At 36.7% G+C, this 57,671-nt stretch carries 53 protein-coding genes and 1 other annotated feature (1 of these 54 running past the window's edge); of the genes, 42 read left to right on the forward strand and 11 right to left on the reverse strand.

Annotation, left to right across the window (positions count from 1 at the left end):
* The 11 genes from ftsX to C406_RS0115440 form a co-directional block, all read left to right on the forward strand.
* The coding region (ftsX, locus tag C406_RS0115390) for a permease-like cell division protein FtsX (protein WP_017381547.1) at positions 1-642 on the forward strand (642 nt) is incomplete at its 5' end.
* 23 nt (positions 643-665) lie between these two features.
* Positions 666-2,090, forward strand: coding sequence for a murein hydrolase activator EnvC family protein (locus C406_RS0115395; protein WP_017381548.1), 1,425 nt, complete (start codon positions 666-668; stop codon positions 2,088-2,090).
* A gap of 395 nt (positions 2,091-2,485) precedes the next feature.
* On the forward strand, positions 2,486-3,142 hold the full coding sequence (locus tag C406_RS0115400; RefSeq protein ID WP_017381549.1) for a hypothetical protein: 657 nt from the start codon (positions 2,486-2,488) through the stop codon (positions 3,140-3,142).
* Positions 3,139-3,717 carry a peroxiredoxin family protein gene (locus C406_RS0115405; RefSeq protein ID WP_017381550.1) on the forward strand — a complete coding sequence of 193 codons (579 nt, stop codon included), beginning with the start codon at positions 3,139-3,141 and terminating at the stop codon, positions 3,715-3,717. Before C406_RS0115400 ends, C406_RS0115405 begins: the two co-directional genes overlap by 4 nt.
* An 84-nt stretch (positions 3,718-3,801) precedes the next feature.
* Positions 3,802-5,229 (forward strand): S41 family peptidase, encoded by a 1,428-nt coding sequence (locus tag C406_RS0115410; protein ID WP_017381551.1) that lies wholly within the window; start codon positions 3,802-3,804, stop codon positions 5,227-5,229.
* Between the two features lie 37 nt (positions 5,230-5,266).
* A complete protein-coding gene (locus C406_RS0115415; protein WP_237740579.1) occupies positions 5,267-6,481 on the forward strand; it encodes a PDZ domain-containing protein in 1,215 nt (404 codons plus the stop codon).
* 10 nt (positions 6,482-6,491) lie between these two features.
* Positions 6,492-6,728: a CsbA family protein gene (locus C406_RS0115420; RefSeq protein ID WP_017381553.1), complete on the forward strand. Its 237-nt coding sequence runs from the start codon at positions 6,492-6,494 to the stop codon at positions 6,726-6,728.
* Positions 6,729-6,880: 152 nt separating this feature from the next.
* The gene (locus C406_RS0115425; RefSeq protein ID WP_017381554.1) at positions 6,881-8,257 is read left to right on the forward strand and encodes an MBL fold metallo-hydrolase; all 1,377 of its coding nucleotides are present in this window, start codon (positions 6,881-6,883) and stop codon (positions 8,255-8,257) included.
* 18 nt (positions 8,258-8,275) lie between these two features.
* On the forward strand, positions 8,276-8,512 hold the full coding sequence (locus tag C406_RS0115430; RefSeq protein WP_017381555.1) for a glutaredoxin family protein: 237 nt from the start codon (positions 8,276-8,278) through the stop codon (positions 8,510-8,512).
* Between the two features lie 48 nt (positions 8,513-8,560).
* Positions 8,561-8,821, forward strand: a complete 261-nt coding sequence (locus tag C406_RS0115435; RefSeq protein WP_017381556.1) for a metal-sensitive transcriptional regulator — start codon at positions 8,561-8,563, stop codon at positions 8,819-8,821.
* 12 nt (positions 8,822-8,833) lie between these two features.
* The gene (locus tag C406_RS0115440; RefSeq protein ID WP_017381557.1) at positions 8,834-9,184 is read left to right on the forward strand and encodes a rhodanese-like domain-containing protein; all 351 of its coding nucleotides are present in this window, start codon (positions 8,834-8,836) and stop codon (positions 9,182-9,184) included.
* A gap of 307 nt (positions 9,185-9,491) precedes the next feature.
* On the opposite strand, the gene C406_RS0115445 is transcribed toward C406_RS0115440, so the two are convergent.
* A complete protein-coding gene (locus C406_RS0115445; RefSeq protein ID WP_017381558.1) occupies positions 9,492-9,800 on the reverse strand; it encodes an AzlD domain-containing protein in 309 nt (102 codons plus the stop codon).
* Positions 9,800-10,486 carry an AzlC family ABC transporter permease gene (locus tag C406_RS0115450; protein ID WP_081503776.1) on the reverse strand — a complete coding sequence of 229 codons (687 nt, stop codon included), beginning with the start codon at positions 10,484-10,486 and terminating at the stop codon, positions 9,800-9,802. Before C406_RS0115450 ends, C406_RS0115445 begins: the two co-directional genes overlap by 1 nt.
* 73 nt (positions 10,487-10,559) lie before the next feature.
* Here C406_RS0115450 and C406_RS0115455 point away from each other — a divergent pair, with 73 nt between their 5' ends.
* The 9 genes from C406_RS0115455 to C406_RS0115495 all read left to right on the forward strand — a co-directional run bounded on the left by C406_RS0115455 (position 10,560) and on the right by C406_RS0115495 (position 24,118).
* A complete protein-coding gene (locus tag C406_RS0115455) occupies positions 10,560-11,117 on the forward strand; it encodes a helix-turn-helix domain-containing protein (RefSeq protein ID WP_017381560.1) in 558 nt (185 codons plus the stop codon).
* Positions 11,118-11,173: 56 nt separating this feature from the next.
* Complete coding sequence (locus C406_RS0115460; protein WP_017381561.1) at positions 11,174-11,812, forward strand: TVP38/TMEM64 family protein; 639 nt, start codon at positions 11,174-11,176, stop codon at positions 11,810-11,812.
* Positions 11,809-12,381 (forward strand): signal peptidase I, encoded by a 573-nt coding sequence (gene lepB, locus C406_RS0115465; protein WP_017381562.1) that lies wholly within the window; start codon positions 11,809-11,811, stop codon positions 12,379-12,381. Before C406_RS0115460 ends, lepB begins: the two co-directional genes overlap by 4 nt.
* Before the next feature lie 147 nt (positions 12,382-12,528).
* Positions 12,529-16,023: a helicase-exonuclease AddAB subunit AddB gene (gene addB / locus C406_RS0115470; RefSeq protein WP_017381563.1), complete on the forward strand. Its 3,495-nt coding sequence runs from the start codon at positions 12,529-12,531 to the stop codon at positions 16,021-16,023.
* On the forward strand, positions 16,007-19,726 hold the full coding sequence (gene addA, locus C406_RS0115475; RefSeq protein ID WP_017381564.1) for a helicase-exonuclease AddAB subunit AddA: 3,720 nt from the start codon (positions 16,007-16,009) through the stop codon (positions 19,724-19,726). The genes addB and addA overlap by 17 nt, the downstream gene beginning before the upstream one ends.
* A 2-nt stretch (positions 19,727-19,728) precedes the next feature.
* A complete protein-coding gene (locus tag C406_RS0115480) occupies positions 19,729-20,919 on the forward strand; it encodes a DUF418 domain-containing protein (protein ID WP_017381565.1) in 1,191 nt (396 codons plus the stop codon).
* A 42-nt stretch (positions 20,920-20,961) separates the two neighbouring features.
* Positions 20,962-21,864: a fumarylacetoacetate hydrolase family protein gene (locus tag C406_RS0115485; protein ID WP_017381566.1), complete on the forward strand. Its 903-nt coding sequence runs from the start codon at positions 20,962-20,964 to the stop codon at positions 21,862-21,864.
* Between the two features lie 113 nt (positions 21,865-21,977).
* Positions 21,978-22,358, forward strand: a complete 381-nt coding sequence (locus C406_RS0115490) for a YisL family protein (RefSeq protein WP_017381567.1) — start codon at positions 21,978-21,980, stop codon at positions 22,356-22,358.
* Positions 22,359-22,666: 308 nt separating this feature from the next.
* On the forward strand, positions 22,667-24,118 hold the full coding sequence (locus tag C406_RS0115495) for an alpha-amylase family glycosyl hydrolase (protein WP_017381568.1): 1,452 nt from the start codon (positions 22,667-22,669) through the stop codon (positions 24,116-24,118).
* A 193-nt stretch (positions 24,119-24,311) separates the two neighbouring features.
* Here the strand turns inward: C406_RS0115495 and C406_RS0115500 are convergent, their stop codons facing one another.
* Genes C406_RS0115500 through C406_RS0115510 form a run of 3 tightly spaced genes read right to left on the reverse strand, consistent with a single transcriptional unit; the run spans position 24,312 to position 27,346 of the window.
* Positions 24,312-25,640 carry a CoA-disulfide reductase gene (locus C406_RS0115500; protein WP_017381569.1) on the reverse strand — a complete coding sequence of 443 codons (1,329 nt, stop codon included), beginning with the start codon at positions 25,638-25,640 and terminating at the stop codon, positions 24,312-24,314.
* 2 nt (positions 25,641-25,642) lie between these two features.
* On the reverse strand, positions 25,643-26,512 hold the full coding sequence (locus C406_RS0115505) for a DegV family protein (RefSeq protein WP_017381570.1): 870 nt from the start codon (positions 26,510-26,512) through the stop codon (positions 25,643-25,645).
* A gap of 21 nt (positions 26,513-26,533) precedes the next feature.
* Complete coding sequence (locus C406_RS0115510) at positions 26,534-27,346, reverse strand: Cof-type HAD-IIB family hydrolase (protein ID WP_017381571.1); 813 nt, start codon at positions 27,344-27,346, stop codon at positions 26,534-26,536.
* 139 nt (positions 27,347-27,485) lie between these two features.
* Here C406_RS0115510 and C406_RS0115515 point away from each other — a divergent pair, with 139 nt between their 5' ends.
* The 3 genes from C406_RS0115515 (at position 27,486) to C406_RS19680 (ending at position 31,036) form a co-directional block, all read left to right on the forward strand.
* Positions 27,486-28,259, forward strand: a complete 774-nt coding sequence (locus tag C406_RS0115515; protein WP_017381572.1) for a prolyl oligopeptidase family serine peptidase — start codon at positions 27,486-27,488, stop codon at positions 28,257-28,259.
* 48 nt (positions 28,260-28,307) lie between these two features.
* Positions 28,308-28,616 carry a metal-sulfur cluster assembly factor gene (locus C406_RS0115520; protein ID WP_017381573.1) on the forward strand — a complete coding sequence of 103 codons (309 nt, stop codon included), beginning with the start codon at positions 28,308-28,310 and terminating at the stop codon, positions 28,614-28,616.
* A gap of 302 nt (positions 28,617-28,918) precedes the next feature.
* Entirely contained in the window at positions 28,919-31,036 is a 2,118-nt protein-coding gene (locus tag C406_RS19680) for an ATP-dependent Clp protease ATP-binding subunit (RefSeq protein WP_017381574.1), read from the forward strand.
* Between the two features lie 84 nt (positions 31,037-31,120).
* Here the strand turns inward: C406_RS19680 and C406_RS0115530 are convergent, their stop codons facing one another.
* Entirely contained in the window at positions 31,121-31,309 is a 189-nt protein-coding gene (locus C406_RS0115530; RefSeq protein WP_017381575.1) for a DUF2929 family protein, read from the reverse strand.
* Between the two features lie 189 nt (positions 31,310-31,498).
* Between C406_RS0115530 and C406_RS0115535 the strand changes: the two genes are divergently transcribed.
* From C406_RS0115535 to C406_RS0115565, 7 genes are all read left to right on the forward strand, one after another.
* Positions 31,499-32,434 (forward strand): beta-ketoacyl-ACP synthase III, encoded by a 936-nt coding sequence (locus C406_RS0115535; protein WP_017381576.1) that lies wholly within the window; start codon positions 31,499-31,501, stop codon positions 32,432-32,434.
* A gap of 243 nt (positions 32,435-32,677) precedes the next feature.
* Positions 32,678-33,913 (forward strand): beta-ketoacyl-ACP synthase II, encoded by a 1,236-nt coding sequence (gene fabF / locus C406_RS0115540; RefSeq protein WP_017381577.1) that lies wholly within the window; start codon positions 32,678-32,680, stop codon positions 33,911-33,913.
* Between the two features lie 451 nt (positions 33,914-34,364).
* The gene (locus C406_RS0115545; RefSeq protein WP_017381578.1) at positions 34,365-35,372 is read left to right on the forward strand and encodes an ABC transporter ATP-binding protein; all 1,008 of its coding nucleotides are present in this window, start codon (positions 34,365-34,367) and stop codon (positions 35,370-35,372) included.
* Between the two features lies 1 nt (position 35,373).
* Positions 35,374-36,321: an ABC transporter ATP-binding protein gene (locus tag C406_RS0115550; RefSeq protein ID WP_017381579.1), complete on the forward strand. Its 948-nt coding sequence runs from the start codon at positions 35,374-35,376 to the stop codon at positions 36,319-36,321.
* Between the two features lies 1 nt (position 36,322).
* Complete coding sequence (gene opp4B, locus C406_RS0115555) at positions 36,323-37,285, forward strand: oligopeptide ABC transporter permease (protein WP_017381580.1); 963 nt, start codon at positions 36,323-36,325, stop codon at positions 37,283-37,285.
* Positions 37,286-37,316: 31 nt separating this feature from the next.
* Positions 37,317-38,228, forward strand: a complete 912-nt coding sequence (locus C406_RS0115560) for an ABC transporter permease (protein WP_017381581.1) — start codon at positions 37,317-37,319, stop codon at positions 38,226-38,228.
* A gap of 73 nt (positions 38,229-38,301) precedes the next feature.
* Positions 38,302-40,125, forward strand: a complete 1,824-nt coding sequence (locus C406_RS0115565) for an oligopeptide ABC transporter substrate-binding protein (protein ID WP_017381582.1) — start codon at positions 38,302-38,304, stop codon at positions 40,123-40,125.
* A gap of 528 nt (positions 40,126-40,653) precedes the next feature.
* Here the strand turns inward: C406_RS0115565 and trpS are convergent.
* Complete coding sequence (trpS, locus tag C406_RS0115570; RefSeq protein ID WP_017381583.1) at positions 40,654-41,640, reverse strand: tryptophan--tRNA ligase; 987 nt, start codon at positions 41,638-41,640, stop codon at positions 40,654-40,656.
* Positions 41,641-41,785: 145 nt separating this feature from the next.
* Positions 41,786-42,016 (reverse strand) — a binding site (T-box leader).
* Positions 42,017-42,073: 57 nt separating this feature from the next.
* A complete protein-coding gene (locus C406_RS0115575; protein WP_036654855.1) occupies positions 42,074-42,418 on the reverse strand; it encodes a DUF3899 domain-containing protein in 345 nt (114 codons plus the stop codon).
* Between the two features lie 242 nt (positions 42,419-42,660).
* On the opposite strand from C406_RS0115575, the gene C406_RS0115580 reads away from it, so the two are divergent.
* From C406_RS0115580 to pepF, 10 genes are all read left to right on the forward strand, one after another.
* Positions 42,661-44,346 carry a peptide ABC transporter substrate-binding protein gene (locus C406_RS0115580; RefSeq protein WP_017381585.1) on the forward strand — a complete coding sequence of 562 codons (1,686 nt, stop codon included), beginning with the start codon at positions 42,661-42,663 and terminating at the stop codon, positions 44,344-44,346.
* 151 nt (positions 44,347-44,497) lie between these two features.
* Positions 44,498-45,430, forward strand: coding sequence for an oligopeptide ABC transporter permease (gene opp3b / locus C406_RS0115585; RefSeq protein WP_017381586.1), 933 nt, complete (start codon positions 44,498-44,500; stop codon positions 45,428-45,430).
* Entirely contained in the window at positions 45,430-46,449 is a 1,020-nt protein-coding gene (gene opp3C, locus C406_RS0115590; RefSeq protein ID WP_017381587.1) for an oligopeptide ABC transporter permease, read from the forward strand. Before opp3b ends, opp3C begins: the two co-directional genes overlap by 1 nt.
* A gap of 14 nt (positions 46,450-46,463) precedes the next feature.
* Positions 46,464-47,519 (forward strand): ABC transporter ATP-binding protein, encoded by a 1,056-nt coding sequence (locus C406_RS0115595; RefSeq protein WP_017381588.1) that lies wholly within the window; start codon positions 46,464-46,466, stop codon positions 47,517-47,519.
* The gene (locus C406_RS0115600; RefSeq protein ID WP_017381589.1) at positions 47,519-48,460 is read left to right on the forward strand and encodes an ABC transporter ATP-binding protein; all 942 of its coding nucleotides are present in this window, start codon (positions 47,519-47,521) and stop codon (positions 48,458-48,460) included. Before C406_RS0115595 ends, C406_RS0115600 begins: the two co-directional genes overlap by 1 nt.
* A 166-nt stretch (positions 48,461-48,626) precedes the next feature.
* Positions 48,627-49,835: a putative glycoside hydrolase gene (locus tag C406_RS0115605; protein ID WP_017381590.1), complete on the forward strand. Its 1,209-nt coding sequence runs from the start codon at positions 48,627-48,629 to the stop codon at positions 49,833-49,835.
* A 419-nt stretch (positions 49,836-50,254) separates the two neighbouring features.
* Positions 50,255-50,650 carry a transcriptional regulator SpxA gene (spxA, locus tag C406_RS0115610; protein WP_166669594.1) on the forward strand — a complete coding sequence of 132 codons (396 nt, stop codon included), beginning with the start codon at positions 50,255-50,257 and terminating at the stop codon, positions 50,648-50,650.
* 260 nt (positions 50,651-50,910) lie between these two features.
* Positions 50,911-51,579 carry an adaptor protein MecA gene (mecA, locus tag C406_RS0115615; RefSeq protein WP_017381592.1) on the forward strand — a complete coding sequence of 223 codons (669 nt, stop codon included), beginning with the start codon at positions 50,911-50,913 and terminating at the stop codon, positions 51,577-51,579.
* Between the two features lie 73 nt (positions 51,580-51,652).
* Positions 51,653-52,819 carry a competence protein CoiA gene (locus tag C406_RS0115620; protein ID WP_017381593.1) on the forward strand — a complete coding sequence of 389 codons (1,167 nt, stop codon included), beginning with the start codon at positions 51,653-51,655 and terminating at the stop codon, positions 52,817-52,819.
* Between the two features lie 55 nt (positions 52,820-52,874).
* The gene (pepF, locus tag C406_RS0115625; RefSeq protein WP_017381594.1) at positions 52,875-54,692 is read left to right on the forward strand and encodes an oligoendopeptidase F; all 1,818 of its coding nucleotides are present in this window, start codon (positions 52,875-52,877) and stop codon (positions 54,690-54,692) included.
* Positions 54,693-55,043: 351 nt separating this feature from the next.
* Here the strand turns inward: pepF and C406_RS0115630 are convergent, their stop codons facing one another.
* The 3 genes from C406_RS0115630 to C406_RS0115640 all read right to left on the reverse strand — a co-directional run bounded on the left by C406_RS0115630 (position 55,044) and on the right by C406_RS0115640 (position 56,976).
* Positions 55,044-55,850 (reverse strand): ClpXP adapter SpxH family protein, encoded by an 807-nt coding sequence (locus C406_RS0115630; RefSeq protein ID WP_017381595.1) that lies wholly within the window; start codon positions 55,848-55,850, stop codon positions 55,044-55,046.
* Positions 55,847-56,245 carry a globin domain-containing protein gene (locus C406_RS0115635; RefSeq protein ID WP_017381596.1) on the reverse strand — a complete coding sequence of 133 codons (399 nt, stop codon included), beginning with the start codon at positions 56,243-56,245 and terminating at the stop codon, positions 55,847-55,849. The genes C406_RS0115630 and C406_RS0115635 overlap by 4 nt, the downstream gene beginning before the upstream one ends.
* 158 nt (positions 56,246-56,403) lie before the next feature.
* Positions 56,404-56,976 (reverse strand): CYTH domain-containing protein, encoded by a 573-nt coding sequence (locus C406_RS0115640; protein WP_017381597.1) that lies wholly within the window; start codon positions 56,974-56,976, stop codon positions 56,404-56,406.
* A gap of 110 nt (positions 56,977-57,086) precedes the next feature.
* On the opposite strand from C406_RS0115640, the gene C406_RS0115645 reads away from it, so the two are divergent.
* Both C406_RS0115645 and C406_RS0115650 read left to right on the forward strand, forming a co-directional pair.
* Positions 57,087-57,473, forward strand: a complete 387-nt coding sequence (locus C406_RS0115645; RefSeq protein WP_017381598.1) for a hypothetical protein — start codon at positions 57,087-57,089, stop codon at positions 57,471-57,473.
* 44 nt (positions 57,474-57,517) lie between these two features.
* Positions 57,518-57,671: the 5' portion of a GTP pyrophosphokinase gene (locus tag C406_RS0115650; RefSeq protein WP_017381599.1), read on the forward strand. The gene runs 506 nt beyond the window's last position; the window shows 154 of its 660 coding nt (coding positions 1-154); its start codon is at positions 57,518-57,520; its stop codon lies beyond the right edge, outside the window.

The following is a 57,671-nucleotide window of genomic DNA, read 5'->3' on the forward strand; positions in this document are numbered from 1 at the left end:
AATAAAGTAAATGGTGTAGGATCGGTTGTTTATTCAACAAAAGAAAATGAACTTAAAGACTTAATTAAAGACTTCGGTAAAAATATGGGGTTATCGGATCAAAATAATCCGCTCCGTGCAGCATATTATGTGAAAGCTTTAGACCCTCAAGATACAATAAAAGTAGCTGAACGCATTGATCGTCTCGATAATACATATTCAGTAGAGTATGGTGAAGGAAAGATTGAAAAGCTATTTAGTTTTTTAAATGGTGCCCGAAATGTCGGTTTAGTCTTGATTGGAGCCTTACTATTTACTGCGATGTTTTTAATTTCAAACACCATTCGTATTACAATTTTAGCGCGTAGTCGCGAAATTGAAATTATGAAACTAGTAGGTGCTACAAATTGGTTTGTTCGAATTCCATTCGTGTTAGAAGGAATGTGGATTGGCATATTGGGTGCAATTTTACCAATCACACTCGTTACTCTACTTTATTACAATTTATATACAGTAGTTCAACCCTATTTAGAAGGTGAATTATTTAATTTATTACCACTAACTCCATTCTTGTTCCAAGTCAACGGTCTCATTTTATTAATGGGAATTTTTATTGGCATATGGGGAAGTTTTATGTCAGTTCGAAAGTTTTTACGCGTATAACACGATTTTGGAAGGGGCCGAACATGAGAAAGAAACAATCTAAGTTTTTGTTAGTAACCATAGCGACAGTGTTGGGGTCTTCAATATTCATGACACAACCAACTGCATTGGCGAACTCATTAAATAATTTGCAAAATGAGTATAAACAATTGGAGGAAAAAAAGAACCAATTGAATTCTTCAATTATCCAGAAAAAAGGCGATATATCTCAAAATCAAACAACACAAGAAAAGATACATGCTCAAATTCAAACGCTTGATAATAAAATTATTGAAACAAATAGTGAGGTTGATAGCCTACTAGGTGATATTGAGCGAACAAATAAGGAAATTGATGAATTACACGAATCTATTAAAGTATTAGAAAAAAAGATTGCCGAACGTGATGAACTAATAAAAGAACGACTACGTGCAGTTCAACAAAGTGGCGGTTCTGTAAATTATTTGGACGTTTTACTTGGTGCAAGTAGTTTTACGGATTTTATTGACCGTTTCTCTGCTGTCAATACTCTTATGGATGCTGATCGTAAAATTATAGAAGAGCAAGCTATTGATATAAATTCACTAGATGAGCAAAAGAGTTTAGTTGAAGAAAAGCTTTCTAAACAACAACAAAGCCACGACAAGTTACTAATCCTTAAAGAAAGTCTTAATTCTCAAAAAGTTGCTAAAGATAAATTAGTAGATCAACTAGAAAAAGAACAAGAGACTTTTAAACAAGAAAAAACTGAACTTGAAGATGAACATAATCATGTATACGAAATTAGCAAAAACGTTGAAGCTAAAATAGTAGAAGAACAAGCACGTATAATAGAAGTTGCCCGTCAAGCTGAAATTGCCCGCAAGAAAAAAGAAGCTGAAGAACGTGAACGACAAGAAGCTGCTGAACAAGCTAGACAAAAAGAAGCCGAACAAGCTAGACAAAAAGAGGCTGAACAAGCTAGACAAAAAGCAGCATCAAAAAAAACTAGCAAAACAACCGTTTCAGCACCAGTTGTAACTGCAGCACCAGTTGTAACTCCTGCTCCGGTTGCATCTTCAGGAAATTGGACACGTCCTGCTTCTGGTCGATTCTCATCTACATATGGAGGTCGTAACATTGGGTCAGGTAATGAGTTTCATTACGGGAGTGATATTGCCAATAGCCTTGGAACACCGGTTGTATCTGCAGCGGACGGCGTTGTTTCATACGCATCTCCAATGGGGACTTACGGAAATGTAATCATGGTTACCCATTCGATTGATGGTCAAATTTTCACAACCGTTTATGCACATTTGAGCGGATTTAATGTCAGTTCTGGACAATCTGTTTCAAAAGGACAAGTAATAGGCAAAATGGGAAGTACAGGTCGTTCAACAGGGTCACACTTACACTTTGAAGTTCACGTAGGTCCATGGAATGGAGCACGTTCAAATGCTGTAAACCCGGTACGATATGTATCATTTTAAATAAAGATTCTAGTGTTCACTCTCATGTTGTTTTTGAGAGTGAACACTTTTTAGTTTATTTCTATACAAACAGCTATTATTGGTAAATCACTCCTTCGAGGATGTTTATTTATAATTCGTGCTATTTCTAACATTCACAGTGAATAATGTGAATGTAGCCAGTTACATTAGTATTCACGTTATCCGTACTATTGAACGAGCTGAAAAGGTGGCATATACAGTGGTAAATGTGATCATTGTTTGTTGCCACTTAGCGTTAGGTTGATTAGATACAATTGCTTAAGAGACATAATTTTAACTCAAATTGCAAGTCGATTTTCAAACAGTATGCTTGCGGAAAATTCCAAATCGAGTATTATACGATGTAGGGTATATCAAAGAGGAGTAGATTGTCGATGCCAGTAACCGAGTGGTATATTATTAAGTCGCTAACAGTCCCTTCATCATGGATAGCTGTTATTTTGGCGATACTTATTACAGGAATCGTTTTGTGGCGCATATTCGGAAAAGTTACAGAGCAGTGGTTTTCGGATACAGCGATTCTTTTTTTACTAGCTTGGAAATTAAGTGTTATCATTACTGATTTTGATATGATTATCGATTTTCCACTTTCAATTTTGTATTTCAATGGAGGAACAACAGGTTTGTTTATTGGCTTGATTGTTGCACTTGCTAGATTATTGTGGCTACTTCGACGACAAGGCTGGCCTGAAAGGGAACTAGTATCCATGCTGATTGCTTTAGTAATGGTACAATCTTTGTACCAATTTATAATGGTTTTATTAAATGAAACAGCGCTTTGGCAAAAAGTCATTACAGTGGTGCTTTTTGCTGGATTTACAACTCTAACTTGGTTGAAAGCGTCTATATCGAGTGTTTGGCGTATACAATTAACTCTCCTGTTTTTAGGTGTACATATATTTGTCTCACTTATCCAACCACTTGGTATGTTTCAAACACCATTATTTGTCACAGGATTATTCGTGATTTCCGTTGTAATGGTCTACTATAAAACGAATAAGCACAATAAACTAAAGGGGGGGAAATTATGACGAAAAAGATGTTTGGCCTGATTATAATCGGGGGTATGATTGCAATTGTTATGGCTGGATTTGTAAAAAATAATGTCGACAAGGAAGAATCATATTCAAGTAAACAGCGTGGCATTGATATGGTGGAAGTGGCAACTAAGGAAGGATTAAATAAAGGGGACATTGCCCCGGATTTTGAATTAAACACGCTTGATGGGAAAAAAATTCGTCTTTCAGAATTAAAAGGAAAGAAAGTTATCATTAACTTATGGGCAACATGGTGTCCTCCTTGTAAAGCAGAAATGCCTCACATGCAAAATTACTACGAAAAATATGCAACAGACGCAAATGTTGAAATTTTAGCGGTTAATTTAACGAGCCTGGATCGTGGTGTGGATAAGTTGAATGAGTTTGTTAAAGACTACGGATTAACTTTTCCAATTCCAATGGATGAAAAAGGTGTAGTTGGAGAAATGTATCAAGCCATCACTATTCCGACTTCCTATATGATAGACACAAAAGGGAGAATTCAAAATAAAATCGTTGGACCAATGGATGAGAAAATGATGAAAGAGTTCGTTTCAAACTTAGATTAATAATAAATCTGGCTTCTTCAAGTCGTATAGCCGCCTACTAATTCATACACTTAAACGAAGATAAGTAGTAGGGGGCGATATTATTTGAGACGAAGCCGGTTTTTTTTATTTGGTTTTATTGTTATTTTGATTCTTTGTTTACTAATTTTTTGGGCACCTAAAAAAGATAAGGCAAGCACTCCGATTAGTCGTATGGCACCAATTGATGAGGCTTATGAACGAATTTTGAACAGTTCAGTACATTCGGTAGAAGGAGATAAACTGATTGAAGGTGCGCTTCGAGGGATGACCGAAACCATTGGAGATCCATACAGCAAATACATGACTAAAGACGAAGCCAAATCACATCGTGAATCACTGTCGGACGAGCGCGTTGGTATTGGGTTGGAAATAGTTCAAAATAAAGGACGTTTTATTGTAGTTACGCCGATGAAAGAATCACCTGCTGAAAAAGCTGGAGTAAAGCCTTATGATGAAATTGTACGAGTAGATGGTGAGCGTTTAGAAGGTAAGAGTTTAAGTCAATTACTTTCTGCAATCAAAGGTAAGAAAGGAACAAGTGTTACACTAACTGTATTTCGAGAAACTGATAATCGGCACATGGAATTAAATATGATAAGATCATCTCTTCAAATTCATACAGTTACAAGTGAGCGTATCGAGCAAGATGAATCTTCAATTGGCTATGTCAGCATATCGCTATTTGGTGAAAAAACCGCAGAAGAATGGGAAAAACAAACTCGTACATTAGTTAAACAAGGTATTGATGGTTTATTAATAGATGTTAGAGGCAATCCAGGTGGGTATTTACATAGCGTTGAACAAGTCATTGGAACGATGTTGAAAAACGGACAAATTTATGCATACATGCAAGATCCAAAAGGTGTACTTGAGCCTTTATCAGTAACAGTAACGGAAGAAGATGACTATTTAAAAGTCATGAATAAGATTCCGATTGTGTTATTACAAAATGAAGGTAGTGCCTCTGCAAGTGAAGTTTTAAGTGGTGCATTAAAATCCAACCAACGTGCACTTATCTCAGGTTCAAAAAGCTTTGGTAAGGGCACTGTTCAAGAAACATGGGAATTAACTAATGGTGGAGAAGTGAAATTATCGTCGCATAAATGGTTAACGCCGAAGCAACAATGGATTCATGGTACTGGCATTCAAGCAGACTTTGAAGTTGAAGCAAGCGAACTTTTCCAGATGGAACCCCTACCAATTAGCGGTTCTTATCAAGTTGGAGATTTTCATGAAGATGTCATGTACGGACAAAAAGTGTTGAAGGCACTTGGATATTCTATTTCAAGAGAGGATGGATATTTTGATGAAGTTACAGCAAAAGCTGTGCTTGCTTTTAAAAAAGAAAAGAAATTAAAGTCAGAAGCAACAATGGACAATTTGTTTAATCGTGAGCTTAGGGAAACGATTTTGACCTATAAAAAGAGTAAGAAAAATGACAATCAACTGCAAATGTCTTTAGGCTATTTATTCCACTCTATTCAAAAGTAGAAAAAACCTATACGCATTCCATCTACGGTTTGTTACAATGGAAAGAAATGCACGAACCGTTGAATGGGTGGTGTTACGTTTTATGTGGCAAGAAGTAGGATTAGAAATAGTAAAAGGGTTCGGCAAGTTATTTATTAACCCATTGTTTTATGTTGCGATTCTATTCGCAATACTTCTAGGATACGTTCGAGTAAAAAGAGAAAGACGATCTTTTCGAACGCGCATCTTATGGGGATGGACAGAAGCGAAGAGAATGTTCTCCGATATTTGGATTTACGCACTAGTTCTATCAATACTTAGTATTGGAATTGGCCTAACACTTACTACAGATTGGATTGTAGCGTATAGTATTATAAGTATTCTTTTTGTCGTGCTTTTCATGTATCAAGTAGGATCACCAGTTATAGCTGGAACGCTTGCTATAGGTGCATTATGGATTGGCTCTGAAATGGATGTAGCATTTTCTGTTTTAAATTTCGAATGGTTCCCGGATATCAATTGGATCAGTGTGTCGTTGCCTGTTGCTTTCATCATTGGTGCAGCAGTGTTTGTAGAAGGTCTGCTCATACGTAAAACGGGTGCCGAATCTGCTTCACCCTTTTTAGAAAAGTCTTCACGTGGTTTAACAGTCGCTAGCTATTTATCAAAACGCTTATGGATGATTCCTATATTAGTAATAGTGCCCGGAAATGTGATACCAGACTTTTTTCCATACTGGCCTCAATTTACATTGGGTAGTGAATCATTTGGTTTGGTGTTATTTCCGATTGTTATAGGGTTCCAACAGAAAGCTAAAAGTACCCTTCCAGTAAACTTATTCCCTAAAATAGGAAAAGCAGTTATGCTCGTCGGAATAATGATAATTAGTTTATCATTAGTTGCAATTTGGTTGCCGATTATGGCAGTTGTAAGTTTAGTAATTGGTGCTTTGGGACGTATCGGCATTTGGATTTACTTTGATACAAAGGAACGAAAAGGAAATTATGCAGTTGCTCCTCAAAGTTTAGGGGTGATGATTGCTGGCGTCTTACCTGAATCACCTGCTGATAAGATGGGGCTTGTTATTGGTGAGTGTATTCGCAAAGTAAACGGACAATCAGTTACAAATGAACAAGAATTATATGAAGCGATTCAAATAAATGCAGCACATTGTAGACTTGAAGTACTTGATCATCAAGGAGAAGTACGATTGCGCCAACATGTTATTTATCGTCATGACCACCATCGTATCGGTTTATTGGTCGTAAGATAGGAGAACATCAATGGAATCTATGTTTACTAAAATTATTTTAGCTTTATTCTTACCAGGGTTACTAGTAGTGTTATTTACACGAATTACTTTTTCTCATATCGTTTCGTTATTTTTAACTGTAGCCCTTATTACAGCTTCAGTTTATGCGGGGTATACACATAATTGGCTATTGTATGTCATTGATGTGATTTCCTTAACGCTTGGATTTTGGTATGCATCACGTATGATGAAGCGTAACAAAAATTAAATAAAACGTCTTTACACTCTTGTGTAAAGGCTTTTTTTTATGGCAATAATAAATTAGACAACTAATAGTAAGTAAATCACTTGAACAAATATACCCCCTGTGGTATATTATAAATAATAAAGAATTCATTTAAAAAACTGGAGGGTTTAATTATGTTTTTAAAGTCATTTTTTGATGAAAAATTAGCTCAGTATTCCTATTTAGTTGGATGTCAGCGAACTGGTGAGGCAATCATTATTGATCCAGCGCGTGATTCTTCCGAAGTAATTGAAGTTGCAATAAAAGAAGGATTAACTATCACAGCTGCTACAGAAACTCATATACATGCTGATTTCGTTTCAGGTTCTCGACAATTAGCACATGATTTAGGTGTGAAATTATATTTATCAGACGAAGGTGATGCGGATTGGAAATACCAATATACCGAAGGGTTAAATGTCGAGATGGTAAAAGAAGGTTCATTATTCTCAATTGGTAACATTGATTTTGAGGTATTGCATACCCCTGGGCATACACCAGAAAGTATTTCATTTGTCGTAACCGATCGTGGGGGTGGCTCAACTAAAGCAATGGGAATCTTCACGGGTGACTTTGTATTTGTTGGTGATATTGGTCGTCCTGACTTACTTGAAAAAGCTGCAGGAATTGCGGATACAGCAGAAAAAGGTGCACATGCCATGTTTAAATCTGTACAACGATTTAAACAATTACCTGACTACATGATGGTATGGCCAGGTCACGGAGCTGGATCAGCCTGTGGGAAATCACTTGGAGCGGTTCCTTCTTCAACAGTTGGTTATGAAAAAATGTTTAACTGGGCGATGAAAGAAGAAACGGAAGAGCTATTTGTTAAAGAGCTATTAGCAGATCAACCAGAAGCGCCGGTTTATTTCAAAGAAATGAAAAAAGTGAATAAAGAAGGACCTGCGATCATAGTTGATAATGTTATTTCTGTTATTGATTCAAAAGATGCGTTTGAAAGAGAATTACAAAACGAATCTGTTTTCGTATTAGACACACGCCCATCAAATTTGGTGGAGAATACACTTGTCCCAGGTGCTATTAATATTCCTTTTAATAAATCTTTTACAAACTGGGCTGGTTGGTTAGTGTCCTACGATGAGCAAATGGTGATTATTGCGGAGGAAGAAAATCGTGAAGAAATTATCGCTTCCCTCCAATCGATTCACTTGGATTCAATAAAAGCGTTTATCGATCCATCTTTATTAAAAGAAATGGATTTAACAACATATGAAACGATTTCAGTTGAAACGTTTAAACAAGAAATGCCAGACGGTTATGTGATGGATGTTCGTAATGATACCGAATGGAAAGAAGGATATATTGAAGGGGCACACCATCATTTCTTAGGAAAACTTCGTGAAACAACATTAAATAAAGACACACCAATTTTAATGAATTGTAAAGGTGGAGCACGCTCTGCAATAGGTGCAAGTGTCTTGAAATCTCTAGGGTATACGAATGTAAAACATATGATTGGCGGCTACGATGCATTTATTAGAGCATAATTTAGGAGGGAATTTAAAGTGAAATCAAAGGTAACGGTATATTCATCTACTACATGTCCATATTGCGACATGATGAAGAATTTCTTGGTACAAAATAAAATCGAATTTACAGAAGTGAATGTTCAGTCTGACCCTGCAGCAGCACAAAAATTAGTAGAAACAACTGGACAAATGGGTGTACCACAAACAAATATTAATGGTCAATGGGTTCTAGGGTTTGATCCTAATCGTGTATTGGAACTTGTTAGAGCTTAATAAAGAGGGCAAACGCCCTCTTTATTATTTATAGAGGAGCGAAAACCAATGGATTATTCAAAACAAATTACAAATCGTTTAAATCGAGTAGATGGACAGCTGCATGGTGTTCTTCGAATGCTTGAAGATGCACGAGAGTGTACAGATGTCGTGACTCAATTGAGTGCGATAAAAGGTGCACTTGACCGGACCATCGGTTTAATTGTTAGTGAAAATTTAGAACGTTGTGTACGGACAAGCATTGCCGAAGGTCATCCTTCAGATGAACATGTAAAGCAAGCTGTTCAGTTACTCATGAGAAGTAGATAGGAGTGAAAGTTAATGGAATGGATACTTATCGCGATAGTTGTCGCATTTATTGTTTGGAGAATGAAACCCGCAAAAGGTGTTAAAACGATTTCCACAACAGAATTACGTGGAATACTTAACGAAAAATCAAAACAGTTTGTAGATGTACGAACGACTGGCGAATATAAAGGAAGACATATTTCGCAATTCCAAAATATCCCACTAGACCAATTGCCATCAAAATTAACAAAACTTGATGCTTCAAAAGAAACGATAGTTTTGTGTCAAAGTGGAATGCGGAGTTCTCGGGCAGCTGGCATATTGAAGAAAGCCGGCTTTACAAATGTAGTGAATGTTCGTGGCGGAATGAGTCAATGGCAGTAAGAGTATAAGCTCTCTCGATTTATCGTCAAGGCGGTAATATTTTTTACAACCTAGGCGAGTCATAGCGTCAACTTGGAATGTAACTAGATCAACCAAGAACAGCGCGTAGCACTAAAAAGTAAACAGAACTAATTAGGCGACGAGAAATCCCGTCGCTTTTTTGCAGTTTTACGAGCAAATAGTGGAGGTGGCGATATTTTGTACAACCTGGAGAGTCATAGCGTCAACCTGGTGAGCTACTCTGTCAACCTACTTTGGATCAACTCCTTACTCGTAAACAAACCTACGCTCATGCACCACTGACATATCAAAAAATTAAACTATAAACAGCTAATACGCCAATTGACCCCATGACAACAAGGATTACATTGGCACCTGCAAATGCAATCGTAAAGCCTGCAATGGCGCCAATTAATCCGAACAAAATATTTCCTTCTTGCACAAATAATATAGCGGGAAATATTAAAGCTCCTAATACAGCATATGGAATATTCCCTAATACTCCTGTAACTATTGGAGGCAGTTTACGTCCTTCTAAAAAGGTTAACGGAAAAGCACGTGGAATATAGGTCACAATAGCCATACCAATTAACATCCACCAATACCAATTCTCCATTACACGACACGTCCTTTCTTAGCATACAAAAGCTCAACTAAAATCGCAGAACCAAGGGTTGCCACTAAAATGGACCAACCTGTTGAAAGCAACCCACTAAAGTACAGAACACTGTGAATGAGCGCGCCAAACAAAGCCAGTAAAGCTACTTTACGATTGCCTTTCATCGAAGGAACTAATAATCCGACAAACATCGCATATAAGGCAATCGACATTGACGCTTGGAGGAACATTGGTAAATTAGCACCAATTACATGACCTAACGCTGTAAATACAACCCAACTGCCATATGAAATCACAATGACTCCTGCTGCATATGTCGTCCTAATATTATTTTGTTTTTGCGTAGCTAATACTGAAAATGTTTCATCAGTCACACCAAATGCATAGATGGCTTTTTTCCACCGCGCATCAGGTTGCATTTTTTCATTTAGGGAAGCTGTCATTAAAAAGTGACGAATGTTAACGACAAACGTGTTTAAAACGATTAAAATAGGGTCAACACCTGTAGAGATTAACGTTAATGATATGTATTGTGCAGCACCAGCAAAAACAAACATACTCATGGCAGTTGCTTCCCACATAGATAAGCCTGTCGTTTTCGCGAGTAAGCCAAATGTTAAGGCGATAGGAAAGTAGCCAATGGCAATGCTTAAACCTGCCCTAATTCCATTGATAAATGTCATTTGCATTCTTTCCTCCTTAATGTTTAATAGATTATACATCTGTATGATAAAATAAACAATAAGAGGTGAGGGTATGAAACAAATGAGTCGTAATTTAGGTGTGCAACTTAAAAAAGTTCGACATCAACGTGGCATGAGTTTAGATGATATTGCGAAGTTAACAAATGTCAGTAAAGCTCAGCTTGCACAAATGGAAAAAGGGGAGTCAAACCCAACAGTATCGACAATTTGGAAGATTGCGAATGGCTTAAAGATTAGCTTTTCCTCTTTGCTCCAATCCTCTAAATCTTCGTCAAAAAAAATATCCCCTTCAGAGATACCGTTTTTAACGGAAGACGATGGACGGTATCGAGTCTATTCAATTATTCCATATGATCCAAAGCGTGGATGGGAGTTTTACAGAATTGAGTTAGACCCTCAATGTTCATACGAAAGTATTCCTCATATGGAGGGAGTTGAAGAGTCGTTAACGATTGTCGATGGAGAAATGGATATAATACTTGAAACTGAAACAGTGCACTTACAAAAGGGAGACACACTGGTGTTTACAGGAAATCAAACTCACCAATATGTGAATACCTGTGACTCACAGTCAGTCATACATATGATCATTCATTATCAGGATGTTTGATGAATGTTAGTCTCGGGAAAACTGATGGACAACTACTACTTTGAGGATGAGGAACAATGTTCGATTGGTTAACAGCTGAAAATTTATTAGAACTGACTAGAGAATACCGATCACTTGGACCTATCATCGGATTTTTATTACCTTTTCTAGAAGCATTTTTACCGTTTTTACCGCTATTTGTATTTGTTTTTGCGAATGCTAGCGCATATGGTTTATGGATAGGTTTTTTATTATCTTGGGCTGGTACGACAGTTGGCTCATACTTAGTCTTTATAATTATTCGGAAATATGGTCGTGCACGATTTCTTCGTTTTATGACTAAACATGAACGAGTTCAAAAATTAATTAAGTGGATTGAAAATAATGGATTTGGTCCACTATTTTTATTGCTATGTTTTCCGTTTTCACCATCAGCGCTTGTTAATGTTGTAGCAGGTTTATCTGACATGAAAAAGAAGACCTATTTATGGGCACTATTGGCCGGGAAATTTGTGATGATTTTAACAATTAGTTTCATTGGTTATGACATAAAAGCACTTATCACACAACCTATTCGAACAGCTATTGTAGTAGCAGTTATTGTGTTGCTATGGCTTATAGGTAAACAAATTGAAAATAGATTAAATGCTCGAGTGGAAGCAGACTTTCGAATGATTCAAAAAGAGCGACAAGAGAGGAAGGGGCCCACGAATTGAATTCACTGAAACAGGAGACTTGGGAATGGGCTAAAGCAATTGTTATTGGAATAATTGTTATTATTGTCATTCGCTCATTTGTTGTAACAAATTATTCGGTTTCTGGTCAATCGATGGACCCTACACTGCAAAGTTCAGATAAAGTATTAGTGAGTAAAATTTCTTATACAATTGGAGACATCAATCGTTTAGATGTGTTAGTTTTTCATACAGACGAAAATGAAGATTATGTAAAACGGGTGATTGGAATACCAGGAGATCTAATTTCGTATGACAATGACATGCTCTTTGTAAATAAAAAGCGTGTGGAAGAACCATATTTAAAATCATTTGTTGCCTATCATAATCCAGATGAACGTTTGACAGAAAATTTCACGCTTAAAGAGATAACAGGAAATGTTCGTGTTCCGAATAATTCGTATTTTGTACTAGGTGACAATCGCAGAGAGAGCTTGGACAGTCGTTATTTTAAGTTTGTAAAAAAAGAAGACATCGTCGGCAAAGTAGTTGCTAGGTACTGGCCTCTTGAAACGGCAACTATTAATTTTATTGGTAAAAATCCCGAATAATTTCCACCTCTCTCAGTAGTTATGTACAATAGAGGTAGAACATTTCGGGATTTTTATTTGTTGAAAAAAGGTTGTTCAAAGTAGGAGCGACATAATGTTGCCGCTAAATTGCATGTTTGAACTAATACTAAAAAAGGGGGCATTCTTGTGTCACTTCGATTGATAACTGGACGAGCTGGTGTAGGGAAATCTGAACTAATAAGAGATGAAGTTGCGCAAGCGTCAACGAATAATCCACTTGGAGCACCTATTTTCTTTGTCGTACCTGATCAAATGTCGTTTTCCACTGAATCAGCATTATCGACAACTGGGCAAGTAAACGGTATTATTCGAACGCAAGTTACAACCTTTAAAAGGCTCGCTTGGCGTGTATTGCAAGAAACTGGCGGAATCAGCCGACAAGAGGTAAGTGGCTTTGGCTACCGTATGTTAATTCGTAGATTGCTAGAAGAACATAAAGAAGAATTATCGCTTTTTAAACAAGCTGCAAGTAAACGAGGCTTTACGGACCAAATGGAAATGTTATTAAAGGAATTTACTCGCTACTGTCTTGATTATGACACTTTGCATTCACTTGAAGAATCTCTAAAGCAAGTTGATGCCCCTCGTACACTTCAAGACAAAACTCATGACTTGTCCGTTTTACTTCGAGCATTAGAAGAACGCCTTGGGACTGCATATATAGATAGTGAAGGGTATTATGCTTTGTTGTCAAAGCAGATTCGGGATTCCGTAATTATTGCTGAATCAGATATTTATGTGGATGGTTTTGTGACCATGACTTCGCGAGAGTACGAAATTTTAGGCGAGTTGATGAAACATGCGAAACGCATTACCATTGCTCTTCCACTAGATGATGAAATACAAGATTTAATGGACGACCAATCTCTTTTTCATGGTGCAGCAAAAACGGCTGAACGATTAAAAGAAATGGCTCGAGAAAGCTCTGTTTCAATTGAACTATCTGTCCATTTAATTGACAATAAACGATTTATGAACAATGAAATAAAACATATTGAAGCGAACTTACATAGCTATCCCGCTCCAGCAATAGATGATCATGAGCATGTACACGTGATTGAAGCCGACAGCCGTCGCGCAGAAATTCATGCGGTAGCAAGACATATTAGACGACTCGTGCGAGATGAACAGATGCGCTATCAAGACATTGCTGTTCTTTATAGACAAGCTGAGGTCTATGATGAACTAATTGAAACCACATTTGCACAATACGATATTCCGGTATTCATTAACCGGAAAAAAGCGATGCTTCATCATCCATTAATTGAATTTAGTCGTTCTGCATTTGAGGCGGTTTTGAGTGACTACCAATACGAACCTATGTTTAGAGCGATAAAAACGGATTTATTTTTCCCTCTTCAATCAAATATACAGATTTGGCGTGAACGTGCGGATCGCTTAGAGAACTTCGTTATATCTCAAGGGATTTATGGAGAACGTTGGACAGATCAACGACGCTGGTTCGTCAAAAAATATCGAGGACTCGAATTCCACTCGAAAGCACAAACCGATGAAGAACGTGCTATCCAAGCGGACATTACGGCTGTGCGAGATTTCGTGTTAAACCCACTTGAAGAGTTTGCTCAAAAGATTAAAGTGAGTGAGACAGGAAAGTCAGTAGCACAAGCACTGTTTGAATTGATGGAAAGTCTACAAGTTTACGAAAAGTTACAAGTATTAAAAGACCATGAAAATGAACAAGGTCATCTCTTGCTCGCAACTGAACATGATCAAGCTTGGTCACAATGGATAGACGTATTGGATCAATTTGTATTGATGTTTGGTGATGAAAATTTAACACCTAAAGAAAGTCTACGTCTACTTGAAGAAGGATTTGACACACTGGAGTTTTCCCGCATTCCACCTTCACTTGATCAAGTAACAGTCGCTACGGTTGATTTATCTCGCTTGTCTAATATTCGAGCAGCCTTTGTTGTGGGTGTAAATGACGGTGTATTTCCAAAGCGCTTAGAGCAAGAAGGATTACTGTCAGATACAGAACGAGAATGGTTTATGCAAATTGGATTTGAACTTGCACCAACGTCTAAAATGCGTCTGATGGATGAATCTTATATGGCATACCGTGCTGTGACAACTGCTTCTGAAAAACTTTTTGTGTCTTATGCAGTGGCTGATGAAGAAGGCAAAGCACTACTGCCATCTACTTACATCAAGCGCCTACAGCAATTATTACCGAATATAGAAGTTGAAGTAGCTGTTATTGATCCAGCCGTGTTAAAAGAAAGTACCATTCATTACATTCAACACCCACGTGCAACACTGCCATTTATGGCAACGAAATTAAAGCAATCGACAGTAGAAGGAAACCTAGAAGAAGAATGGCTAGCTGTTGCTTCTTATTATAAAAACGATCCATTTTGGCAGAGTATTTTCGAGCGTGTCATAAAACCAATTGCCAAACCAACAAAAGCACAACGTTTAGATCGTGATACTACAAATGCTTTATATGGTGACTCATTTACATCGAGTGTTTCTCGTGTTGAGAAATATTACAGTTGTCCTTTTGCCCACTTTGTGACATATGGATTGCGTTTAGAAGAACGTGGACAATATCTGCTCGAAGCACCAGCAATAGGAGATTTATTCCATGCTTCTTTAAAATGGATTGCAGACGAAACGCAACGACTTGGATTAACTTGGGCTCAACTTTCAACTACTCAAGCTTGGGATTTGGCGAGACAAGCAGTTGATGTGATTTCACCTCACTTCGTGCATCAAATTTTACTGAGTTCAAGAAGATACCAATACATTCAACGCAAGCTTGTTCAAATATTACAACGAACGATGACGACGTTGCGAGATCATGCGAGTGTTTCAACATTTGTACCCATTGCTATCGAAGCAGGATTTGGTCCAGGAGAAGAATTGCCAACACTTGAAATTCCACTAAAAAATGGTCACATTATGAAAATGCGCGGACGAATCGATCGCGTGGATGCTGCAGTTATTGAAGGGCAGCAGTTTGTCCGTATCGTCGATTACAAATCATCCGCTAAAGGGCTTGATCTAAATGATGTGTACTACGGCATTTCTTTGCAAATGCTGACGTATTTGGACGTTGCTGTATTAAACTCCATGATTTGGTTAGGACAGCAAGCAGACCCTGCTGGTGTGTTATATGTTCATGTTCATAACCCCATGTTGAAATTAGCAAAAGAACTATCTGACATGGATTTAGCAGAAGAAGTGTTTAAGAAATATAAAATGCGTGGCTTACTAATTGATGACGCACATGTTTTAAATGAAATGGATACGGAAATTTCCGGAAATTCTAAAGTTATTCCAGCACGTATTAACAAAGATGGGTCCATTTCAAAAGCTTTTTCAAAAGTCGTGTCTGCGGAAGATTTGGAAAACTTAAGAAAATTTGTAAGAACCAAGCATCAACAAGCTGGAGATGGCATGTTATCAGGAGATACACGCGTCTTACCATATCGCATGAAAGATAAAACAGCTTGTGACTATTGTAATTTCCGCAGTGTGTGTCAGTTTGATCCAACTGATGTTGACCAACAGTATCGTAAACTAGCAATTGCTACACCTGAAGAAATCACGCAAAGAATTAAAGAGGAGGTCACGCCGCATGTTGATACCGACTAAACCACAAGATGTCACTTGGACAGATGCTCAGTGGCGCTCCATATTTGCAGAAGGGCGTGACGTCCTAGTATCTGCAGCCGCAGGGTCAGGGAAAACTGCTGTTCTTATTGAACGTTTAATACAAAAAATGATCAGACAGACAAATCCGATTGATGTAGATGAATTATTAGTTGTAACGTTTACCAACGCATCTGCAGCTGAGATGCGTCATCGAATGGCGGAAGCTTTAGAAAAAGCACTCGCTTTAGATCCGACATCAAACCATTTAAGAAGACAGTTAAGCTTGTTAAACAAGGCACAAATCTCGACACTGCACTCATTTTGTTTGTCTATCGTCAAACAGTATGCGTATGTTCTAGATTTGGACCCAGGATTTAGACTTGCAAACGACGCAGAGGCTGCTCTGATTCGTGACGATGTATTAGCAGAGGTGTTAGAAGTTGCATATAAAGCCGACAATCCGCAAGATATATACCGACTTGTGGATAGTTTTACGACAGACCGTGACGATCAAATGATTGAAACATTGATTGATAAATTACATTTTGCTGCTAGTGTTCACCCTGAACCTAGGAAATGGTTACTGGCGATACCAGAAAATTATGATGTCCCTGACAATATGCAAATCGATGACCTTCCTTTTATCGATGCGCTTAAACTAACCATTCAGCATACTCTTGAAGAAGCTTACTCGATGACGGAAGAAATGCGTCAAGTGGCCCTGCAACCGGCAGGTCCCGCTCCATACGGGACGACAGTAGAGCAAGATCAACTATTGATTGCAGAAGCAATTCGTCGTATCTCTACACAGCCATGGACATCGGCCTTTGAATACTTCCAAAGTATAAAATTTGCTACAGCGGCTCGCATTCCGAAAGACACTTTTGATGAAGAACTCATTAAAAAAGCAAAAGACAAGCGAGATCAGTTGAAGAAGCGCGTGAATGTTGTGAAAGAAGCTTATTTCACACGGACACCTGAGCGATTACTCCAAGAAATGAGGCTCATGCATCCGATTCTCAAAACATTAGTCGAGTTAACTCTTGCTTACGGTGAACAGTACCGTGCTGCTAAAAATGAGCGAGGAATTGTTGATTTCTCAGACCTTGAGCATTTTGCTTTACAAATTTTGACTACGGAAGAAAATGGTCAGCTCATTCCTTCAAACATTGCGCAAGATGTAATGGGGCAGTTTAAAGAAGTGTTGGTGGATGAATATCAAGATACGAATCGCTTACAAGAAACCATTTTACAAATTGTTAAAACTGGAACTGCAGCAAATGGCAATATGTTTATGGTAGGAGACGTAAAACAATCGATATATCGCTTCCGTTTAGCAGAACCCATGCTATTCTTGGCAAAGTATTTGACGTTTACAACAGAGGCTCTAAATACAGGCGTCAAAATCGACTTAAATGCCAACTTCCGAAGTCGTCCGGAAATTTTACACGCGACTAATTTTATCTTTTCTCAAATCATGGGGGAGCGTGTTGGTGAAATTGAATATGATGAAGCGGCTGCTTTAAAACCAGGGGCTCCGTTCCCTAATAAAAAGTCATCAGCAGTAGAGCTTACCCTTTTATCACAGCAACAAGACGAAGAATTGGTAAGCGAAGAGTCAGAAGCGAATGAAGAGATTCAAGAACTGGAAGAATTAAAAAAATCACAGTGGGAAGCACGCTATATCATCGGAAAAATCCGTAAATTAATGGATGATAAAACCATGGTGATGGATCCTTGGACAAAAAATGAACGTCTTCTCGAATATGCCGATATTGTCATACTGATGAGATCGATGACATGGTCAGCTGATTTAACTGAAGAGTTTAAACAAGCTGGAATTCCACTATATGCGAACCTGTCCAAAGGTTATTTTGATGCACTCGAAGTGATGATTATGTTAAACACATTGCGAATAGTCGATAACCCGTATCAAGATATCCCATTAGCATCTGTTCTGAGGGCACCATTTGTCGGCTTAACCGAATCTGAACTTTCACAAATCCGTCTATCTGCACCGAAAGAGCCGTTTTATGAGGCCCTTAAAAACTTTGTGCATTCTGGTGGTAGTGGAATTAACCAGGCTACAGCTGAAAAGTTACAACGCTTCTTCTTACATTATGAAGAATGGCGCGATTTGGCACGTAGAGGGTCACTAGCGGATTTAATTTGGCGGATCTACATGGATACCCATTATTACGAAATGGTTGGTGCCATGCCAGGAGGTAAGCAACGTCAAGCAAATTTACGAGCGCTGCATGACCGTTCATTATCTTATGAGAAATCTTCTTTCCGAGGGTTATTCCGTTTTCTACGTTTTATTGACCGAATGAAAAAGCGTGGAGATGATTTAGGGACTGCACGTGCTATGAGTGAAAAAGAAAACGTCGTCCGTCTCATGACCATTCACTCTTCTAAAGGACTTGAATTTCCATACGTCTTCATTGCTGGTTTAGGACGAGATTTTAATCAAATGGATTTCAATGAGTTATATTTATTTGACCAAACATTTGGCTTAGCTGTAAAAGCTGTGGATCCAGAAAAACGTATTTCTTATACATCGCTTCCTTTTTTAGCAATAAAAGAAAAGAAACAAATGGAGTTGAAATCCGAAGAAATGCGTGTCTTATACGTCGCCATGACACGGGCAAAAGAAAAGCTCATGCTTGTTGCTACGGTCAAAGATGTAGAAAAATCCATAACTAAGTGGCAAGATATCGCGAGTTTTGAAGATGATATGTTACCTGAGTATGTTCGTTCACGGGCCAAAGGGTTTTTAGATTGGATTGGACCTGCAGTAGCGAGACATCACGACTTTGCATTGTGGCAAGGAAAGTCACATACACATGTCATGCAACATCCATCACAGTGGTCATTTGAGTCAATCTTTGTGGAGGACTTACGTCAAATTAACGCACTAAAAGAATCTTCGGAATCACTTACTACGAGTGAAGATAAAGTGCTTTCTAGAGATATGCTGTCAGAAGTAGAACGTCGGTTTAATGCGGTGTATTCTCATGAGAGATCAATTACCAAACGCTCGAAACAATCGGTAAGTGAGCTGAAACGACTCGATCAATTGCGCAAAGAAGAAGAACCTGAATTTTTTAGACCTAGTCAAGTGCAACAGGCGATTTCTAGCATTTACAAACGTCCAGCATTTCTTCAACAAGGCGAGCGTAAACTTTCAAGTGCAGAGATCGGGACAGCGATGCACACGGCGATGCAACATGTAGACATTCATTTAGATCCAACGAACAAAACCATTGAAGGATTTGTACACCAACTTGCAGACAAACAGTTGTTAACATTAAACGAAGCGGGAGCAATAAAAGTAGAAGCAGTTAAAGCATTTCTACATTCACCAATCGCTTCACGCTTACGTCAAGCTTCACAACAATTGCGAGAAGTACCATTTACTTATGGTTTGAAAGATGAAGATGGTGACATTCAACTATTACAAGGAATTGCAGATTGTTTATTCCAAGAAGCGGATGGAGAATGGGTACTTCTTGACTATAAGACAGATAAAATTAAAGGTGTACTCATAACAGAAGCAGCCATTTTACGGGAAATGCATCATCGCTATGGATTACAGTTAGCGCTATATCAACAAGCGATAGAGAATATTTTATCAATTACAATCAAAGAAAAAATACTGTACTTGTTTGACTCTGATCAGACAATTGTACTGGAGGATTAATTGTGAAGGTTCGACCTACTGAATTACAAGAACGAATAATAGCAATTGATATGATGAGAGGTTTCTCGTTACTTGGTATTTTTATCGTCAATATGCTAGCTTTCCATTCACCCTATTACTACATAAATCCCTACACTTGGTATACAAATCCGAGTGATATAGATACATTTCAATGGATAGATATCGCCTTACAAGGGAGTGTTTATCCGCTGTTCGCGATGCTGTTTGGTTATGGATTAACCATGCAATTTATTAAATCACAAGAACGAGGCATGTCGTTTATTGCACTTGGTATACGTAGATTAAGTGTGTTGTTAATTATTGGTATTATTCATGCTTTTCTTTTATGGTCTGGTGATATATTAATTACCTACGCACTTAGTGGTTTTATTGTCATCTTGTTATTACGACTTTCGCGTGTTTGGTTACTGGTGATTGCGCTTACGATATACATCATTCCTAATATGGGACTTGCGTTATTAACTTATATTTATGTAGCTACAGACGGAGTTTTTTATTCAGGCATACAAGAAATCGAAGCGTCAGTCGTTGCATTTAGTACAGGTTCTTGGAAAGATATATTTACTCAACGAGCTGCGGATTGGAGTTATGCAAATATTGAGTCTGGCGCATTGTTTCTAATTGGCATTACCATTTTGCCTTATATGTTACTTGGAGTAGTGGCTGCGAAGAGCAAATTAATTGAACGAACATCTGACAAGTTAACGTTTTGGTTTGTACTCACTTTAGTTGCTTTAGTCGTAGGATATGCGATTAAAGTTCTGCCATTTTTGATTGAACCAAATTTTTATTATATGTATGTTCAAGATATATTTGGAGGGCCATTAGTAGCTATTGGGTATGCGGGATTAATTACGATTCTCTGTCAATTATCTATGTTCCGAAAACTATTTAACCCATTAGCAAAAGTAGGACGCATGTCAATGACTACCTATTTAACGCAGTCTTTAATTGCTACCACGGTATTCTACTCTTACGGATTAGGGTTATATGGAAAAATGGATTTAATGACAGGAACCTGGATGGCGATTGGAATCTTTATCATTCAAATGATTTTTGCTGAAATATGGTTCTCTAAATTTAGCCAAGGACCTGTCGAAATTTTATGGAAAAGAGCAACATATGGCAAACAAATAAATAAAACGGATGAAAAGAATGATGAAGTGTCGTAAACTGAATTAAACAAATTCATTTTTTAGAAGGAGTGTCATTGTATGAAAATATTATCTTATCGTTTTGCAGGTCAAATCAGTTTTGGTCCTAAGGTTAAAAAGGAAGAAGCTGTTTGGGACGTTTTAGCCATACAAGACACGCTTCAAGTATTACCGAGTTTTCCAACAACAATTGTTGAAGGAATTGCGAACGGGATGGATTTTGTAGAACAAATGAGAAAGCTTGCAGAAGCTGCTTCGAAGTCTGAAGAACCTAATCAATTTAAGCGGACATTCTCAAGTATTGAATGGCTGTCACCCATTCCACGTACACCCAAAAATATTTTTGGTGTCGGGCGAAATTATGCAGATCATGCAAAAGAAATGGGTTTAGAAGTGGCTCCAGAAAATTTGATGATATTCACAAAATCACCTACTACGATTGCAGCTGATGAAGAAACATTGTCTGTTCATTCGAACGTCACTTCATCTTTTGATTATGAAGGGGAATTAGCCGTTGTAATTAGTAAAAAAGGTGATAATGTTCCAAAGAAATTAGCGTATGACCATATCTTTGGTTATACCATTGCGAATGATTTAACAGCTCGTGATCTTCAATCGAAACATCAACAATTTTTCTTAGGGAAAAGTTTGAAAGGCTCATGTCCTATGGGTCCTTATATTGTAACGAAAGATGAATTACCTGATCCACAAAGTTTATCAATTGTGACAAAAGTGAATGATGAACTGCGTCAAAATGGGCATACGAGAGATATGATTTTCTCTGTAGAGGAATTAATCGCACAAATTTCTGCTCTCGTGACGCTCGAACCAGGTGATGTAATTTTAACCGGTACCCCTTCTGGTGTTGGAAAAGGATTTAATCCTCCTAAGTTTTTAGCAGCAGGTGATACAGTAAAAATATCGGTCGAAGGAATCGGGACTTTAGCTAATCGATTCGAGTAACATACAGTGTTCATGGAATGGTCAACAAGCTAGCTTATTCATAACTCTGTAAGAACTCGACTTATGATAGGATAGATTAGAACTATTAATTAGATTAGATGAGGTGACGATTTTTGGATTTTTTAGCTAGCACACACTTACACATTGCCACTTGGGCAATTGGCATTATTTTGTTCCTTATCGCTGCTATTTTAACAAACGGCAGTAAAGGACAAAAAATTACTCATATGGTGTTACGATTATTTTATGTGTTCATCATCATAACAGGTATCGCATTATTCATCGAAGGCATGAACTTCGATATGGGTATGCTTTACGGATTGAAATTAATTGGAGGCATTTTAGTCATCGGGATGATGGAAATGGTTTTAGTTCGCTCGAAAAAACACAAGCCAACAACTATGTTCTGGATTTTGTTGTTTGTCTTCTTGTTTATCACAATGTTCCTAGGTTTCAAATTACCAATGGGCTTTAACTTTTTAGCTAGCATATAGGTTTAAACGTACGGAATACCTTAACTTAAAAAAAACCATCTTATCTGAAAGCAGATAAGATGGTTTTTTAGTTACTTTTAGGGTGAGCCATGGCTCAGTTGGTAAAATGGACGTCCAAGTTGGAATTTTTAGCATCCAAGTTGGAATAGGAAATTAACAGTTATCAAAATTTGATGGACAATGTTGCTATCTAGTATATGATTTTCACAGGTTTGACCTATATATATGTGAATTCTTTGTAAAACATGGCGAGTCTCAGTTCTGTTTGGTAAAATTACGAATGAAGATTCGTTAGAGGAGGACCTCACATGAAGGTAAATAAATGGATGCGCACTACTATTATGTTAACGTTAATTATAAGTTTGATTGTTCCACTAAATACACATGCAGAAGCAAGAAATACAATTCAAGATGAAAGTATATATGATTTATTAGTTGATCGATACTTTAATAAAACGATGGAAAATGATTTTGAAGTAGATACAAGAATACCAGGAGCATTTGCGGGTGGAGATTTCATGGGTGTGGCGGAAAAATTGAGTCACATCAAAAGAATGGGTTTTTCACTAGTATCAGTTGGGCCCGTTTTTTCTAGTGATACATATGATGGTAAACGTGTAGTGGATTATGGCATGTTAGAACGTCATTTTGGGACATCCGAAGAATTTAACACATTAATTGATAAAATGCATGAAGATAAAATGGGAATAATTGTCGATTTCCCTATACAAAAGGTAAGTTCTGAACACGTTATAGCATCTGATGTGAACAACGCATCGTGGGTCATCAACAATTCAGATGGTACGACTTCTTGGGATTTAACAAATGAAGATGCACAACAAGCGATAGTTGAGGCGGCTTTAACATTTGTGCAAGAGTATAATATTGATGGAATTCGTTTCACGTCAATTGAAGGTGTAAACATGGACTTTTTAAATTCAATGATTGAAACACTTAAAAAAGAGAATGAAGACCTTTATGTGCTTAGCAATGAACAAAGTGATGCAAATTTTGATGCGAAAGTGTTGAATGATCAAGAAGAAATGCATCGAAATGTATTTAAAACTGTAGATCAAGAAACATCTCAAATCGCACAGACATCTGTTGGAGAACCAATTATTCAACAAATCGACTCAATTGATACTCAACGTTTTACAATGGATGCGACAGAAGCGAATATGTTTCCACCAACACGCTGGAAAATGGCAATGGCTACTTTATTGTCTATTCCTGGGGTTCCAGTGATGACTTACGGGTCTGAAATTGCAGTAAATGGGGCACAGCCGCCTGAATCACATCCAATTTACAACTTTAAAACGGATGAAGAATTAATTGAATTTATCGAGGATGTTCAGTACCTTCGAAATAACTCAGCTGCACTTCGCACTGGATCGATGGAAATGTTGCATAACGAAGATGGCTTCATGGTTTATAAACGTTCTAATGATGAAGAAACTTGGATTGTCGTAATTAATAATTCTAGTAAAACTCAGAGTTTTACTTTATCAAAAGAAGTAATCGGTGATAATAAAGAGCTTCGTGGTTTATTTGAAAGTGATGTCTTAAGACAAAAAGATGATGGCAATTATCGACTTGTATTAGATCGGGAAATCGCAGAATTTTACACAGTGACTGATGAAAAAGGCTTGAACAAAGGGTATATAGCAGCGCTCATTTTAGCTAATATCTTATTTTTAACTTTTATCTATCTCGTATGGAGAAAAGGAAAGCAAAAAAAACACGAAAATAAGAATAATTAAAATTAAAATCGCTTGAGACAGTTTATGTCTCAAGCGATTTTTCACGAGATAAAAAAGTATAAGTTTTTTCGAGATGCGCTTTCGAACTATGAGCAACTATTTTAAGCTACAAGTGGCATGGGTCAGAAAATTTTATTTTCGCATTTCATCTTTCTTCAGCGACGTAGGCTTAGAGTAGCGCTTTCCACTTTGCTTACTTTGCGCGATATCCAACCATATTTATCGGATCTTTTGGTGCTGAATAGGGAGGGGCATATGCTAGTTCTAGTGCTTGTAAATCATCGACTGTAAGCCCTGCATAAATAGCAGTTGCTAGGACGTCAATACGTTTATCCACACCTTTTCCACCAACTACTTGTGCACCTAAGACTTTACGTGAGGATGGATCATAATGGATTTTCAAGAAAATTTTTGCATGGTCCGGATAATAGCCAGCATTCGAAAGTGATTTTTGAGTGATGCTTGTATAGTCTATTTGATTAGCAATTAAGGTTTGTTCATTTAATCCTGTAGATGCTACTGATAGAGAAAATACTTTGCAAATGGATGTACCTAATAAACCTTTAAAAGGAATCTTTTCACCTGAAATATGCTTCGCCACAATGTAAGCTTGTCGGTGAGCGGGCCATGCTAAAGGTACACGTTTAGCATCTCCGGTGATAAAGTCTATGTTCTCAGCAGCGTCACCAATCGCATAAATAGAGGGATCGCTAGTTTGTAAATATTCATTCGTCACAATTCCACGAGTTTTACCAATTATTAATTCAGCATTTACAGCTAGTTCTGTACTTGGAGCGACACCGATACACATTAAAATAAAATCGGCTTCAAGTTTTTCGCCTAAATCAAGATCAATGTTTCGACTTGACACGTTACTTATGAAATTGTTTTTATAAATCGTAACACCTTGGTCTTGTAGTTCCTTTTCAATTACTTGTGCGATATCAATATCTAGTATGTTCATTACTTGATGTGATTTTTCTACGATAGAAACAGTCAAACCTAGTTGAACCAGATTTTCTGCCATTTCTAGCCCGATGAATCCTGCACCAACAATTACACAACTCTTTGGTTTCTCAGTTGTGATATAGTGATTGATTTTTTTCATATCGCTAAAGTTTCGTAATGTGAACATAGTGGTGCTTTCTAATCCAGTCGTTTTCGGAACAATCGGTGTGCCTCCAGGTGATAAAATAAGCAAATCATACGATTCTTCAAATGTTTGTTGTGTTTCTAAATTTAAAACTTCTACCACTTTTTGTTGTCGATTAATATTCGTTACACGATGTTTTAAATGTACATCAATATTTCGTTTTTCTTTAAATTCTTCAGGTGTTGTGGCAAGAAGATCATCGGCCTCTTTAATTTCTCCACCGATAACATAAGGCATTCCACACGCTGCATAAGACATCGTTTCATCCTGGTCGAATATAACAATTTTAGCTTCTTTTTCATAAAAACGAATTTGGGAAGCGACAGTCGCACCTCCAGCAACTGCCCCTATGACAACGATTTTTTTCATCTTTACACTTTCCTTTCTATTGGTTGTAATTGATTTAAAAAGAAAACACCTAACGTTCCTGGTCCAGTATGAGCACCAATTACGGAGCCGATTACATGAATTTCAGTTTCCTTAGGATGGAACGTTTCTTCCACCAATAATTTCATTTCAAGTGCAAAATCCTCATCATCACCATGACAGATGGCAATAGTTTGTTCACTAAGTTTTTCGCCGCGCTCTTCCATAAGCTCAATTATGCGTTTCATTACTTTTTTACGGCCTCTTAATTTTTCGATTGGTACCAGCTTTCCATGTTCCACTTGAAGGAGGGGTTTAATGTTTAACAATCCCCCGATGACTGCACTCGTCTTTGAAACACGTCCGCCTCGAGCCATATAATCTAAATCTTCAACTGTAAACAAATGCTCCATATGCTTTGCTTTAAAACGAATGATTTCCTCTATTCGTTCTAATGGTTCACCTACAGATTTTAGACGTGCTGCCTCCTTTACAAGTAATCCACAGCCAAGGGAAGCACATTGAGAATCAATAATCGTTAATTTGAAATTAGGGAAATCCTCTTTCACCTGTTCTCGAATCATGACCGCTGTATTATGAGTACCAGAGAGTTGTGACGAGAAAGCGATATAAAGTCCTTCTTCTCCGGACTGAGCCAGTTCTTCAAAAAGCGTCAAGAATTGCTCTGGTGAAGCTTGAGAAGTTTTGGGTTGTTTCCCCTGACGAATTTCTGTATAAACTTGTTTTGCTTCAATTGTCATGATATCTAAGTATTCTGTTTCATCAATATGAACACGTAATGGAATCAAGGTGACTGAATTTTTTTCATAAAAGGATTTCGGTAAATCACAAGCACTATCTGCAAATATTCTCATCTAAATCCCCCTGTATCTCTATCATAATGACAATTTTAATCGCTCAATCAAGAACTCTGAAATACCATCTTCATTATTTGTGCCTGTAATTTCATTAGCAATATTTTTAAGTGGCGAAATGGCATTTCCCATCGCAACACCCGTTCCAGCGTATTTAATCATTTCTAAATCATTATCTTCATCACCAAACGCAATAATTCGTTGTTGTGGAATATTAAAGTATTTCGAAACCTGTGAAAGTCCAACCGCTTTATTAAGTCCACTTCGCACAATTTCAATTACATGCCAAGGTGCACCCCATCGTCTATGATCAATTACTTCAGCATGTACATCATGCAAATGCTTTCGAATCGCAGGAACTTCATGTTCCTCAGCATGAATAAGTAAACTAGTTGGGTCAGTCTTTAAATAATTACGAATATCTCCAGTTGTCACATGGGGTTTTCCAAAGCTAAATACATCGAGTAATTTCTCGTCATGGTAGTGTAAATATACATCATCCATGACTTCTGCCACAATGTTATAGAATTTATAATCGTGAACAGCATCAATGACTTCTTTCACTACTTCGAGTTTAATGGGTTCGTGAATGGAGGTAAATGTGTTGTCAGTTGGATGATGCACAAATGCTCCATTAAAATTAACAATTGGTGTTTGCAATTTTAATTGATGGTAGTAAACTTCACTAGCACGGTAGGGTCTTCCTGTAGCAATCATAATTTCATGACCTTGTTCTCGCGCTTTAAATAACGTATTTAAAGTCTTTTCTGAAATGACTTTCTCATCAGTTAATAAGGTACCATCTAAATCTAAAACAATTAAATGAGGTTGCATATAAAATGACTCCTTTCCTTCTATAAGTAAATTGTATCGTCACAACCATCTCTTAGTCAAAAATATCCATCCTGATTTTTGAACTTTATCAATTACTTTGCTACGATAACAAGTAATAGACGTAGAGGAAGTGGGTAAGATGAAAGTAGTAAATGAACGGTGGGGGAATATTCCACTATTACACGTATATAGAGAATCAGAAATAGAAAAACAAGTTCCAGTCGTGATTTTTCTTCATGGTTTCACAAGTGCAAAGGAACATAATTTACATTATGCCTATCAATTAGCGGAGAAAGGGTTACGTGTTTTATTGCCCGATGCGCACTTACATGGCGAACGACAAGAATCACTAGATGAAGTAGAGTTGTCTTTACGCTTTTGGGAGATCACTTTAACATCTATTGAAGAAGTGAATCTTTTACGGGGTGAACTAGTTGAACGAAACTTGATTGATAATGACACGAAAATTGGACTCGCTGGAACGTCAATGGGTGGTATTGTCACATTAGGCTGTTTAAAGGTTTATCCTTGGATTGACACAACCGCAGTTATGATGGGATCCCCGAGTTATGTACATTTAGCAAAGGCTCAAATGTCTCAATATGAGGCGCGCGGCTTTAAATTGCCAATTACAGATGCTGAAAGGAAGAAAATGTTAGAAACATTAAGTGTATTCGACATCACGTTAAATCCGGATGCATTAGATGGTCGTCCAGTATTCTTCTGGCATGGTAAGGCAGACAATGTTGTTCAGTATGAACCGACATTTAATTTCTATAACTCGCAAAAGAAATTGTATGATCATGATCCACGACGTTTTCAGTTTATGACTGATAAAACAGCGAGTCATGCCGTTTCAAGAAAAGGTATGCTTGCAGCGACGGATTTCGTTGCACACTATTTGTCTCTATAAGCTGTATTTGTTATGATGGATATAGAATAGTTAGAAAGGGGTATGAACATGGATCAAGATATGCGCGATAGTATGATGGGTGCACTAGAAACTGTTATCGATCCAGAGCTTGGTATTGATATTGTAAACCTCGGCCTTGTCTATGATGTAGATATAACAGAAGACGGCTTTGCAGTAGTAACAATGACATTAACTTCACTTGGTTGCCCAATGGGACCAATGATTGTCGATATGGTCAAAACATCTTTATATGATTTACCGGAAGTAAAAGAAGTCGATGTCAAGATAGTATGGACACCAGCATGGTCGAAAGACAATATGTCCCGCTACGCAAAAATGGCACTCGGTGTAAGATAAATAATTTTTAAAGGCTCCACTTACTGTTAGTTTCACAGTAAGTGGGGCTTTTTTTGGTAGTAAATGGGTGAATCCGATTAAAGTGGCGTTGAAGCCGAATAAAAAGCTCGTGAAGCCGATAAAAATTCATTTGTAGCAGATTAAATCAGTCACGAATCCGATTAAAACCTAGTTGTAGCGGAATAAAACAAACTTGAAGCAAATTAACTCAATGAAAAGCAATTTTCTTTACAGTTTCTCTCCAATAAATGTATAATTAATTCAAAGGTCAAAATAGGTCAAACAAAAGGAGTGTAATGTATATGCAACAACAACAAGAACAAAAAAGACCGCTTGAATTATATGGACGTAACTTAGTGGAGCAAGCTAGAAATGGCAAGATGGACCCTGTTATTGGCCGAGATCAAGAAATTCGTCATGTGATTCGTATTCTTTCGAGAAAAACAAAGAATAACCCAGTCTTAATAGGAGAGCCTGGAGTTGGTAAAACAGCAATTGTGGAAGGTTTAGCACAGCGCATTGTGCGCAAAGATGTGCCTGAAGGATTAAAAGAGCGTGATATTTATGAGCTAGATATGAGTTCTTTAATTGCAGGAGCAAAATATCGAGGAGAATTTGAAGAGCGTTTACAAGCTGTGTTAAAAGAGGTAAAAGAAGCAGAAGGCCGCATCATTCTATTCATTGATGAAATTCATACAATTGTAGGTGCAGGAAAAACAGAAGGGGCTATGGATGCGGGTAATATGTTAAAGCCTATGTTAGCTCGAGGTGAATTACACTGTATCGGAGCAACCACGCTTGATGAATATCGGTTGTATATTGAAAAGGATAAAGCACTGGAACGTCGTTTTCAACAAGTGTTAGTTCGAGAACCAACAGTTGAAGATACGGTATCCATATTGAGAGGCTTAAAAGAACGCTTTGAATTACACCATGCCGTTCGTATTCATGACCGTGCGATAGTGGCAGCAGCTCAGTTATCGAACCGTTATTTAACTGAGAGATTTTTACCAGACAAAGCGATCGATTTAGTCGATGAAGCCTGTGCAATGATTCGTACTGAAATTGATTCCATGCCGCAAGAACTCGATGAAGTGACACGTCGAATGATGCAACTAGAGATTGAAGAACAAGCGCTAATGAAAGAAAAAGATCAAGCAAGTAAACAGCGCCTAGCAAATTTACGTCATGAACTAGATTCTTTAAAATCTTCAACAGAGAAGATGCGCAATCAATGGACGACTGAAAAAGAGTCATTGCAATTCATCCAAAAGAAGCGGGAGCTCCTGGACATTCATCGTCGCGATTTAGAAAGTGCAGAAAATAGTTATGATTTAAATAAAGCGGCAGAACTTCGTCATGGTAAAATGCCGAAACTTGAAAAAGAGATAGCTGCTCTCGAAATAGCTCTTGAAGAGTCTTCAGACAATCGATTGCTTCGTGAAGAAGTGACTTCTGAAGAAATCGCATCTATCGTTTCCCGTTGGACCGGAATTCCGGTGACGAAACTTGTTGAAGGAGAGCGAGACAAACTTCTTAGACTTAAAGAAACGCTACAAGAACGCGTAGTTGGTCAAGATCAAGCAGTGCAGTTTGTAACAGAAGCAGTTTGGCGTGCGCGAGCAGGAATTAAAGATCCATCAAAACCAATTGGCTCATTCTTATTCCTTGGACCAACAGGTGTAGGGAAAACAGAACTTGCGAAAGCATTAGCCGCAAATTTATTTGATTCAGAAGATCATTTCATTCGTATTGACATGTCTGAATATATGGAAAAACACAGTGTATCACGTCTTATAGGAGCACCTCCTGGTTACATTGGGTATGAAGAAGGTGGCCAACTGACAGAGATGGTTCGACGCAATCCATATTCAGTGGTCTTGCTTGATGAAATTGAAAAAGCTCATCCAGATGTCGCAAATATTTTGCTCCAACTTTTAGACGATGGACGCATAACAGATAGTCAAGGAAGAGTGGTCAATTTCTCTAATACCGTTGTCATTTTGACATCAAATATTGGTTCTCAGTATTTACTAGAAGGTGGAGACCAAGCAGAATCATTAGTGATGTCAGCCCTTCGATCACATTTTAAACCAGAATTATTAAATCGGATGGATGAAATCGTGTTATTTCATTCATTAAAAGGATCACATTTTACTTCTATAACCGAGAAGTATTTAGCTCAGTTGGCGAAGCGACTAAAAGAGCAGGAAGTCAACATAATGTTTTCACAACAATTAATTGATTGGGTAGTAGCTGAAGGAACAGATGCAGCATTTGGAGCACGGCCTTTGCGTCGTTTTATTCAACGACATGTCGAGACAGCTCTAGCAAAAGCGTTACTTGGTGGGGAATTAAAACCTGGAAGTATGGTTGATGTCACCGTATTAAATGGTGCAGTAGAAGTTAATTTGAAATAAAAAAGGTTTCATCTGAAGTAATTACTTCAGATGAAACCTTTTTTAAATGGATACAGCACCGGTCTAGATTGGCACTGTTGGGTATTAATGATCTTCTGTAACCACAGGGTCGTTTGGAATAATCGCAGCAATGATGTAAATGATTACGGTAACTGCAAGCGAAATATATACGCCTAATAGAAAATCAAAAGGTACATTTGCAACTGAACTAACTACATAATTCAGCATTGTAATAAGTAAAAAAGACCAAACTAATGTAAGAATAATTTTCATGTGATTTCACCTCAAGCAGACTATTTATTAATACCATCATATCATATGAGCCAATTGTGACAAAGTATCTTTTCGAATTATCTGAAGAAGTTTGGCAAATTCGTGGCGATGTATTGAAATACCAACCGCAATTCGTTATAATTGTTACCAGGTACTAATAGAAGATAACAAATGAAATGAGGGTGAAATATGGATGTGGGAATGATTGGATTAGGAAGATATCTGCCTGAGCGAGTTGTTACAAACTTTGATTTGGAAAAACAGATGGATACAACTGATGAATGGATTCGTACACGTACAGGTATAGAAGAGCGAAGAATTGCAGACGATAATGTTGATACTTCTGATATGGCAATCGAAGCAGCAAAAGAAGCGCTAGAAGACGCCGGAATTGAAGCGCATGAAATCGGCTTAATTTTAGTCGCAACAGTTACACCAGATACGCCATTTCCTAGTGTAGCTACGATGGTTCAAGATAAAATTGGAGCTAAAAATGCTGCTGCAATGGACGTTTCTGCAGCATGTGCAGGGTTTATATATGGAGTTGTTACAGCCAAACAATTTGTTGAGTCCGGTGTATATTCTTATGTTTTAGTAATTGGTGTGGAAAAACTTTCAAAAATCACAAACTATGATGATCGAAATACTGCTGTATTATTTGGAGATGGAGCAGGAGCAGCTGTAATTGGTAAAGTATCTAAAGGACGCGGTATATTATCATTCGAGCTTGGAGCAGACGGTTCTGGTGGGAAACATTTACTTCAAAATGGACCTCATCTTGAAATGAATGGTCGAGAAGTCTTTAAATTTGCCGTTCGCCAAATGGGAGAATCAGCAGAAAATGTTATTACTAAAGCGGGTCTATCAAAAGAAGAAGTAGATTTCTTAGTTCCTCATCAAGCAAATATTCGTATTATGGAGGCTTCTAGACAACGACTCGGTTTACCTGAAGAAAAAATGTCTAAAACCATTAAGCAGTTTGGTAACACGTCATCTTCTTCCATCCCAATTGCTCTGAAAGAAGAAATTCTCTCAGGAAAAGTAAAAGATGATGATGTAGTTGTCCTTGTAGGCTTTGGCGGAGGATTAACTTGGGGTGCAATCTGCTTGAAAATGGGTAAATAGATAGTTATTTCTGCAGCTTTTATGAAAGATTGAAAGATTAATTTTTAGATGTTTCAAAAGTTGGCAAGCATTTGGAAGCCCTCTTTATAAAGAGTTTCCGAATAATTGCCAACTAATTCTCTTTTTAGGAAACTCAAATCTTATCATGAAATTTCCAGGTATTTTTTTAACATGAATATATATGAAGAAACACAATAATAATGGCTACATATTTTAGTTTTAACTTGAAGGGAGAATATAATCATGACAAAGCGTCGTGTTGTAATAACAGGAGTAGGGGCGGTAACTCCGCTTGGTAATAATATTGAAACGACTTGGGCAGGTATAAAAGAAGGTAGATCTGGTGTTGGACCAATAACACGTGTAAATGCAGATGATTTCCCCGCAAAAGTAGCAGCTGAAGTAAAAGATTTTGATATTGAAGCGTATGTAGAACGTAAAGAAGGACGTAAAATGGATCGTTTTACACAATTTGCATTAGCCGCTTCTATTATGGCTATGAAAGATGCAAATTTAGAATTAACCCCTGAACTTGGTCTTCGCACGGGAGTTTGGATTGGATCAGGTATTGGTGGGATGGAAACGTATGAAGCACAATTCCGTAATTTTCTTGACCGCGGTTATCGTCGAGTGAGTCCGTTCTTAATTCCTATGATGATTCCTGATATGGCAGCAGGACAAGTATCCATTTATTTCGGAGCAAAAGCAATGAATTCATGTACAGTAACAGCCTGTGCATCAGGTACCAACTCAATTGGTGATGCGTTTAAAGTAATTGAACGTGGGGAAGCTGATGTGATGATTTCTGGAGGAGCTGAAGCACCTGTAACGAATATGTCAGTAGCTGGATTTTGTTCAAACACTGCTCTTTCGCTTAACAAAGATCCTCAAACAGCTTCACGTCCATTTGATGCAAACCGCGATGGATTTGTCATTGGTGAAGGTTCAGGTATAGTTATTTTAGAAGAGTATGAACACGCGAAAGCACGTGGTGCAAGAATTTATGCTGAGATTATTGGCTATGGTTCAACTGGTGATGCCCATCATATTACAGCACCAGCTCCTGATGGAGAAGGAGCTGCTCGAGCAATGAAACAAGCGCTTGAAGATGCTGGAATTAATCCTTCACAAGTGGATTACATTAATGCACACGGAACAAGTACTCCATACAATGATCAATTTGAAACAATGGCGGTTAAATCGGTATTTGGTGAACATGCATACAAACTTGCTATGAGTTCAACGAAATCAATGACAGGACATTTACTAGGAGCAGCTGGTGGGATTGAAGCCGTCTTCACGGCGCTTGCTATTCACGAAAGTATTTTACCTCCAACAATGAATTTAGAAAACCCAGATCCAATTTGTGATTTGGATTATGTTGCGAATGCTGCGCGTAATAAAGAGATTGAATACGCAATGAGTAATTCACTAGGTTTTGGCGGTCATAATGCAAGCTTACTATTTAAAAAAATATAACCACATTTATCTCCTCTTTTGAGGAGATTTTTTTATGTCTGAACCCTATAAATTACTAAATATTTAAACGATTCTACAAGCTATCTGTCAACTAACTACTCTTATCCTTCAGAATTTCTTCCTCTCCATACCACATTATTATTGCAAAGCATAAAATTAATTTTATGGTTAGTAAAAGCATTTGAATTTACAAACTACAATTTTCAATGAAAAATAATAATTATTTTTATTATTACGGATTCCGTACTAAACCTTGGTATTCCTAACATTATTCATCAAAAGTAATTACAAAATAAAGTAAAAACAGGAAAATCTAAAAAAATATGTTGCCGTAGTAATATTTCTGTAATAGTATTTATTATTAGATGAACAATTAACAGAAGAATTGGAATTTTGGGAAGAAGGAGTAAATTTTACCGCATCTTAGTATTTACTTGAGAGGAGTATTAGTTTGAACACATCGCAAGTGCTTTTAACAATAACCGACTTACATACTGGATTTCGTATTAAAGATACATATTTTAATGCTGTGGATGGAGTCTCCATTCATTTAAAAAAGAATGAAATTTTAGCGATTGTTGGAGAATCAGGATGCGGTAAAAGTTCGTTAGCAACTTCTATTATTGGGCTTCATGATCCAAATAACACTAAAATAACTGGTGAAATACAGTTTAAAGGTTTTGATTTAGCAAAACTGACAGATGAAAAACTAAATAAGGTACGTGGGAACGATATTGGCATGATCTTCCAAGATCCTTTATCTGCTTTAAATCCTTTAATGCGTATTGGTGATCAAATTGAAGAGAGTTTAATCTATCATACAAAACTTTCGAAAGTTGAAAGATTAAAGCGTGTAATTGAACTAATTAATCAAGTTGGGATTCCAAATCCAAACAGAGTTGTGAAACAATTTCCACATCAACTATCAGGTGGCATGCGTCAACGAGTAATTATCGCTATTGCCATATCTTGTAAGCCATCCATCATTATTGCGGACGAACCAACCACAGCATTAGATGTAACAATACAAGCTCAAATATTAGATTTACTTAAAAATTTACAAACTGAAACTGAATCAGGCATTATCTTGATTACTCATGACTTAGGAGTAGTGGCAGAAGTGGCCGATCGAGTAGCTGTTATGTATGCAGGACAAATCATTGAAGAAGCTCCGGTTGAAGAGTTATTCAATAATCCTATACATCCTTATACAAGATCTTTATTAAACTCAATTCCACAAACACACAGTGATAATGAAAAATTAGAAGTCATCCAAGGTTTAGTTCCTTCATTAGTTAACTTACCACGCGATGGTTGTCGCTTTGCCCCGAGAATTCCTTGGATTCCAAAGGAGGCACACGAAACAAAACCACAACTTCACGAAATAGCACCAGGACATTTTGTTCGATGTACCTGCTGGAATCGCTTTCATTTTGAAGGTGAAGAGGGGGAAGTTTAACATGAGTTTTATGGAAATAAAAGATTTACGCGTTCACTATCCCATTCGTGGCGGTTTCTTTAATACAATCGTTGATCATGTACATGCTGTTGATGGCATTAATATGGAATTCGAAAAAGGTAAAACATATGGTTTGGTAGGCGAATCTGGATGTGGTAAATCCACAACAGGCAAAGCCATTATCGGACTTGAGAAAATAACCTCGGGTAAAATCATTTACGAAGGGAAAGATGTGACCAATAAGCGTCGCCAACGTAACTCTTCGTATAATCGTGATATTCAAATGATTTTCCAAGATGCACACTCAAGTTTAAATCCGCGCAAACGCGTGCAAGATATCTTGGCGGAGCCTATCAGGAATTTTTTAAACCTCTCTGTTTCAGAAGAAAAGCGAAAAATTAATGAATTATTAGCTATCGTAGGAATGCCAGAAGATGCAAAAGTGAAATACCCTCATGAATTCTCTGGTGGCCAAAAGCAGCGAATTGGTATTGCACGAGCGATTGCTACTAATCCAAAGCTCATTATTGCGGATGAGCCAGTTTCGGCACTAGATTTATCGGTACAAGCACAGGTTTTAAATTTCTTGAAAGATATTCAAGATGAATTGGGATTAAGCTATTTATTCATATCGCATGATCTTGGAGTAGTGAAACATATGTGTGATCATGTTTCGATTATGTATAAAGGACGATTTGTAGAGTCTGGATCGAAGAAAGATATTTATCAAACACCTCAGCATATATACACAAAAAGGTTATTGTCAGCAATTCCTACTATTGAGCCTTCAAGTAGAGTGGAACGTAAAGTAGAACGTATAAATGTAGAGAAAAATTACCAAATTGATAATCATCAATACTTTGATGCAAACGGTCGCGTGTATGACCTTCAACCAATTTCTGATACGCATGAAGTAGCGATGTCGGAAAGCAAAGAGGGGGTTATATGATATGTGGAAAACGATAATTCGACGCATTTTGCTTATGATTCCACAATTATTAGCTTTAAGTCTATTAATCTTTATTATGGCTAAGTTTATGCCAGGAGATCCTTTTACTGGAATGGTTACTCCTGATACCGACCCTGCTCGCATAGAAGAATTGCGCCAACAAGCAGGTTTTTATGACCCATGGTATCAACAATATGGTACATGGATGATGAATGCGGTTCAAGGTGATTTCGGAAAAAGTTATACGTATAAAGTGGCAGTAGCGGACCTTATAGGGGATCGAGCACTTAATACATTGTGGTTAGCCTTAGTGAGTGTGTTTTTACTTTATGTAATTGCCATTCCTCTAGGTGTCCTAGCAGGGCGCTATCAGAATACATTTTTAGATAAAACGGTTGTTCTATATAGCTTTATTAGTTATGCGATTCCGGTATTCGTTCTATCCCTTATATTCTTATATATTTTCGGATACAAGCTACAATGGTTCCCTACAAGCGGAACAGTTGATATCAAATATGAAAATGGATCCTTAGGTTATATTTGGAGTAAATTTTATCATCTTCTATTACCAGCCATTACGTATGCCATTCTTGGAACGACTGGTGTCATTCAATATTTACGTACAGAAGTAATAGATGCAAAGTCTCAAGATTATGTTCGTACTGCACGTAGTAAAGGGATTCCCTTAAATAAAGTGTACTCACGACATATTTTCCGGAATTCTTTATTGCCAATCGCTGCATTTTTAGGTTTTACTATCACTGGTTTACTTGGTGGATCCATCTTTATTGAAACCATTTTCAGCTATCCTGGAATGGGACAACTATTCATTCAATCCATTTCTGGACGTGATTATAGTGTAATTACTGCTTTGGTTATGCTGTACGGATTCTTAACATTATTAGGAAGTCTATTATCCGACATTATTATGAGTATTGTAGATCCAAGAATTAGGATAGATTGACGAAAATAATGGTTAAGGAGAGTGTACTCACATGAAAGAGCAGACAGAAAATGTAGTGATTCAATCTGAACATCCAGAAAGCTCTCCGCCTACTGGATTTCAAGTAATCATGCGTGAATTTAAAAAAGATAAACTTGCGATGTTTTCCCTTATCGCATTAGTAGTAGTGATTGTCGGGATTTTCATTTGGTCCCTGTTAATAGATCAACAACAAATGATGCGCGTTAGTTTACGTGATAAATTTGCAGAACCTGGAGACAAGTTCTTGTTAGGTGCTGATCAAGGTGGTCGAGATATCTTAGGGCAACTGATAATCGGAGCACGTAATTCTATTGCGATTGCCATGGCGGTTACTTTATTAACAGGTGTAGTTGGAATCATGATTGGTTTGACTACAGGTTACTTTGGCGGTTGGATTGACAACATCTTTATGCGAATCATTGATTTCTTTATTACGATTCCATCTTTGATGATTATTATTGTCTTTGTTACCATCGTGCCAAAATACAATATTCCAATTTTCATTTTGATTGTCAGTGTATTCTTATGGCCAGGCACAGCTCGTCTGATTCGAAGCAAGGCACTCTCTGAAAGTCGGAGAGACTATATTAACGCTTCGAAAACAATGGGGACAAGTGATGCGGTCATCATTTTCAAAAAAATGATGCCAAATCTTAGCTCTATATTAATTGTTGAACTTACTTTGAACTTTGCAGGGAATGTTGGAATTGAAACGGGTCTTTCGTTCTTAGGATTCGGATTGCCGCCATCTACACCAAGTTTAGGGACACTAGTAAGTTATGCGGTCAACCCGTTGGTGCTTAAGGAAATGTGGTGGGTTTGGTTACCAGCATCACTACTTATTCTGTTCTTGATGTTGGGAATTAACTATGTTGGTCAAGCTATTCGTCGATCTGCCGATGCGAAGCAACGCTTAGGGTAACACCTAATTAATAGTGGTATTAAACGGTTAACGTTTGATATATAGAACATGAGATAAAAAAGGAGGAAATGGAATGAACAAAAAGCTTTGGACATTATTAGCATTACTTTTAGCTTTCGTACTTGTACTTGGTGCATGTAACGGAGAAGGCGACTCGACAGATGGGAAAGATTCACCGGCAAAAGATGGTGACAAAGAAAAAAGTGAAGAAGTGGTAGATACTGGGAGTTTCCCATTAGATGTTGAAAATGAAGGAGATGTGATTGAAGGGGGTACTTTAAAAGTGGCTCTTGTAAATGACTCACCTTTCCAAGGGATTTTCTCAACAGTTCTATATGAAGATGCATATGATGCAGATATCATGGATTTCGCAAGTAACACAATTTTTGAAACAGATGGTGACTTCTTATTAACTAACGAAGGTATCGCTGGTATGGAAGTTGATCAAGACAATAATAAAGTAACAATTACCATCAAAGACGATGTTAAATGGTCTGATGGTGAACCACTTAAAATTGAAGATTTAATTCAACCTTACTTAATTATCGGTTCTCCAGACTACACAGGAGTTCGTTATGATGTTGATTTCCAAAACATCGTAGGTGCTGTTGACTACCATGATGGCAAAGCTGATACAATTTCAGGTTTAAAGAAAGTGGATGAAAAGACTTTAGAAATTTCATTTACTAAATTGTCTCCAGCAATTTTCAGTGGTGGTGATGGAGTCTGGACTTCGGCTGAACCTAGCCATATTCTAAAAGATATTCCGGTTGCAGATTTACTTGAGTCAGACGCAGTACGTAAAAACATTGTTACTTTAGGGGCTTTTAAATTTGATAAAATCTTACCAGGTGAATCAGTACAATTCGTGAAAAACGAAAACTACTGGAAAGGTGCTCCGAAACTTGATGGAGTATTAGTGAAAACTGTTCCTACAACTTCAATCTCTGTTGCATTACAAACAGGGGAATACCATATGACTGCTAATACTTTTAGCACAGACAAGTATTTAGAAATTAAAGATTTTGATAACCTTACAGTTCTTGGTCGTAATGAACTTTACTACCAATACATTGGTTTCAAACTTGGTAAATATGATTTAGACAAGAGCGAAGTTGCAATGGACCAAGATGCTAAAATGAACGATGTAAAACTTCGTCAAGCAATGGGCTATGCAATCGACGTTGAACAAGTTTCAGAAGTTTATTACAATAACTTACGTGAACGTGCAACATCACTAATTCCACCAGTATTCCAATCATTCTATGATGATTCATTAGAAGGTTACACATATGATGTAGACAAAGCAAATGCATTATTGGATGAAGCTGGATATGAAGACGTTGATGGTGACGGGCTTCGTGAAGACAAAGATGGCAAACCACTTGAAATTAAATTCGCTACAATGTCTGGTGGAGATATCGCAGAAGACATCGCATCATTCTACATGCAAAACTGGAAAGATGTTGGTTTAAATGTAACTCTTGCAACAGGTCGTACAATTGAATTCAACAGCTTCTACGATAAAGTACAAGGTGATGACCCAGAAATCGATATCTTCATGGCTGCATGGGGAACAGGTACGAACCCATCTCCATCAGGATTATACTCTAAGACTGCTCAATATAACTTTAGCCGTTACACTTCTGAGAAGTTAGAAGAGCTATTAGCTGCTATCGACTCTCCAGAAGCTTTCGATGCTGAATACCGTGCGGGGAAATTCCGTGAATGGCAAGAATATATGTCTGAAAATGCACCAATCATACCAACTCAAACCCGTTTAGAATTGCGCCCAGTTAACAAAAGCGTGAAAGCTTACGGTATTGATTACGCTGAAGTCTTTGATTGGAACCAAGTTGAATTAATATCTGAAGATCCTACTAAATCTTCTAAATAAAATGAAAAAATAATAAGCCCACATCTAAACGAAAGTTTAGATGTGGGCTTATTTGTGGAATTGACAAGGCATTAAATTTTTTTGCAGTATAGAACTACTCACTATACTTGGCTTTACTTAAGTCTTTTAAATGCTCTACTTTGCATTCCCTTAATGAAGCTTTAGTGTTTGTAAGCAGTTTCCAGTTTAAAGCAACCTGTCTCGTTAATGTATGGTAAAAACCTGGTACTTTCTTATAAGTACCGGGCGTCAGTTAATATTTTGAATTTACTGAAGTTGTACGCAATAAAAAAAGGCTAATTAGACTTACTAACACTGAATGTTACATATAGTAATGTAAAAGGGTGCTTGTATTAATGAAATGGCTTCTTTTTACAATTAGTTACATATGCATTGTAATGAGTCTTTTACAAATTTTGTTATATTTAAATTACTTATCGTTCGGGTATACATGGAAAAGTGTCTGGGCATTTATTATCCAGACACCTGATTTTGCATTATTCATAAGTTCATTTATATTGCTGACATTTATCGTTTTCTACCCAAGCCCATCGCGTTCTCCATTTTTTTAAGAGTCTTTGAGGCAACAGCGTGTGCTTTAATGGCACCTTCATCTAAAATTACATCTAGTTCATCTGAAGCTAATAACTCTTCGTAACGTTGTTGTATAGGCTTTAAGTGGTCTATGACGGCATTTGCAACAGATGCTTTGAAATCACCATAACCTACGTTATTATATTTTGTAACTAAGTCTTCAATAGATACGCCAGTTAATGCTGCTTCAATCGTTAGTAAATTTGAAACTCCAGGTTTATTGTCAACATCAAATCCAACAATTCCTTCAGAATCTGTTACAGCACTTTTTATTTTTTTCTCGATTTCTTTAGGTGTATCTAATAAAGTAATAGTTGATTTTTTATTTGGATCAGATTTGCTCATCTTTTTGAGTGGATCTTGAAGTGACTTTATACGCGCTCCATTTTTGGGCAAGCGGATTTCTGGAATTGTTAAAACATCATTGTAACGCTTGTTAAAGCGTTCCGCTAAGTCGCGTGTTAATTCTACATGTTGCTTTTGATCATCTCCTACAGGCACGATATCCGTTTGGTACAAAATGATATCTGCAGCCATAAGAGGAGGATAGGTTAGAAGGGAAGCAGACACTCCGTCTTTCCCTGTAGATTTATCTTTAAACTGTGTCATACGTTCAAGTTCTCCAATATATGAGATACATTGCATCAACCATCCTGCCTGGGCATGCGCAGGTACTTCAGATTGGATAAATAGAATAGCTTTCTTAGGATCTATACCGACCGCTAAGTAAAGAGCCGCTAAAGAACGAATGTTTCTACGAAGTTCTAGTCTGTCTTGTGGAACCGTAATGGCATGCTGGTCAACAATACAAAAAATACAGTCATACTCATGTTGCAAAGTTGTGAATTGACGAAACGCACCAATATAATTTCCTAGTGTTACTGTTCCAGTAGGTTGCACGCCTGAAAAGATTTTCTTCATCTAATTTCCTCCTTCAAAATAAGAATGTACTTACATCATCTATTTTGTGACATAAGCAACATCTTTGTAGCTGCTTAGAAGAGACTTTACAGACTTTTCTAACCGGATATTTGTGTTGAAATAAAAAAACACATCACTCTCCCTGTAAAGGGACGAATGATGTGTGAATCCGTGGTACCACCCAGATTGCCAAAATTTATTGGCCTCTTTAACTTCGTAACGTGAAGGGACGTATTAGGCTACACTTACTTACTTAAATAAGTTTCGCAAAATAAGCTCGGAAGTCCATTCTTTTTGAAAGGAAGATCTGTTTTCAGCAACCACAGACTCTCTATACTTCCCATTCAAATGTACTACTCTTCGTCTTAGCATGTAACGAGTATATTTAAAGTAATTATATTATAGAAGAAACTCAAAAATCAAGTGGCTTTAATTACATATAATAAATTAGTAAGGCCATTGCCATGAAAAGTAAAATAGACCCACCAAGTTGTAAAAATGGTCTGTATGAAAAGTCTAATAATTCAGAGGGAGAACGCATTGATTCTACAACTTCTGAATTTCTTTTTGTTGTAAAAACTTTTCTCATACTCATTGTAAAAATATCAAAAAAACCATTAGAAACGACATAAATCAGTAAGCCAATAAAAACAATTATGCCACCGACAAAAAAGGATACATTAATATATGGTGTTAAACTTAGTCCTTTATTAGAAAGAAACACAATTGTTACAATGAAAATTTGAGAAATTATAAATAAGATCAATTTAGTTTTCACATGTTTCACCTCAATCCTCTACACATTGTAGAATAAGTGCTAGTATAAATCAAAATTTGGTGTTACGAAATAAATATTTTCAATTTATAGAAAACCTTATATCCCAACGGTTTTGTCATTATATTGTAATCTTTTTGTTATATTACCGTAAAAAACTTTGCAAAAAAGACTGTACAGATTTTTCAGAATATGTATAATAAGGATTGTACCAATTATTAAGAAAATTCAAGGGGGTCAACTTAGTGAAGAACAACAAGTTTTTTTGGCTGTTAAGCCTAATGTTAGTACTTAGTGTATTTTTAGCTGCTTGTGGCAACGACGATGCAGCAACACCAAAAGGTGATGACGACAAAGAACCAGCAGCAGAAGTAGATGAGGCTCAAGTTCTAAACTTAATCATGAGTGCTGAAATTCCAACAATGGATTCTGCACTAGTAACAGATTCTGTTGGTTTTGACCTTTTAAACAATGTAAACGAAGGTTTATACCGTTTGAATGATGAAAATGTAGCAGTGCCTGCAATCGCTGAAAGCGAGCCTACAGTTTCAGAAGACGGTTTAGTCTACACTTTCACAATCCGTGATTCAAAATGGTCTGACGGATCAGCTGTAACAGCTGGAGATTTTGAATTCGCTTGGAAACGTGCGATGAATCCTGATACTGCATCTGAATACGGTCCATACATGATGGGTGGAGTAATCAAAAATGCTACTGCTATTTCTGAAGGAAAAGCTGAATACACTGAGTTAGGTGTTAAAGCAATTGATGAAAAAACTCTTGAAGTAACATTAGAAAAGCAAGTACCTTACTTCTTGTCTCTAATGTCATTTGGAACTTTCTTACCACAAAATGAAGCCTTCGTTACTGAAAAAGGTGCTGATTATGCTACAAACTCAGATAACCTAATTTCTAACGGACCTTTCGTTCTAGAAGCTTGGGATGGCACTGGCTTATCTTGGCAGTTAGTTAAAAATGATCAGTACTGGGATGCAGAAGCTGTAAAACTTACTGAGATTAACTATGACGTAGTAAAAGAAACAGCTACTGCAGTTAACTTGTACACAACTGGAGAAAAAGATCGTACTGGTCTTTCTGGTGAATATGCAATGCAATATGCAGCAGATGCTGATTTAGTAACAGAATTAGAAACAACATTATTCTATTTTAAATACAACCAACAACGTAACGGTGAAGATACACCACTTGCAAACGTTAACATTCGTGAAGCGATTACAAAAGCTTTTAACAAACAAGATTTAGTAGATGTAGTTTTAGCTAATGGTTCTGTACCAGCTAACTACTTAGTACCAAAAGCATTCTCTTTCAATGAAGCTGGAGAAGACTTCCGTGATATCAATGGCGAAATGTCTGAATTCAATGTTGAAGAAGCAAAAGCAGCATGGGAAAAAGGTTTATCTGAGCTAGGTGTTACAGAAGTGAAATTAGAAATTCTAGGTGGGGACACTGAGGTTTCTAAAAAAATGGATGAGTACTTCAAATCTCAATTAGAGGGTAACCTTGAAGGACTAGAAATTACATTAAAAGAAGTACCATTTGCTATTCGTTTAGATCTTGATACTAATCAAGACTATGACATACAAGTTGCTGGATGGGGACCAGATTTCCAAGATCCTCACACATTCATGAACTTATGGTTAACTGACGGTGGTAACAATAAAATGTCATATTCAAATCCTAAATATGATGACTTAATTAATTCATCAGTTGGTGAACTAGCTATGGATCCTGAAGCTCGTTGGGACGCAATGGCACAAGCTGAAAAACTTCTAATTGAAGAAGACTTCGGTATTGGACCAATCTACCAACGTGGAACAATGTCTCTTGTAAAACCATATGTTAAGGGTGTTGTTTCTCACTCATTCGGTGGAGACTATAGCTACAAATGGGCTTACATCGAAGGTAAATAATCTTTTACTTTTGAGTTTGAAAATCTCATAAAGAGAGAGTGTATGGTATGACCATATACTCTCTCTTTTAAATGAGATATAATATGATTATGACAATTTCCGATTGTCTAAACTAGATTGAAATTTATAAAATCATATAGGAGGTGCAAAGATGACTAAGTATATTGTAAAACGCGTATTTTATATGTTCATTACTCTTTTCCTGATTGCGACAGCAACATTTTTCTTAATGAAAACGCTTCCAGGTTCCCCTATAAGTTCCGCTCCGAAACTTACTTCTACTCAACTTGCGGTAGTGGAGGCAAAGTATGGTTTAGATCAACCACTACCAGTTCAGTACGGAAGATACATGCTGAATTTGGCGCAAGGAGATTTAGGGAATTCATTCCAGTTTAAAGGGGCCAGTGTCACAGACTTAATTCTTAATCGCTTAGGGCCATCTTTCTTATTAGGATCACAAGGTATGATTCTTGGTTTAGCGATAGGAATTATCTTAGGTATGATTTCAGCATTAAGGCAGAATACTATCTGGGATTACGGTAGTACATTTATTGCTATTCTAGGTATTTCTATACCCTCGTTTGTCTTCGCGACATTTTTACAATATTGGCTTGCAGTTAAATGGGGTTTATTCCCAGTTGCGTTATGGAATGATGGTTGGATATCCAGTGTATTGCCGTCAATAGCTTTAGCTATGGGACCACTTGCTGTTGGATCACGATTTATTCGAACTGAAATGATTGAAGTATTAAGTTCTGACTACATAACATTAGCCAAATCAAAAGGTGCTAACGGTTTTGAAGTTGCGTTTAAACATGCATTCCGTAATGCTCTAATTCCTCTTGTGACGGTGTTAGGACCATTAGCAGCAGGTCTCTTAACTGGGTCACTTGTAATAGAACAAATTTTCGCTATTCCAGGTATTGGTGAACAATTCGTGAAAGCCATCATGGTGAGTGATTTCTCAATCATCATGGGAACAACATTGTTCTTCTCTGTGTTCTTAGTCTTTGTTATTTTAGTAGTCGATATTCTTTACGGTGTAATTGATCCACGTATTCGTTTGTCAGGAGGGGAAAACTAATGACACAAAATCTTAAAAACCTACCTTCTGGATCTTTTGATAGAGTTACCGTTGATAGTAGTCATGCAGAAAAGATAGCTAAACCAAGTTTAAGTTTTTGGCAAGATGCATGGTTGCGTATTCGTAAAAATAAAGCAGCTATTGTTAGTATGATCATATTGCTATTAATAGTAATTATGGCGTTTGTAGGTCCGTACTTGAGTCCGCATGATGGTGAAGTACAAACTATTACACATGCGAACTTACCTCCTAAAGTTCAAGGTTTTGAGAATCTTGGATTTATGGATGGATTTGGAATTCTAGGTGGTAAAGAAGTAGATTTATATGAAATGAAAAATGTAGAGGTGTATTATTGGTTTGGTACTGATGGTTTAGGTCGAGATATGTTCTCACGTCTATGGTCAGGTACCCAGATTTCTTTATTCATCGCATTTATGGCAGCATTAATTGATATGGTCATCGGTGTAGTTTACGGTGGGATATCTGCATATTATGGTGGTCGAGTAGATGATATTATGCAACGTGTTGTTGAAATATTGTATGGAATACCTAACTTAGTTGTCGTAATTTTAATGATTTTGGTTTTAGACCCTGGTATTACCGCCATCATTATTGCTATTACTATAACCGGTTGGATTGGAATGTCACGTATTGTCCGTGGACAAGTATTAAAGCACAAAAATCAAGAATTTGTATTGGCAGCACGAACGCTAGGTGCAAGTAATAACCGTATTATCATTAAACATTTACTTCCTAATATTTTAGGAATTATCATCATTAACACAATGTTTACAATTCCGGGTGCCATCTTCTTCGAGGCTTTCCTAAGCTTTATCGGACTTGGCTTACAACCACCGGCAGCATCTCTGGGTACTTTAATCAATGATGGATACAAGTTGATTAAATTTCAACCGCATATTCTGTTATTCCCATCGATTGTCTTGAGTTTACTTATGATTGCATTTAACTTACTCGGTGACGGATTACGTGATGCACTTGATCCGAAGATGAAAGACTAAGGGAGGAAAGCATAATGGAAAAAATCTTAGAAGTAAAAGACCTTCAGCTTTCCTTCCATACTTTTGCAGGAGAAGTTAAAGCCATTCGTGGTGTTGACTTTGATTTGTTAAAAGGGGAAACGTTAGCAATAGTTGGTGAATCTGGTTCTGGTAAATCAGTAACAACAAAAGCAATTATGCGTCTTTTACCAGAATCTAGTTCGGAATTCAAAAGTGGAGAAATCTTGTTTAACGGAAAAGATTTAACGAAGCTTACTGATAAACAAATGCAAAAAATTCGTGGAAAAGATATTTCAATGATTTTCCAAGATCCGATGACTTCTTTAAACCCTACGATGCCAATTGGCAGACAGATTACAGAACCGTTATTAAAGCATCAAGGCGTTGGTAGATCAGAGGCAAGAAAAATTGCTATTGATCTACTTCGTATGGTTGGTATGCCTAAACCTGAATTGCGTATTAAACAATTTCCTCACCAATTCTCAGGCGGTCAACGTCAACGTATAGTAATAGCTATTGCACTTGCATGCAATCCGCAAATTTTGATTGCTGATGAGCCAACAACAGCTCTTGACGTAACCATTCAAGCACAGATACTTGAATTAATGAAGGACCTGCAAAAGAAAATTGATACATCGATTATATTCATCACACATGACTTAGGTGTTGTTGCAAATGTGGCAGATCGTGTTGCTGTTATGTATGGTGGACGTATTGTTGAAATTGGAACAGTTGATGAAATTTTCTATAATCCTCAACATCCTTATACTTGGGGTTTACTCAGCTCAATGCCATCACTTGATACGGCAGAAGAGAAATTATACGCAATTCCAGGTACACCACCTGATTTGTTAGATCCTCCAAAAGGAGACGCATTTGCACTCCGTAGTGAATATGCACTTGCAATTGATTTAGTGGAAGCTCCTCCAGTATTTAAAGTGAGCGATACACATTTTGCTTCTACTTGGTTATTGCACCCGGATGCTCCACAAGTAGTTCCTCCAGTTGCTATCATTGAACGTATGAAAAAGTTTCCAGGTAGCCGCTATTATAAAGGGGGTACAAAGTGATGGCTGAAAAGTTACTCGAAATAAGAAACTTAAAACAATATTTCAACAAAGGTAAAGCAAATGAAGTCCGCGCAGTTGATGATATTAGTTTTGATATTTACAAAGGTGAAACTCTTGGTATAGTTGGAGAGTCTGGTTGTGGTAAATCAACAACTGGGCGTTCTATTATTCGACTTTATAATGCAACAGCAGGAGAAGTTATTTTTGATGGAGTTAATGTTCATGGTAAAAAAACAAAATCCGAATTAAAAATATTTAATCGAAAAATGCAAATGATTTTTCAAGATCCTTATGCGTCTTTAAATCCACGTATGAAAGTAATGGATATAATCGCTGAAGGTTTAGACATTCATAGTTTAGTCAAGTCATCCAAAGAACGTAAAGAACGTGTTCACGAACTACTTGAAACCGTAGGGTTAAATAAAGAACATGCGAACCGTTATCCACATGAATTCTCTGGTGGACAGCGTCAGCGTCTTGGAATCGCTCGTGCCCTTGCTGTAGATCCTGAGTTTATCATTGCTGATGAGCCAATCTCAGCTCTTGATGTATCAATTCAAGCACAAGTTGTTAACTTACTAAAAGAGTTACAAGTAGAAAAAGGCTTAACGTACTTGTTTATTGCTCATGATTTATCAATGGTTAAATACATCTCAGATCGTATTGGGGTTATGTATTTTGGTAAACTGGTTGAACTTGCAACTGCTGAAGATTTGTATAACAATCCATTACATCCTTATACACAATCATTGTTATCAGCAATTCCACTTCCAGATCCAAACTATGAGCGCACGCGCGTACGTAAATCGTATGATGCAACCTCTCATAATTATCAAGACGGTGAAGAAATTTCTATGCGTGAAGTAACACCTGGACACTTTGTATTCTGTTCAGAACGTGAATTTAACGCGTTAAAATTAACCTCAGGTACTGGTGTATAACATGTTCTTTTTCAAATGAGTTGTTAATTGAAATATTTCGTGTCAAATAAATGAGGTATTCCTATTTAGTGGGAATGCCTCATTTATTTTTTTATTAAAATTTGTTCTTTAATTGTGTACGATTAATTGATAAAATGGAAGAGAATAGAAAGGAAGTAAATTTAATATGACATTTAAGAAATGGATTGGCTCAAGTGCTTTAGTCGCTACATTAATTTTCCCTACTACTGCGGTCTTTGCTGATGAAGTTAAAAGTGCAAAAGATTTTACAGAACGTACATATGGATTTACGGCTGTCGATGAAGACATAGTTGCTGCTTCAACATTATTTCGTTTTGACTCAGGATTAGCTTTTACTTATCCAGATGCCATTCGTGGTGTTTACGTAACTGGTCACTCAGCAGGTGGTGCACGATTTAAGGATTTACTAAATTTAATGGATACTACAGATTTAAATGCTATGGTTATTGATATAAAAGATGATTTTGGTGAACTTACATATATGCCTGCTGAAGATTCTCCATTAAAACCGCTAGAAATTGGAAATTCGTACATAAAAAATCCTCGTGAAATGTTAGAAATTTTAGAAGAAAATAAAGTCTACCCAATTGCTCGAGTAGTTGTTTTTAAAGATTCGGCACTCGCGAATGCGAAACCTGAGCTATCTTTTGTTGATGACTCTGGCGTATGGAAAAATAGACGAGGCGAAGCTTTTGTTAATCCATTCATGAAGGAAGTATGGGATTACAATGTAGAGGTAGCAATAGAAGCCGCTAAGATGGGCTTCCAAGAAATTCAGTTTGATTATGTTCGATTCCCAGAAGGATTTGAAAATCGAGTGGATAAAGTCAAGTACAGCATGGGTGAATATGAAAATACCGACTTGGATCCCGTTCAAAGACGCGTACAAGCAGTCACAGATTTTGTTGCATATGCACGTGAAAAGCTTAAACCATACGATGTGAAAATTTCTGTAGATATATTTGGATATGCAGCTACATTACCTGAAGCGCCTGGTATTGGACAAAACTTCGGTAAAATTTCTGGAAATGTGGATGTCATTTCATCTATGATTTATCCTAGTCATTGGACATCATATTTTGGAATTGCGAAACCAGACTTAGAACCTTATAGGCTTGTAAAAGAGTATGCGAAAGTTGAAAATGCTACTTTAGCTAAGCTTGAAAATCCGCCTATATCGCGTCCTTGGATACAAGATTTTACAGCTTCGTACTTAGGGGCAGGTAACTATAAAAAATACGGCGCAACCGAAGTGGAAGCACAAATTAAAGCTTTAAATGAATCAGGAATAAAAGAATATTTATTGTGGAATGCAAACAATCGTTATTCTCCGGGTGTTGATTACACACCATAAACAATGAAAATCCTTCTTCTTTTTATAGAAGAGGATTTTTTTTGTTATTAATGAAACCTTTTGTCGTTTATTTACGTATTATTAAGAGAAGGGACAAATTTAATTTTCATTTTCATTTTCTAATTGAGAATTTAAAAAGCTTATTTCAAGGTGTTTAAAATGTAGTTGTTGCGGGTATATTAAAGTGAGAACAATAGAGCACTAGTAATACCGCTTGTTTACTACATATTATAGCTAAAATGTGTCTCTTTTCAAATTACTTGACTTTTTCTTCATATTCTATTTTAAATTATTTAAAAATGGTGTATAATAAAAAACATTAACCTATATTAAAGTGATTCTAAATTAGAAGTTTTAATAATATAATTAATGTTGTTAAATTGAACTTGTTTACACATTTGAAAGGAAGTGTTCCTATGATGGTTACATTGTTTACTTCACCAAGCTGTACATCATGTCGAAAAGCAAAAGTATGGTTAGAAGAGCATGACATTCCATATACTGAGCGTAACATCTTTTCTGAACCGCTAAGTATTAGCGAAATAAAAGAAATTTTACGAATGACTGAAGATGGAACGGATGAGATTATCTCTACTCGTTCTAAAATATTCCAAAAATTAAATGTTGATGTTGAAAGTTTACCACTTCAACGTTTGTATGAATTAATTCAAGAGCATCCTGGACTATTACGTCGTCCAATTATTTTAGATGAAAAACGCCTACAAGTAGGTTATAACGAAGATGAAATTCGTCGTTTTCTACCTCGAAAAGTTCGTGCTTATCAATTGCTCGAAGCTCAACGTATGGTTAACTAAATTCGATTGGAAAATTGACTGATTGATTCTTCTTCGATAATTTGAGAAGAATGATCAGTCATTTTCTTTTTTCGACTTGATTTACTTTACCCACTCTACTACAATGCTAATTAATTGTATTTTTCCAGAGTAGGAGCATATCCTTTTCATTTTCCTCTGGACCGTCATACAATAGAAATAGACACTGTATCGGTAAGCGGCTTGAAGTGTTGCTGGAAAAAGGGGAATCCCTTTTAAGCTATCGAAGGGAGATGTGTAAAATGGATATAGAACGGATTAATGAAAACACAGTTAAATTTTACATTTCATACATCGACATTGAAAAAAGAGGCTTCAGCCGAGATGAAATTTGGTTTAATCGAGATAAAAGTGAAGAACTCTTTTGGGAAATGATGGATGAAATAAATGATGAATCAGACTTTGAAGTTGAAGGACCATTATGGATTCAAGTTCATGCGATGGAAAAAGGACTCGAAGTAACAGTAACTCGAGCAGAAATTAATCGTGATGGAAAGAAACTCGAATCTCCATTTGAAGTTGATGAAAAGGGTCAATACTTTTCTAATATGTCTGAAAGTTCATCTGAAGAACGATCTTTTGATGAATTTACTGATCCTTTTACTGATTCAAATGAACTTCAAAATGAATTTACATTTCAAGTAAGTGATTTTGAAGATTTAATACCATTAGCGAAGCGTGTTAAATTGCCATCATATGTAGCGACTTCTTTATTCGCTTATAAAGAACGTTACTACCTATACGTCAAAGCGGACGCTGAATTAATGGATGAAGAAGAAGTTAAAAACATGGTAAGTATGATTTCTGAATATACGGCAAAATCGAGTATAACCGTTCACCGATTGGAAGAGTACGGTAAGGAAATCATGGCCGATGAAGTGTTCGAGCAAATTCAAAAATACTTTAGCTAAAATCCTCCCTTAACGGGAGGATTTTTTTCTTGCCTTTATAACGGAATATTCGTAAAATAATCAAAAAGGAGGAGTGTATATATTAACTGCATACAAAGATAACAAAGAAATTTTTACCATTACTAGACAAATGACAAGAGAACAATTAGTATTTTTGCGAAACACAAGTCACTTTACTTGTCCCCAATGCGAAACATCACTTCGCTTGAAACTCGGCAAAGTCGTGATCCCCCATTTCGCACATATTGTATTAACCAATTGTTTAACTTCATTTTCAGAAAGAGAATCTCCCACTCATTTAATTGGAAAACAACAGCTTGCTGAATTCTTTACACATGTAGGATGTGACGTTTCGGTTGAAGCTTATTTACCAAAAATTTCACAGCGTCCAGATTTGTTAGTGAAAAGAAATAAAGAAATATACGCGGTTGAATTTCAATGTAGTGTGATGCCAATTGATGATGTAATAAAAAGAAATCAAGGTTATTTAAAGATAAAGACTCGTTCAATATGGTTGCTTCGTACACCTTTAAATATTCAAATAAACGAAATAGGGATTACTTATTTAAAAATTTCTAAATTTATTCAAAATTTTATTGGAATCCAGTCAATTTCTGGGGCTACCATACTGACTTACGATCCAACATCTTGCCAATTTATATATATAAGTCACTTAATGCATATCAGTGGTACTTCATTTATCGCGAAAATTCGTTCTTTATCCACTAAGCAACAAACGTTTCCATTTGCTCAAGTAAAACCACCCACTCTGACAGAGAGCAAACAATACTGGAGCATTTTTCAACATAAAAGGATTAGATTTTTACTTACTCGAATTCGAATGAATAAACATGGTGTGAAAGACCGATTATTAAAACATTGCTATGAGCAGCAAGTACGTCCAGAAAACTTGCCGTTATATATTGGATTTCCAATTTCCGAATCAGAAACGATTCAAAATCATCTTGTTGAATGGCAGTTAGCGCTAATTTCCACACTTTCCAATCAACAACATGAGGATATCGATTATATAAGTGACATGTGGATTGAATCGTTTATTTTAGCGCAATGTAAAGTTGTTCATCTAGAAAAAGCTAAATTAGTAGTCAGACGGTATTGTCGTTTTCTCCAAGTAATTAATTTTAATATCAATGAATCTATTTCTGAACAATTTATTAGTGAATCTAAAATACTAGACCACTTTGAGGAAGTAATAGTTGCAAAGCGTTGTGAAAATTGAGAAAATATAGTAGTTATTCGATTTTTCAATTAAATGATTTAAGGAGGAACTAATAATGTCAACAGATACTAAAAACAAAATCTTAACGCGCGAGAAAGTTCCAACAGAATTAACTTGGAAGCTTGAAGATATTTTTTCAAGTGATGAAGTCTGGGAAGTTGAATACAAAGAAGTAAGTGAACTATCAGAAAAAGCAGAAGCTTTCAAAGGAACTTTTGGAAATGGAGCACAAGCATTATACAATGCCTTAGCGTTTAAAGATGAAGTGTCAGAGAGAATTTATAAGTTATACACATACTCACATATGCGTTACGATCAAGATACAACAAATAGTCATTATCAAGCAATGGATAGTAGGATTAAAACCTTACTTGTAAAAGTATCAACTGGCCTATCATTCATCACACCAGAAATTTTAGCATTAGATGAGTCTATTGTTTTGAGTTATGTAAATGAACATGAAGAATTACAATTATACAAACAAGTGCTAAAGGAAATTAATGAAATGCGTCCGCATGTATTGCCAGCCGAACAAGAAGCATTGCTAGCACAAGTTTCTGAAGTAACGAATGCATCTTCTGAAACTTTTAGTATGTTAAATAATGCTGATTTAGAATTTCCTTCGATAAAAGATGAGAATGGTGATGAACTGGAATTAACACAGGGTCGCTATACACGCTTTTTAGAAAGTGGAGACCGTCGTGTACGTGAAGACGCATTCCGTGCAATGTATGCTACTTATGGGAAGTTTCGCAATACTTTTGCATCTACTCTTTCTGGAAATGTAAAACGCGATAATGTGAATGCACGTATACGCAACTTCACGTCTGCTCGTCATGCAGCAATGTCTGAAAATCAAATTCCTGAACAAGTATATGATAATTTAATTACCACTGTGAACAAAAACTTGCACTTGTTGCAACGTTACGTGTCTTTACGTAAGAAAGTATTAGGGCTAGATGAATTGCATATGTGGGATCTTTATACACCACTTGTAAAAGAAGTGAAAATGGAAATTCCTTATGAAGAAGCAAAAGGCATTATGCTAAAAAGTTTTTCGCCTCTTGGGGAGGAATATACATCAATTGCTACTAAGGGACTTGAAAATCGTTGGGTAGATGTTGTTGAAAATAAAGGCAAACGCTCAGGTGCTTACTCATCTGGATCATATGGGACAAACCCTTATGTGCTAATGAACTGGCAAGATAATGTAAATAACTTATTTACACTTGCGCATGAGTTCGGACATAGTTTGCATAGCTATTATTCACGTGCGAGTCAACCATTTGTTTATGGTAATTATTCGATTTTTGTTGCCGAAGTGGCTTCAACTTGTAACGAAGCATTATTAAATGAATATATGTTAAAAACAGTTGATGACGAGCAAAAACGTATTTACTTATTAAATTATTGGTTAGAAGGATTCCGTGGAACAGTATTCCGTCAAACAATGTTCGCAGAGTTTGAGCACTTAATTCATAAAATGGATCAAGAAGGGGAAGCGTTAACGGCAGATAAACTAACAGAAGTTTATTATGACTTGAATAAAAAATACTTTGGTGACGACATTGTTATAGACGAAGAAATAGGTCTTGAATGGGCTCGAATTCCGCATTTTTACTATAACTATTATGTGTACCAATATTCAACTGGATATAGCGCTGCAGTAGCATTAAGCAATCAAATTCTATCAGAAGGACAACCTGCAGTGGATCGCTATATCAATAAATTCTTAAAAGCAGGTTGTTCAGATACACCAATTGAAGTATTGAAAAAAGCAGGAGTTGATATGACATCAACTGCTCCTATCGAAGAGGCATGTAAAGTATTTGAACAGAAGTTAGCAGAGCTAGAAAGTTTATTACTAAAATAAAAAAAGATCTTCATCCGACATTGGATGGAGATTTTTTTGATTAAATGATATTTCAAAATAATATTTCCTACTAAAAAACATTTTACTAATCTTACTCTCAAAGTAATTATAAGAATATAATTTCACAAAAAAGATTGTGAAAGATTGATTTATTTGTTATGTCATGATATCATTCAAATGTGAAATAAATCACATACAAACATACACCCCTTTGTTTATACGTGAACATTTCTCCCATCCCCTTTGTGAAAAGAAGCGCCTCTCCAAAATTGGAGAGGCGCTTCTTTGTTTAGATATAATAAAGTTTCTTTCATACTACTAGCACTAAAGCTAGAGTGAGATTTTATACTATTATTTTGTACTAGTTTTGAGTCTCCATTGATTAGTATCGGCTAATGGAATTATTTCTAGTTGTTGAAGTAACATTCGTTTTTTTAATTCACGTTCTGCAGCATGATGTGTAACACCATAAATGGAAGCTACTTCTTTTGTAGACAATGTATGATAACGTAAAAATAGTTCATCAAGCGTAGGTGGTTCCTGCCGAAATAATTCAATATTCAACATCTCAGCTAAAATCTTTTCGTACACTTCGTAAGAATAAATGCCACACACTTTAAGTCCTTCATCTTCAATATGTTCATTGAAAAACACCATACTTGGAGATTCGGTGACTTCCATTTCACGACTGATATAGAGGTCACATTGGAATGCGCGTGTTGCTTCTTTAGATTGAATATCAGATTTAAATTCCTCTACATCTAACTGTGCTTGTTCAGCAATCGCCAATAAACTGGAATATGTCGCTACATTTTTTGTATCTAAGAATAGATGTTCTTGTAGCTTTTGTAAATAACGCATTCCTGCTCGTTTTCCTTGAAGTTCAGCTGCTTTAATTGCTACTGACGGAAGAGCAGGGTGTGTTAAATCGTCATCATTTATGGTTACACTTTTACAAGTTGAATTAAGGCTAGAAAGTTTTGTACTAAGAACAACGCGTAACGTGAAATAATGATTATACTCCACTTGCAATTTTCGTAAAATCGGTTGTAAATCAAAGTATGATGAGCATAGTGGATCGATAAACGCGTAAAGCTCAATTGGCTTTGTTGTACTCGTAGAAACAATCGCTTCGGGCGGAATCTGCAAGTTATTCACACGATTTCCTCCTCTTGGTCAGGCCGGTTCGTCATATGATGAGCCGTTAGTACAAGTCGATTATATAAATCATCGCGAATTTTCCCTTCAAACTTCACTTCATCCATCGCAAGTGCCATACACTCAAGCCAAGCTTGAGCTCTATCAGGTGTAATTGGGAAATTCATATGTCTTGCACGAAGCATGGGGTGTCCGTGTTCTTGTGAATATATATTAGGTCCACCTAGATATTGTGTCAAAAATTGTTTTTGTTTACGAGCAGTTTCCGACAAATCTTCTGGAAATATATGCTTAAGCTTTGGGTGTGCCGCGACTTTTCCGTAAAATACATCAATTAGTTGCGACAATAAATCCGGACCAATTTCCTCATAAGGAATGATAGGTTTTCGGGTCATAATAAGAACTCCTTTGCTTTCGCTGTCATTTCATTCTATCAACCTCACGTGTTTTTCTCAAACAAATCGATTTTGTAATTTGGATACTTTGTGTTAGTTAAGTCTATTATCAAACGGATATAATTCGAAGTAATTGAAATCTTGACTAATACTATATGTTATTTACGTTGAGCTTTTGTCATGAAACGTGCAATTTTTTTTAGAGTTTGACGTTTTGGAATTTGATAAATCTCTAGTAATTTATTAAAGCTTTGTTGTCCTTTTTCTAAATCGGTTACTTCAAACTCCATTTCGTAGTCGGTATGCTCCAAATAATCAGAACGATCCAATACCAACAACCCATTTTGATAAGGTACTTCTGCTCGTTCCGTTCGAAGTGTACCAAAAGCAACTAAAAGCTCAGGCAACTGTTGAAATTCATTATAAATTCTAGGTTTTATTTCACCAGAAAGTAGGATTTCATTTCGCTCACTTGAAGAAATAAGGTGAGTTGTTTCAATCATTGTATGAACATTTTCACCTGGTGATTTTAAGGTCAATTCATTGCGTTCTTCAAGGACTCTTAATCGAAACCCAATGAAAGCGTCACGGAACTGATTATCCGGTGTATCAAAATAAGTATTTGTCTGTAAATGAAAATCCTGTTTGGAAATGTTAAAACCTCTACATAGTTGGTCAAACTCTTCTTTTGTTAAAAGATTTTTGAATTCAATTTCTTTTTGAATGCTCATTGAAAAAACACCGCCTTAGTTATTATTATCCTAAAAAAACTGCAAACTGCAACATATGAGACTCTGTGATAAAATATGGGGTAAGTAAAGATTGAAAGGAAGATCTTAAAATGCGTAAAACTTATACTGTAATTAGTGGTATTCAAAATGGTTCATATATTCGATTTATTTTAGAAGAAGACCCAACAGGCCAAGAAATAAAAGCAGGTGGACAGTTAATTACTGATTCAGAGAAAAATGCTTTTGTTTATTTAATGGATGATACAGATGGGTATATTTATGTCCAATTTCCGAAGATGGTTTGGCCTTTACTTGCAGCGTCACTTGCAGCAGATAAAGAACCAGTATTAGCCTGGGGACAAACGGAAATTTCACTAGATAATTTTAGAGAAGAATTAAACATGCTCATTTTTAATATTGAAGGCAATCATAATTATGGTGAAGAGTTTGCAAACTCAGTTGAGGATGCGTTTAAAGAACAACTTTTAGCACAGTGAATATGGGTAGATAATCACTAAAGTAATGGCAAGGGGGACTCGTTATGGGACAATGGGAACGTTTTTTAGAGCCTTATAAACAAGCGGTAGATGAATTGAAAATTAAATTTAAAGGTATTCGTACTCAATATGAAATAGAAAATACAAACTCACCTATAGAGTTTATTACTGGTCGAGTAAAACCTATTGCGAGTATAT

It is taken from the genome of Paenisporosarcina sp. TG-14 (assembly GCF_000297555.1).
Classification (GTDB): domain Bacteria; phylum Bacillota; class Bacilli; order Bacillales_A; family Planococcaceae; genus Paenisporosarcina; species Paenisporosarcina antarctica.

Bases quoted from the DNA above. Each gene is read 5' to 3' on its own strand.
- C406_RS19680 (WP_017381574.1), top strand. From the start codon at position 28,919: ATGCAACAACAACAAGAACAAAAAAGACCGCTTGAATTATATGGACGT.
- C406_RS0115565 (WP_017381582.1), top strand. From the start codon at position 38,302: ATGAACAAAAAGCTTTGGACATTATTAGCATTACTTTTAGCTTTCGTA.
- trpS (WP_017381583.1), bottom strand. From the start codon at position 41,640: ATGAAGAAAATCTTTTCAGGCGTGCAACCTACTGGAACAGTAACACTA.
- mecA (WP_017381592.1), top strand. From the start codon at position 50,911: ATGGATATAGAACGGATTAATGAAAACACAGTTAAATTTTACATTTCA.
- C406_RS0115495 (WP_017381568.1), top strand. From the start codon at position 22,667: ATGAAGGTAAATAAATGGATGCGCACTACTATTATGTTAACGTTAATT.
- opp3b (WP_017381586.1), top strand. From the start codon at position 44,498: ATGACTAAGTATATTGTAAAACGCGTATTTTATATGTTCATTACTCTT.
- C406_RS0115645 (WP_017381598.1), top strand. From the start codon at position 57,087: ATGCGTAAAACTTATACTGTAATTAGTGGTATTCAAAATGGTTCATAT.
- C406_RS0115600 (WP_017381589.1), top strand. From the start codon at position 47,519: ATGGCTGAAAAGTTACTCGAAATAAGAAACTTAAAACAATATTTCAAC.
- fabF (WP_017381577.1), top strand. From the start codon at position 32,678: ATGACAAAGCGTCGTGTTGTAATAACAGGAGTAGGGGCGGTAACTCCG.
- C406_RS0115455 (WP_017381560.1), top strand. From the start codon at position 10,560: ATGAAACAAATGAGTCGTAATTTAGGTGTGCAACTTAAAAAAGTTCGA.
- C406_RS0115550 (WP_017381579.1), top strand. From the start codon at position 35,374: ATGAGTTTTATGGAAATAAAAGATTTACGCGTTCACTATCCCATTCGT.
- C406_RS0115450 (WP_081503776.1), bottom strand. From the start codon at position 10,486: ATGACATTTATCAATGGAATTAGGGCAGGTTTAAGCATTGCCATTGGC.
- C406_RS0115605 (WP_017381590.1), top strand. From the start codon at position 48,627: ATGACATTTAAGAAATGGATTGGCTCAAGTGCTTTAGTCGCTACATTA.
- C406_RS0115400 (WP_017381549.1), top strand. From the start codon at position 2,486: ATGCCAGTAACCGAGTGGTATATTATTAAGTCGCTAACAGTCCCTTCA.
- C406_RS0115535 (WP_017381576.1), top strand. From the start codon at position 31,499: ATGGATGTGGGAATGATTGGATTAGGAAGATATCTGCCTGAGCGAGTT.
- C406_RS0115405 (WP_017381550.1), top strand. From the start codon at position 3,139: ATGACGAAAAAGATGTTTGGCCTGATTATAATCGGGGGTATGATTGCA.
- C406_RS0115505 (WP_017381570.1), bottom strand. From the start codon at position 26,512: ATGAGAATATTTGCAGATAGTGCTTGTGATTTACCGAAATCCTTTTAT.
- opp4B (WP_017381580.1), top strand. From the start codon at position 36,323: ATGTGGAAAACGATAATTCGACGCATTTTGCTTATGATTCCACAATTA.
- C406_RS0115635 (WP_017381596.1), bottom strand. From the start codon at position 56,245: ATGACCCGAAAACCTATCATTCCTTATGAGGAAATTGGTCCGGATTTA.
- C406_RS0115640 (WP_017381597.1), bottom strand. From the start codon at position 56,976: ATGAGCATTCAAAAAGAAATTGAATTCAAAAATCTTTTAACAAAAGAA.
- C406_RS0115420 (WP_017381553.1), top strand. From the start codon at position 6,492: ATGGAATCTATGTTTACTAAAATTATTTTAGCTTTATTCTTACCAGGG.
- C406_RS0115440 (WP_017381557.1), top strand. From the start codon at position 8,834: ATGGAATGGATACTTATCGCGATAGTTGTCGCATTTATTGTTTGGAGA.
- C406_RS0115520 (WP_017381573.1), top strand. From the start codon at position 28,308: ATGGATCAAGATATGCGCGATAGTATGATGGGTGCACTAGAAACTGTT.
- C406_RS0115560 (WP_017381581.1), top strand. From the start codon at position 37,317: ATGAAAGAGCAGACAGAAAATGTAGTGATTCAATCTGAACATCCAGAA.
- C406_RS0115395 (WP_017381548.1), top strand. From the start codon at position 666: ATGAGAAAGAAACAATCTAAGTTTTTGTTAGTAACCATAGCGACAGTG.
- C406_RS0115510 (WP_017381571.1), bottom strand. From the start codon at position 27,346: ATGCAACCTCATTTAATTGTTTTAGATTTAGATGGTACCTTATTAACT.
- spxA (WP_166669594.1), top strand. From the start codon at position 50,255: ATGGTTACATTGTTTACTTCACCAAGCTGTACATCATGTCGAAAAGCA.
- C406_RS0115500 (WP_017381569.1), bottom strand. From the start codon at position 25,640: ATGAAAAAAATCGTTGTCATAGGGGCAGTTGCTGGAGGTGCGACTGTC.
- opp3C (WP_017381587.1), top strand. From the start codon at position 45,430: ATGACACAAAATCTTAAAAACCTACCTTCTGGATCTTTTGATAGAGTT.
- C406_RS0115415 (WP_237740579.1), top strand. From the start codon at position 5,267: ATGGAAAGAAATGCACGAACCGTTGAATGGGTGGTGTTACGTTTTATG.
- pepF (WP_017381594.1), top strand. From the start codon at position 52,875: ATGTCAACAGATACTAAAAACAAAATCTTAACGCGCGAGAAAGTTCCA.
- C406_RS0115425 (WP_017381554.1), top strand. From the start codon at position 6,881: ATGTTTTTAAAGTCATTTTTTGATGAAAAATTAGCTCAGTATTCCTAT.
- C406_RS0115435 (WP_017381556.1), top strand. From the start codon at position 8,561: ATGGATTATTCAAAACAAATTACAAATCGTTTAAATCGAGTAGATGGA.
- C406_RS0115515 (WP_017381572.1), top strand. From the start codon at position 27,486: ATGAAAGTAGTAAATGAACGGTGGGGGAATATTCCACTATTACACGTA.
- C406_RS0115445 (WP_017381558.1), bottom strand. From the start codon at position 9,800: ATGGAGAATTGGTATTGGTGGATGTTAATTGGTATGGCTATTGTGACC.
- C406_RS0115485 (WP_017381566.1), top strand. From the start codon at position 20,962: ATGAAAATATTATCTTATCGTTTTGCAGGTCAAATCAGTTTTGGTCCT.
- addA (WP_017381564.1), top strand. From the start codon at position 16,007: ATGTTGATACCGACTAAACCACAAGATGTCACTTGGACAGATGCTCAG.
- C406_RS0115595 (WP_017381588.1), top strand. From the start codon at position 46,464: ATGGAAAAAATCTTAGAAGTAAAAGACCTTCAGCTTTCCTTCCATACT.
- C406_RS0115460 (WP_017381561.1), top strand. From the start codon at position 11,174: ATGTTCGATTGGTTAACAGCTGAAAATTTATTAGAACTGACTAGAGAA.
- C406_RS0115530 (WP_017381575.1), bottom strand. From the start codon at position 31,309: ATGAAAATTATTCTTACATTAGTTTGGTCTTTTTTACTTATTACAATG.